Raw genomic sequence first — 57,671 nt, forward strand, 5'->3', positions numbered from 1 at the left:
AAGTTCTCTTGCCAATATGACTCGCTTTGCCCCTAGATCTCTCCACATAGAAACACTGGCCCAATTGGTGTTACTTGCTTGAGTGCTTACGATCAAAGGTAAGTTTGATATTCTTTTAACAATATTAAATACACCCAAATCTGAGATTATTACTCCATCCACGCTTAAACTTTCCAAATAATTTACATAATCAGGTAAGAGTTCTAATTCAGAATTGTGGGGTATTGCATTGAGTGTTACAAAAAGCTTCTTTTGTAATTTTCTGGCCAATTTTATTGCCTTTTCCAATTCTTCGTCTTCAAAATTTTTGGAAAATGCCCTTAAATTTAGGATTTTTCCACCAATGTATGCGGCATCGGCACCATAGTGATACACAGTTTCCAATTTTTCGTAGTTCCCCGCAGGGGATAACAACTCAACTTTCTTCATGGTAATAAAAAGTTCACCTCGAATAAATAAGATATTATAAATGTCTCAAATTCTTCCTCACCATTTTTTAAAGATTTCCACTTCATCTCAAAATCTCCCATCTTTGTATTGAATAAGAAACGAAAAATATTGCTGTTGATCATACCTTTTGAGTTTGTTCCATGATCCCAGATATAACTGAAATAACCCTTTTCAAAGGCTAAGGTTAAATCGACACTGTTTATCTTGGAATCTTCCCCATACTTGAAACCAAAAGGATAGTCAAAAAAAATTCTGGCACCAGGTGCGGAAGATAAAGCGATGGTTCTGTAGTATAAATTATCGTACGGATAATCACTCGAAAAAAAGTTATCTTCTATTTCATATCTCTCAGCACCAATTTTAAATTTGGCACCTTCAAAATCAAAGGTCTTTGAAAGTCCTAAACCATAACCACTGCTATTTGTGTCATAATTAAACGCATATTCAGCATCTATATTTATATCCCAAAAAGGGATAATTTTCATGTACCCACCATATACACCCACATCTGATTTTACAAACATATTTACAGGATTGGGTAACTCTCCCGCCACCTGATTCAATGAGCTTAATCCCAAATAAAGTTTTTCGTTTGGATTATAATTTAAACCATTATAAAAAACATTTCTTAAGGCGATAAACTCGTCAGCCATCGCAGCGTACTCTTCTTTTGAAAGCAAAGGCACCATGGATAAAACAGAAAAATCGTAATCTAATTTATCATTAAAAGAATAAGAAATAGCCAACGTATCATAATAAGGAGAGTTATTTGATAAAACGAGGTTGTATTTCATAGTGCCGTATGAAAGAGGGACTCTTCCCAGCAAAAAACTAAGATCTTCTTTATTGTAAGATAAATAAGAATAAGTGGGAAAATCCAAAGAGATATAAACCAAAGATGGAAGGTTGAAAAGATTATAATTTTCGTAAGTAAAGTAAGAGGTATCACCTAACCTGAAATCAGCGATGAACTGTGCATAAAAATAATCGCTATAATAGTTTTTGATTCCGAACGTGAATAAATTTCCGTTTTCTAAAACAAAATCCCTAAACAGGACTTCATTTATTTCTGTACTTCTATACCAGCCTGTAGATAGATTAAAATTATCAATAATTCTGTCTTCGGATTTTAAATCCATCGAAAAGTGGATATAATTTTCAAAACTTTCTGGAGAGCTTTTTAAATCTCCATAAATAGGATATTTTAAATAGACTTCCCCTAGTTTTTTAAAATAGTATTCGGGATCATTTTCTGTTAACAGATTGGCAGATGAGAAACTAAATATTGCCAACAAAATGGTTATTAAAAAAAGATAAAGTTTTTTCATTTAGTATCACTTGATTTTTATCACAAAATATTCCCAAAAGTTTCTAATATAAACAACTATCGGAAGGGCGATAAGAATACCTAAAAAGCTGAATAACTCACCGAATAAAAGTATAGATATTATTATTACAAACCAATGCAAATTTAGAGCATTACTTTGGATTCTCGGACTGAAGAACCACATTTCTAACTGATTGGCAGCGGTTAAAATTACTAAACCTATTATTAGACCGATTAGCCCATTTTCGGTAAAAGCTAGCATCAACAAAGGAACCGCCGAAATAACTACTCCCAAATAGGGTATAAAATCAGTGATCCAAGCCAAGATACCTAAAAAAAGTGCACTTGGTATACCAAAGATGAAGGACATTAACCCAATGAAAGTTCCTACCATTATAGCTGTCAAAAATTGTCCATGTACAAATCTTTCAAACTGTGAGTATGTATCCTTCATAAATTTCAAACCCTTTTCTCTGTCGTTTACAGGGTAGAGTTTCCATAAATTATTCTTCGTGATTGTTTTTAATGAACCTATTGCCGCAGTTGTTACCACCAAAACAATTGCTGAAGTTATCAAACTGGGAATGGATGATAAAAGCTGGTTCATCAAACCTAAGGCAAAATCAGAAAGATTTTTGTTCAAATCGTTGATAAAAGTAACCAACCATTCTGGTAGTTGAGCCAATGCTTCTTCTTGTGGAATTGTTAAAGAGGAAAGCATAGAAAATAGTTTATTGCCTTCACTAATCACAACGGGGAAAAATGTGATCGCTGCATATAAGACTAACCCTAAGACAAGTATATGTGATAAAACGGCAGATAATTTAGAATTCATAATCTTAGAAAATAAATTTTGTGGTGCTTCTATAAGCATAGACAAAAAGACACCCAAAATCAACGCTGCAATAATAAAAGGAGAAAAATGAGCCAAAAACAGAAATAAAACTAAATATATTAGTGACAGCCAACCACCTTGTGACAACAATATTTTCACCATCCATTTATAGAAATTAAGAAACACTTTACGATATATAGTTTTTCCTTTTCTTCAGATAAACATCTCTGATTGCATCTAACTCATTTAAATATTCTGGATCTTTAAAATTAGGGTAAGTGTATTTGAGAGGTTCCCATTGTCCAAAATTGTACATCAAGGTAATCTCAGCATATATACCTTTGCCAATATAAATCCTATTGCCCCAGTGTTTTGTGCTCGCTAAAACAAATTGAGTGTGGTGAAGATAGCCGATGTCTATATTTACTTTTCTTTTACCATCAACCGAAAAGTTATTCTCAATCTCATTCGTTATCAATTTCGCGTCCGGCAAAAAACCGGGAGAACTTAGATATTTAAAACTCACCAACCTTGATTCAATTCGTATATTTTTACCCATTTCTTCGTTATAATAATCTGTAAAGCGCTGAAAATCTAATGAAGAAGAAATATAGTCGATAGGTCCAAAATGTTTTTCGAGCAACTCTTTCAAACTCATTTTATAAAGCCATAAATCAGAATCTCCAGCAGTAAATATATGCGCCAAATAATTTACAAGATCTGGTGCTTTAGTCATTCCCATACGACAAACTCACCTCAAAATCTTCCAGTTTTACAGTATATTTGACAAGTGGTGTTTCTATAACCGTTTCACCTTGGTTACCGTGTATCTCCAAATTTTCTCCAAAAGCCAGTTGAATTTGAATATTCTGGTTTGGTGGAACCACAGTTTTGTTTACATATATTTCAGAAGTTCCCCTATTGATAATATTTAGTGTGTATATATTTCTTTGCAGTATATTATTGTAAAACCTTAAATCTTGGATTAGAAAATAAAGAAAAATTAAGTTAACGATCAAGAATGCTACCATCAAAAATTGAAATATCTTAAGTTTGTTATACGCCGTATCTTTCCTTTCTAGCTGAACTTCTCCCTTTAACTCTTCATCTTCAAAGATTACATTTATCTCTTCATCTAATATAGTACTCAATCTCTTTGCTACATCTGTCAAAGAGACTTTGGAGAAGTACTCAAAGTCTCCATCCATAAGATTTTCTAGGGTGGATACAGGTATTTTTAAATTATCGGCTATTTGTTTTGGGGTATAATTGGATTTCTCAATTAATGACCTAAGGTCTTTGTCAAAATGTGCTTTTATCGTTTTTTACCTCCTCAAACTGACTTTTTAAATTATAACACAATATTGCCTTCGTTAGTCAGCAAAATTATTTTTTACCAATAATGATTTGTAAATTTTAAAATAATAGGGTAAAATAATAATGACCCCGGGTAATGAAATTTTTTTCATAGTTCGTATAAAAATTTATTGTGGGAGGAAATTCCTATGTTTGAAAGAGAAAAAATTCATGAAATAGAAAAGTCAAAAAAAGAATGGGAAGGGAAAAAATTAGAACCTACCTTAAGACGTTTCCCAGAGAGAAAAAAGGAATTTGTTACCTCATATGAAGATGAGATTGAACGGCTTTACACGCCTTTAGATATAAAAAACTTAGATTACATTAAAGATTTAGGCTTCCCTGGTGAATATCCTTTCACAAGAGGTGTACAACCAACCATGTACCGTGGTAAGTTGTGGACTATGCGTCAATACGCAGGATTCGGGTCCGCAGAAGAATCAAACAAAAGATACAAATATTTACTAGAACAAGGCCAAACAGGTTTATCCATAGCTTTTGATCTGCCAACGCAGATAGGATTTGACTCAGACGATCCCATGTCAGAGGGAGAAGTAGGAAAGGTTGGAGTAGCAATAGATTCATTAAGAGATATGGAGATTCTTTTCGACGGCATCCCTCTTGATAAGGTAAGTGTTTCAATGACTATCAACTCAACTGCGATGATTTTATTAGCAATGTTAATGGCTATTGCAAAAAAACAAGGTGTTCCTTATGAAAAGCTCAGAGGCACTATTCAGAATGATATTTTAAAAGAATACATAGCAAGGGGCACTTACATCTTTCCGCCTAAAGAATCCATGAAGTTGATTGTAGATATTTTTGATTATGGAAGTAAAAACCTTCCAAAATTTAACTTAATAAGTATCAGTGGCTATCATATTAGGGAAGCAGGAGCCAATGCTGTTCAAGAAGTAGCTTTCACATTGGCAGATGGAATAGCCTATGTCGAGGCAGCAATTAAAGCCGGATTAGATCCAAATGAATTTGGAAGGAACCTTTCATTCTTTTTTAATGCCCATAACAACTTTTTAGAAGAAATAGCAAAATTTAGGGCAGCTCGAAAATTATGGGCAAGGATTATGAAAGAGCGCTTTGGTGTGACGGATGAAGACGCAATGAAATTGAAATTTCATACCCAGACTGCCGGCTCCACATTAACCGCACAACAACCTTTGAACAACATAATAAGAGTAACAATTCAAGCTCTGGCTGCGGTTTTAGGGGGCACCCAATCACTTCATACTAACTCTTACGACGAGGCTTTAGGACTCCCTACAGAACAATCCGTTACCGTCGCTTTAAGAACACAACAAATCATAGCCCACGAAATTGGAGTAAGCGAAACCGTAGATCCTCTAGCGGGATCATTCGCTATAGAAAAATTAACCTTAGACATAGAAAAAGAAGCTCAAAAATATTTAGAAAAAATAGATGAGATAGGTGGAATGGTAAAAGCCATAGAAACAGGATATCCCCAAAAAGAAATATTAAACAGTGCTTATAAAACACAAAAAAGAATAGAAAATAAAGATCAGATCATAGTGGGAGTTAATGAATACAATTCTGAAAAGAAAGAAAAAATAGATATCCTAAAGGTTGATGAAGAACAAGAAGAAAAGCAAATAGAAAAATTAAAGAATTTAAAAAAGCAAAGAGATAATACAAAAGTAGAACAATCTTTGAACAGATTGAAAAAGGCTGCACTAAATGAGGAAAACTTATTTCCATATGTAATAGAATGTGTAGAAAACTACTCCACAGTAGGTGAAATAACAAAAATTCTAAAAGAAGTTTATGGTGAGTATCGTGAAAGTACTACAATCTAATTATTTTTTTATATTAACCGAACCTTTGCCATACTGAAAGGAGGCAGCTTTGAAATGAGTACAAGAATTCGTGTCTTAATAGCTAAACCAGGGCTCGATGGTCATGACCGAGGAGCTAAAGTTTTAGCAAGAGCACTAAGAGACGCCGGAATGGAAGTAATCTACACAGGCATAAGAAGAACTCCGGAAGAAATCGTTGAAGCAGCAATTCAAGAAGATGTTGATTTAATTGGCTTATCTATACTTTCAGGTGCACACAAGAAGTTATGTCAAAAAATACTAAATTTACTAAAAGAAAAGGAAGCTGATATTCCCGTTACCCTTGGTGGAATCATTCCGGAAGAAGATATCCCGCAACTAAAGGAAATGGGAATAATCGAAATTTTCACCCCAGGTACTTCATTAAAAGATATAATAGAGAAGGTGAAAGATATTGCAATGGGCAGAAAAGTATGAACAATTACTTCCAAAATTTAAAGCCCATAATAACACCGCTTTAGCAAAGATGATATCTCTATTAGAAGACAATTATTCACAAACCTGGGAAATTATTTCTAGATTACATTCGGATATTCAATCAAAAAATTCATATGTAATAGGTGTTACAGGTAGTCCTGGCGTTGGAAAAAGCTCTTTTATTTCAAGATTGGTCTCATTTTATTCCAACAAAGGTCAGAATATCGGAATAATACTGATAGATCCTAGCAGCCCTTTCAGTGGTGGGGCTTTTTTGGGAGATAGGGTAAGAATGTTTGATTTAACCAATGCTTCTAACGTTTACATTAGAAGTATAGCAAGTAGAGGAGCAATGGGGGGAGTTTGCAATTCGATTTATGATATCATTGATGTAATGAAGGCATTTGGCTTCGATACAATAATCATAGAAACGGTGGGAACCGGTCAATCAGAGATCGATATATTCTATGCTTGTGACACAACTCTTTTAATATTATCTCCTGATTCTGGTGATGAAATTCAAATTTATAAGGCAGGAATAATGGAAATAGCCGATTGTTATATTGTCAACAAGATAGATCTTCCTAATTCCAAAAGATTTTTAATGTACTTGGAAAATTATTTAGATTCACGGAACGAAGATCATAAAAAGGTTTTTGGCGTTAGCTCAATTGAAAACAAAGGATTTGAAAAAGTTTACGAATGGTTAGAATCAAACAGAGAATACTTTCAAAACCTTAATTTAAAAGAAAATTTAAGAAAAAAAAGTCGAGTTAAAAACTATCTTTTCCATCTGATAGAAAATTACTTGGAAGGTTATTCTTTAGAAAATCAAGATGCCGATTCCCTTAAAAAAGACGTTATAACATTCATCTGTGAAGAGGAGGGAAACGATGGAGCCAAAAATTGACCACATCGGAATTGCTGTCAATTCCATAGAAGAAGCATTCAAGTTGTATAGGGACCTACTTCACATTGAAAAGAGCACTGAAGAGATCCTTGAAGATAGGGGTATAAAAGTTACCTTTTTGTACATAAAAGATGTTAGAATAGAACTTATGGAGCCTATGAGAGAAGACTCTGAAATATCAAATTTTTTAAAAAAACGAGGCGAGGGATTCCACCACATCGCATTTCAAGTAGATAACATTAAAATGGTCTTAGAAAACGCAAAAAAAATGGGTTACAAAACCTTATCTGATGAGCCTAATCGAGGAGCAGGTGGAAGTTTAGTTTTCTTTTTACATCCAAAATCTGCTAACGGTATTTTAACCGAGTTTGTTGAATATCAAAAATAGCAATTTATGGAACGAAGGGGCGCTGACACGACGTTTTAGAGTTTTCAATTATAGTATAAATATCGCAAATGAGGAGGTCTTATATATGCCAGATGAAGAACTAATTCAAAAAATAGAAGAGTTGAGAAAAAAGAAAGACTCCCTTCTTGTGGGAGGGGGAGAAGAGAGAATAGAAAAACAACATAAAATGGGTAAGTTAACCGCCCGTGAGAGAATAGACGCTCTTGTAGATGAAGGTACTTTCGAAGAAATCGATATGTTAGTTAAACATAGATGTACATACTTTGATTTAGATAAAAAAGAGTTTCCATACGATGGAGTTGTCACAGGATTTGGAGAGATCAACGGCAAAAAAGTTGCAATTTTTTCCCAAGATTTCACCATTCAAGGTGGATCCCTTGGAGAAATGCATGCAAAGAAAATAATGAAATTACAAGATTTGGCTATGAAATACGGTATACCTTTAATCGGAATAAATGACTCTGGCGGAGCTAGAATACAGGAAGCTGTTGATGCCCTATATGGTTACGGTGGAATCTTTTATAGAAATACCCAGGCTTCTGGTGTAATTCCTCAAATAACCGTTATAGCTGGCCCGTGTGCAGGAGGGGCAGTTTACTCTCCAGCGATAACTGATTTTGTAATTATGGTGGATCAAACTTCACAAATGTTTATCACAGGCCCTCAGGTTATAAAAACTGTGACTGGAGAAGATATTGATAAAGAGAATCTTGGAGGGGCAAAGATTCATAACTCCAAAAGTGGTGTTGCGCACCTTTTGGCAAAAGACGATGGGCAAGCCATGGAACTTGTCAGAAAGCTGCTTTCTTACATACCTTCAAACAATGTTGATCCTGTAGAACCCACTGATTACGATAAAAATTATGAATTACCCGAAGAAATAAAAGAAATAGTTTCACCTAACCCGAAAAAAAGTTACGATGTAAAAGATTTAATCAATTTAGTATTTGATCCAGAGTCTTTTTTTGAAATTCATCCTCATTTTGCCAAAAATATTGTCGTAGGCTTTGCGAGATTGGAAGGAAAATCTGTGGGGATAATAGCCAATCAACCAAAAATCTTGGCAGGTTCTCTCGATATCGATGCTTCCGATAAAGCAGCCAGATTTATAAGATTTTGTGACTCTTTTAATATACCTATTATCACCTTTGTTGACACACCTGGATACTTACCAGGAGTATCTCAAGAACACGGTGGAATAATTAGACATGGAGCAAAGCTATTGTATGCTTATTCTGAATCCACCGTTCCTATGATCACAGTAATTTTAAGAAAAGCCTATGGTGGGGCTTATATTGCAATGGCTTCACAACATTTGGGCGCTGATTTTGTGTTTGCATACCCAACAGCGGAAATAGCTGTTATGGGATCAGAGGGTGCCGCAAACATTATCTTCGCTAAAGAGATTGAAAGTTCTGAAAATCCCGAAGAAACGAGAAAAAGACGCGTTGAAGAATACAAAGAGCGGTTTGCAAATCCCTATGAAGCAGCTTCTAGGGGCTATATAGAAGATGTTATAGAACCCATCGAAACAAGAAGAAAGTTAGCTACTTCTCTTTCCATAGCTTACTCAAAAGTAAAACCGACTCCATCTAAAAAGCATGGAAATATTCCGTTATAATGGAGGAATAATTATGAAAAATGTATGGATTATTTCATTACTGGGAATATCTATAGTCTTTCTATTGCTAATAATTTTAATGGTGATCATTTGGCTTTTCCGTTTTTTCTTTAAAAGTAATACTAATAATTCGTCAGGTAAATCAAGTTTAGAAAAACCTCAAAAAGAGTACATAAAACCACCACAGGTCAAAAGGATTGAAAATGACGAGAAAAGTGATGAAGAAGAACTGTTTGCTATCGTTTCGGCTATAAGTAGCTATCTTACTCATAAAGAATTCAAAATTGAAAGCATTAAAGAAGTTTCAAATAAAGAGTTGAAATCGGAAAGGGAAATTAAAACAAGGTGGATGAAACACCAACCTTCTATTTCTTGGAGACCTTATTACAACAAAAAGTGGAGGTAAAGTAAATTGAAAAGAAAATTCAAAGTTACGATAAACAATAAAACCTATGAGGTAGAAGTTGAGGAAATAGACTCTGAAATTTCTAACGAAGAAAAAATAAAAGAAACAGAAGAAAGAACCCTTGAAAAAGAGGAATTTAGTGAGTCTCCTAAACCTGTTTCTGAGAAAAAAGCCGAAAAAAAGGGCAAGAAAAAAGTTGAGAAAAAACAACAAGATGAAGAGGAAAAAGTCCCTGAGGAGCCAAATAAAAGGCAAACAGACTCAGGTTATGAGGTCAAAGCTCCTCTTCCAGGAGTAATTAACGAAATAAATGTGAAAGAAGGACAGAGCGTTAAAGCTGGAGATAAGCTTGTCATAATCGAAGCAATGAAGATGGAAAATGAAATACCAGCCGAAAACGACGGTATAGTTGAAAAAATTTTGGTAAAAAGAGGGGACAACGTCGAAGGTGATCAAACATTAATGATCATAAGGTAAAAACTTTTAATCTCCAAAGTGGAAAGGGGGCACATGTCTCGATCAAATGAATGAAACTCTAACTTTGAAAATAAGACGATTTGTGATATCCATTATAATTTTTGTTCTAATAGTCTTTACAGGAACGGTAGGTTATATGATACTGGAAGATTGGGCTTTTTTAGACTCTCTATTTTTTACTATAATCACCTTGAGTACAGTTGGATACGATATACCTGCCGATCTATCGGGAGTTTCACATATATTTACAATGGCATTGATCCTCTCTGGAATAACGGTAGTTTTATACTCTCTTTCAACCCTAACCTCCTTCATTGTTGAGGGTGAGATGAGAAACGTTTTGGAGGTAAGAAAAAGAATGAAAAAAATAGATGGTATGAATAATCATTATATTGTTGTAGGAGCCGGTAAAACGGGATTTTTTGTCTGTCAAAATCTGTTAAAAGAGAAAAAAGATTTTGTCTTGTTGGATAAATCAGAAGAAAGAGCACAACAATTTCTAAAAGAAATAAATGAGGAAATTCCATATTTTATTGGTGACGCAAAAAATGAAACGGTGCTGGAAGAAGTTGGAGTCAAAAGAGCCGATAGCATCATATTAACCCTTCCTTCCGATGTAGATAACTTGTTTGTTGCTTTAACGGTGAAAAGTATAGTACCTAAAATCAACATCATCTCAAAAGTCAACGATCCCGAATCGGTGAAGAAACTATCTTATGCTGGAATCAACAAGATCGTTCTTGAATCTGAAATCTCTGGCAATAGATTAGCCTATCTGGCAACTCGGCCAAACATTGTATCATTCCTTGAGACGATTATTCATACACCAGAAAAAGATTTACAGCTGGAAGAGGTTGATATACCCAAAAACTCTTGGGTAATTGGTAAATCCCTTAAGGAAATAGCCCTACCCGACAAGGTAGATATGATTGTGATAGCCGTAAGAAAAAAAGATAATAACAGTATATTCAATCCTAAAGCAAATACCATAATAGAAGAGGGAGACGTGATAATAGTACTGGGGGAAGATTCTAAAATTAAAAGATTGCGAGAGATAGTTGAACAAGAAAGTTACCAGCTAAGCTGAGGGGGGTATAAAATGAATAAAAAAGCTTTGACTTCCATTTTAATGATTCTTTTACTTTTTTCGTTTGGATTTTCAATAACCTTAAAACTTGACTTTCAAGGAATATATGATAATTATGAAGAAACTCTCACTGACAGGATAGGTATAAAGTTATACAATTATACTCCAAATTTTGGTATCACAAGCGAATTAGCCTTCTACAACGATGATAAGTATTATTTTTATGAGTCAGATTACTATTGGGATCACTACTTTCTGATAGAAAACAGTTATATTACCCTTAGAAACGATGATCAAACACTTGAATTGAGTGGTGGTATAAAACAACTAAAAGATGAGGTAAACTCTCCTTATTCATTGTTCTTTTCTTCCAATAATATTCCCCTCGTTAATTTAGATGTGGGTTATGAAGATGAACATTTCTTTTTTGAAACCATGTGGGTTCAATTGGTAAGTGAAAATAACAGAAATTTTGATACCTCGAAAGCAATGAATTACAAAACGTATGGACTGAAATTTGGCAATTTCAGGGTGGGCTATCAAGATGTGCTCGTTTACAACAGGACTTTTGACATTTTTTATTTTTTAAATCCAATGCCCGCATATTTTGCTCAAGAAATTAGAGCTGTAGGAAATGGTATGCCTTGGTCGGAAAATATAAACGATAACTCAATAATGGGATTTTTCTTTGATTACAAAGACTCTACTTACTATATCTACTCTCAACTATTAGTAGACGATTTCAACGCAAACAGATTCTTCAATCCCCAGGGCACACAAACTCCCGACAAAGTAGCTTTTTCTTCAGGATTAAACCTAGCAAGCAACCTGGGAACTTTTGGTGTTCACGGTGCCTTTGCAACCCAATACACTTTTCAACCAGGATGTGGGAACAGTAGTTACACTATCTATCCGGACAGTATTTATTATTATAAAGGTGAGAAGAGGATTATAGATTACACAGATAACTACATCGGATATAAATACGGTGAGAATACTGTTTCTTTCCTAGTTGACTACGATTACTTGTATAATAACTGGCTCAACCTTTATTCTTCTTTTGAAACGGTGTTTTCTGGAAGTAAATCCCCAACGGAGAATACGGCTCCAGATGAAGGTACCTATCTTTTGGATGATCCACTTTTGGAAAAAAGATATGTGTATACCATAGCAACAAACTTCTATTTTAACAATTTAGAGTTTAACCTATCAGCTGATATGGGAGTAATACAAAATAAATTAGAATTCAATCAAGTTGCAGATACTTTCGAACCTTCAACTGAAGATGAAAATATTTTAAAAATAAACTTTGGATTTGGTATAGAATTTTAATATAATTTTTAAATAAAAACAATAACCTTATTTAGATTTTCTGTTATAATTGCACATGAAAAAATCCTGCTTCTGATAAGTTCAGAGGCCTAAGACCATAGGAGGAGGTATATAGTGGGAAAAAGATACTACGAAACAATGTTTGTCGTTAGAACAGACATTCCTGAAGAGGAAAGAAATGCTTTGGCAGAAAAGGTAAGAGGTTGGATAGAAGGCCAACTGGAAGGTGAAGTAGAAGAGTTCACGAGGTGGGGTGTAAGGAAATTAGCCTATAGGACTCAAAAAGGTAAATTTACAGAAGGCGATTATACCTACATCATATACAAAGCTGATCCAGAAAAGATTAACCAACTGGATGATCTTTTTAAAGTGAACCAAGAGATTTTTAGGTTTCAAACGATTAGAAGAGAAGATCTTGAGAAAAAAGTAAGAAAAACCCAAAAAGAAGCAAAAATAAAGGTAGAAGAACCAGAAATTTCTGAAGAAATTTAACGAAAAATAGGAAGTGTTTTTTATGTCTATTTCTTATAACAAAGTTATTTTGGTTGGGAGATTGACCAGAGATCCAGAGATACGTTCTACTATGAATGGAAATAACGTTGCAAACTTTCATTTAGCTGTTGACAGAGGTACTTCAAACAATCAAGATGGCACAGATTTCATAAAAATTGTGGCTTTTGGTAAACAAGCGGATTTTGCGTCAAACTATTTAAAAAAAGGGAAATTGATCCTAGTTGAAGGATCGCTTCATATTAATCAATGGACAGATAGAGATAATATAAAAAGAGAAACAGCTGAAATCTGGGCCAATAGAATGAATTTCATGGAAACAAAAAAGGCTCAAGAAGCTAATGAATTTTCTGGTATGCCCATTGCAGTAGAAGAAGGTTTCTCTGATATAGACAATATTTCAGACACCGATCCGATCGAAGAAATAGGTGATGAAGCTTTTCTCGGAGACGACACTTTTTTAGAAGGAGACCTTGATGACCTTGAAAATGATCTTTCTTCAGATAATAAACCTATCTGATCTGAAAAATTTTAGAAATAAGTTTTTTAGGTAAAAGGGTAACTAGAACGAAAATAAAAAATGAGAAAAACGGAGGTTTTAAATAAAATGGCTTACGTTAAAAAAGAAAGAAAAAGAATAAAAAAATGCAAATTATGCAGGGATAATGTTGAATATATTGATTACAAAGATGTCAGAAAATTAAAAGAGTTTATGAACGACAAAGGAAAAATCCTTCCAAAAAGAATAAATGGAAATTGTGCCAAACACCAAAGAATGGTTCGAACAGCGATACAACGTGCAAGAAAAATGATGTTAGTCCCTTACGTGAACGAGTGAGGCTACAATTCATGTTATAAATACAATAGATAGAGGGATTCCTCTATCTATTTTTTTTGAAGATATGTTTTTTACCTAATTATGATAAAATTGTACAAAGGGGTGTTTTGACAGATGAAAGTATTGTTGCTGGAAGATGTAGCTAAATTAGGGAAAAAGGGTGAAATAAAAGAAGTTTCTGATGGATACGCAAGGAATTATTTGATTCCAAAGAATTTGGCTGCTGAAGCAACCGGAGGTTATATAAAGCACATTGAAGAAAGCAAAAAAATAGAAGACAAAAAGAAGGAAAATCTAAGAAAAAGAAGCGAAGAAATTTTAGAAAAATTAAAGGGTACAAAAATAGAAATAAAAGCAAAAGCAGGAGAAAAAGGCAAACTTTTTGGTGCGGTAACAGCTCAAGATATTTCTGAAAAAATAGAGGAATTACTTGATGAAAAGTTTGACAGAACTTGGTTTGATGAAAAGGTAAACATAAAAGAATTAGGAACTCACACTTTAAAAGTCAAACTTCCTCAAGGCGTGAGAGGGGAAATAAAGGTTGAAATAAAACCAGAAAACTAACAAATTTCAATGGGAGTTGTGATAGTTGGAGTTTTTAATAAGATCAAAGGCATTGTATACGACTTGGGTTTTTTACAAACCAGATAGAATACTTTTTGATGCTGGTGAAGGGGTTAGTGCAGAGTTAGGAAACAAAATATATGGAATTGAAAAGATCATTTTAACACACTCTCACGTAGATCATATAGCAGGATTGTGGGGAATCGTTAATACTCGCAATAACGCTATGGGGAACAGAAATAAAAAACTAGAAATTTACTATCCACAGGGATCGGAAAATATTAATGAATATTTAAAATTTATAGGTAAAATGAATAAAAGATTGAGATACGAAATAGATTTTAGGGAAATAACGTTATCTGACACGATCCCTCTTAACAACAAAAGGTTTATAAAACCATTTAAAACAAGACATACCCCTGGGGAAACCTCTTTTGGTTACCAAATTTTAGAACAAAGAAAAAGATTAAAAGAAGAGTACAGAGAACTAAAAGAGTCAGAAATAAAAGATTTAATAATCAATAAAAAAGAAGACATCCTAGAAAACTATACTGCTAACATATTAACCATAAGCGGGGATTCGCTACCTATTCCCCCCAATTTCGCAAAAGATTGTGGAACGCTACTTCATGAATGTACCTTTTTTGATGAAAAGGATAGAAAAATTAGAAACCATACCTCTCTAGCAGAATTAAAAAATTTAATTAACATTTCCAAGCCTAAGAGAGTTATTATATACCATGTCTCAAGTAGGTACAACAGCAAAATTAAGTCAACCAAAGAAGAATTGAATGAAGAATTCCCAGATATACAAATAAATATCGTCCACCCTGAAAAAGTTTTCAAGATCTAATTTTGCTGTTTTTTGCAAAATGGTTTTACTGTGATGTGCAAAAAGGTCTTTTTTGCAATGCTTTAGAAGTAACATCCTAATTCTCATTTGCTTCGCAAATGATGTTTGCAAATGACGTGAGGTGATAATTATGGGTCAATGGGGTGTGTGGGTTATTTTTGCAATAATTTTTGCGATTGCTGAAGCTATACTTCCATCTTTTTTCTTTTTATGGTTCGCCATAGGAGCTGGAGTAGCAGCTATTACATCTTTATTTATTTCATCGGTCGTTTTAAATTTGCTAATATTCTTAATCGTTTCTTTTTTGTTGTGGATCTCAACAAGAAAAATTGTACAAAACATGTACAAAGGTTCTTCTACTATAAAACCTTATCAAGATCAATTTGTTGGCATGAAAGCTAAGGTGGATAAGATTGACGATGAAGGAAGAATCATAGTTAAAATAAAGGGAGACGAATGGAGAGCATTTCCAGAAGATGAAGAAAACTATCTTATTAATGTGGGCGATGATGTTATAATCACAAGAAAAACCGCTAATTTTGTATATATAAAAAAAATCAATGCATCTGAAAATAATCAAAAAAAAGAGACGGGGGAATAAAATTTTTTTAGTGACCACAATTTGAAAAAGAAAGGTGGGGAAAAACAATGTTGGTAATATTGATAATAGCAGTTTTGTTTTTGATCTTTATTGCTGCAATGAGTTTAAGAATTATCCGCCCTTACGAAAAAGGTTTGGTAGAAAGATTAGGAAAATTTCATAGACAGGTCGATTCTGGATTAAATTTCATCATGCCTTTCATAGAAAGAATAACCAAAGTAGATTTAAGAGAAATGTTGATAGATGTTCCACCTCAAGAGGTTATCACTAGGGATAACGTTATAGTTACCGTTGATGCTGTTATATATTACGAGATAACTGATGCTTATAGAGTAGTCTACAACGTTGGAGATTTTACCTCAGCGGCTGTTAAATTGGCTCAAACAAATTTAAGGAACGTAATCGGAGAATTGGAATTAGACCAAACATTAACCTCTAGAGAAAGAATCAACACAAAACTCAGAGAAGTATTAGATGAAGCCACCGATAAATGGGGAGTAAGAATCACCAGAGTGGAGATCAAAAAGATCGATCCTCCTCAAGACATTATGGATGCAATGAGCAAGCAAATGAAAGCCGAAAGAATGAAAAGAGCTGTTATTTTAGAGGCTGAAGGGTACAAACAATCACAAATTACCAGAGCAGAAGGAGACAGAAATGCTGCAATACTAAAAGCAGAAGGTGAAGCGGAAGCCGTTAAGAAAAAAGCAGATGCTCAAAAGTATAAATTAAGTATCGAAGCAGACGGAGAAGCTGAGGCAATTCTTAAAGTTTTCGACTCAATCCATAAAGGCAATCCTACAAAAGATTTGATAACAATAAGGTACTTTGAGGCATTAAAAGCAATCTCAGACGGGAAATCAACAAAGGTCTTTATGCCTTATGAAATTTCGGGAATATTGAGCTCTGTAGCTGCTATGGCAGACATTTCGAAAAACGATACAATCTCTGATAGCAATCCAGAAAATAAAGAATAAAATTCTGAGGTAATTTTTATGGTATTATTAAAGTCTTTGTTTATCAATGCAATCAGTTTTTTAATAGCATTTGCTGTTATTAGACTTTTGATCATGAAAAATAAAGAACCCTATCATTTCGTAGATTATTTTAACCTGTACGGTTTAACATCTTTTTTGCTGGTATGTTTTTATTTGAAGTATTTAAACGATTTAACGATATTAATGGAAATTATTGCATTCTTTATTTTGTTCTTATTTTATCTAAGGTCTTTTGACGCGGCTACAAAAAAATATCATGAAAGATTCAAAATAACTATTCTCTCTTTCGGTTATTCAAAAAAAACATATTTTAATAATTTTCTCTCAAAAAAAATCCTAATGAGAGGAGTTGAAGCTTTTCTTTTCGCCGTATCTTTTTATTATTTCATGGATAAACTATTTTTGTCAATCCCCATAATATTAAATCCGATGATAATAATAATACCGTCGATCCTTTTATTTTTTACAACGATTGTTAAATCATCAAAAATTAACAAAACATATAGAATTTTAAAGTAGATTAAATCAAAATATGTTAATATACCTATATAGGGTATATACAACACTAAATTAGATGGAGGTTTTTAAATATGGAAAAATTGATGGACAAAGAAACACAAAACAAGGTAAGAGAAATTTTAGAGGAATTGACAGAGCCTGTTCAAATATTTTTATTCAAAAATGATGGAGAATATTCAGAAATTGTTGAACAGTTACTTGGAGAGCTCAAGGAATTAGATGATAGAATAAAAGTTGATACCTACCATTCTGATTCTGAAGAAATTAACAACTACGATATTGAAAGAGATTTATTTCCAGCTATGGTAATATTAGATAGCGAAGGAAACGATTACGGAATTAGATATTATGGGATCCCTTCGGGATATGAGTTCACTACTCTGCTTCAAAATCTCATCGCTGTATCTAATAATAGTGTGACCTCTTTCAGCGATGAAAACAAAGAAAAACTATCGCAGATAGATAAAAAGATGAGGATCAGAGTTTTCGTGACTCCAACTTGTCCATACTGCCCTAGGGCTGTTTTTGCAGCTCATCAAGCCGCTATGTTAAACCCTAATATAACAGGAGAAATGATAGAAGCTAACGAATTCGATCGAATATCTTTTGAATATGGTGTAAGTTCCGTTCCACATACCGTGATAGAAGTAAAAGAAAGCGAAGAATGGGTAAAAAAAGGTGAGTTTGTGGGAGCCTACCCTGAAAATAGTTTTGTGGAAGAAGTTTTAAAAGCAGTTGAATAAAGTAGTTGAAGGAGGTTCTCAGATGTTTTTTAACGTTGAAGGGGCTAACAAAAAATCCGAAATAAAACAACAATATGACGTTGTAATAATCGGTGGCGGTCCTGCCGGGATTTCAGCTGCTATATATGCCTTACAAGGCGGAGCTTCTACCCTTGTAATTGAAAAAGCAATTGAAGGCGGACAAATGAATTTAACAGATATTATAGAAAATTACCCAGGGTTTAAAACGATAAAGGGTGAAGAGCTATCTTCTTTGATGAAAGAGCACGCAGAGCAGTTCGGAGCCGACTTCTATGATGGGAAAGTTATAGAATTAAAAGATGAAGATTCCCATAAAACGGTTGTTATGGAAAATGGAAAAACAATCAAATCAAAGGCAATAATAATAGCAAGCGGATCTTACCCTCGAAAATTAGGGGTTAAAGGTGAAGAGGAATTTTCTTCCAGAGGTGTTTCTTACTGTGCATCGTGCGATGGTCATTTTTTTAAGAATAAAAAAATTGCTGTCGTGGGAGGAGGAAATACAGCCGTAGAGGAAGCGGTTTATTTATCGAACATAGCTAAAGAAGTTTATATAATTCACAGAAGAGAAAAACTTAGAGCTGATAAACTTTATCAAGATAGAGCCTTTTCTCGTAATAACATAAAGTTTAAATGGAATTCGGTCATTGAAGAAATTAAAGGCAAAGATAAGGTCGAAAGTTTGGTCATTAAAAATCTAAAAAACGATGAAGTTTATGAAGAACCTTTCGATGGAGTTTTTGTTTTCGTTGGATTAGTGCCAGAAACAAGCTTTTTAAATAAAGATCTTTTCGATTTTGACGAATATGGTTTCTTAATTACAGACGAGAATATGGAAACAAAAGTTAAGGGTATTTATGCAGTAGGAGATGTAAGAAAAAAGGAGCTCAGACAAATTGTAACTGCGGTGTCCGATGGAGCTATAGCTGCTTCACATGCAATTCGCGAGTACGTTAATGAAGACCAAATATCATCAACTCAATCGATAAATTTGACAAAATGAAGATATAATTGTATAATATGTTTAGTACCTTTAACTCAGTTTAGGGTGTAACCCCTTTTCTTGGTTAAAGGAATATTCTGCAGGAGGTTATAGAAAAGATGTCTAGAGGATTGGACCCCGAGAAGAAAGAAGAGCTTATCGAAGAATTTAAAATCAACGACAAAGATACTGGTTCTGTAGAAGTGCAAGTAGCTCTTCTTTCTGCTAGAATCAAACATTTAACGGAACATTTGAAACAACACCCAAAGGATTACCATAGTAGACGTGGATTGATGATGATGGTAGGAAAAAGACGAAAGATGCTCAAATATTTGAGAAAAAGTAAACCCTTAGTTTATCAAGAAATCATCAATAAATTAGGTATAAGAGGTTGATAACAAATTTTTTAAAAAGCGGGGCATAAGCTCCGTTTTGTTTTTATAGGAGGTGTGAGAATGAAAGTATTGGAAAAAGAACTTTTTGGCAGAAAATTACGTATTGAACATGGTAAAGTTGCCAAACAGTCTCTTGGTTCTGTGATGCTGACTTTTAACGAGTCAACTATACTAGTTACAGCAGACGCTTCGGAAGAAACAGTAAAAGGTCAGGACTTCTTTCCATTAACCGTAGAATTTCAAGAAAAATTCTATGCAGTTGGTAAAATTCCAGGAGGTTTTATAAAAAGGGAAGGGAAACCAAGCGATGAAGCCATATTAGCTGCAAGGCTTATCGATAGACCTATTAGACCTTTGTTTCCAGAGAATTTTTTCAATGAGGTCCAAGTAATAACTACGGTATTTTCAATGTTGAATGGCGATAGTATAGAAACATGGGGTATAACAGGTGCTTCGTTAGCCCTGAATCTTTCACCTATACCATTTAATGGTATTGTTGCGGGAGTAAGGATAGGATACGTGGATGGACAATTCATTGCCTTCCCAACCCAAGAACAACTAAAGAATTCTAAAATTGACATGGTCGTTGCAGGAACCAAAGATGCAGTTACAATGGTAGAAGGTGAATCACTGGAAGTTTCTGAAGAAGAAATGGTAGAGGCTCTGATGTTCGCACAGGAAAAGATAAAAGAAATTATAGCAATTGAAGAAGAGTTTCTTTCAGAATTAAACATTGAAAAATGGGAAGTTCAAAAAGAAATAGTTCCAGAGGAATTTATTGAAGATTACCTATCTCTCATAGACGAAGAAGAGTTAAAAAAGGTACTACTCACAAAAGGTAAAAAAAACAGGGATAAAGTTATATCAGAGTATAAAAAGAACGTAATGAAAAAATTTGAAGAAATCTTCTTGGAAAAATGGAGTGTGGCTTTTTTTGAAGATAAAAAACGTTTCTTAGAAAATGCTTTTGAAGAAAAACTTCAAGATTCGATGAGAAAAATGATTATTAACGAGAACAAAAGAGTTGATGGAAGAACTTGTGATGAAATTAGAGATATCGCCTGTGAAGTAGGGCTGATACCTAGAGTGCACGGTTCTGCACTTTTTACCAGAGGGGAAACTCAATCTCTAGGAACTGTTACTTTAGGTGCTCCTTTGGATGTTCAAGTTCTTGATACTATATTCAGCGATGAAGAAAAGAGATTCATGCTCCATTATAATTTTCCTCCTTTCTCAACCGGTGAAGTAAAAAGGCTCAGAGGAGTCAGCAGAAGAGAAATTGGCCATGGGCATTTAGCAGAAAGAGCACATAAAAACCTTATCCCAAGCGATGAAGAGTTCCCTTATACTATTAGAGTCGTTTCTGATATTTTAGAATCAAATGGTTCCTCATCTATGGCTAGCGTATGTTCTGCCTCCTTGGCTTTAATGGATGCAGGTGTACCAATCCAAAAACATGTTGCGGGTATTGCCATGGGTTTGATCTTTGAAAACGATAATTTCGTAGTTTTAACAGATATTTTAGGAATGGAGGACCACCTAGGAGACATGGATTTTAAAGTAGCAGGAACAAGAGATGGAATAACTGCTTTTCAAATGGATGTTAAAACCAGTCAAGTTAATAAAGAAGTTCTTCAAAAGGCTTTAGAAAAAGCAAAAATAGCACGGTTGAAAATTTTAGATAAGATGTATGAAACTATCCCTCAACCACGCAAAGAATTGTCTCCATACGTTCCAATAATGAAAGTATTTAAAATACCCGTCTCAAAAATAGGAGAAGTAATCGGACCCGGTGGGAAAAATATTAAAGAGATCAGCGAATTATACAATGTTGAAGTTTATATAGAAGATGATGGAAAAGTCAAGGTAACTGGCCATAATGCAAACAAGGTTGATGAAGCTATTAATCACATTCAAAATTTAATCGCACAAGTAGAAAAAGGTGGAATTTTTGAAGGTACAGTGAAAAGAGTCGAAAAATACGGTATATTTGTAGAAGTGTTACCCGGTAAGGTTGGAATGTTACATGTATCCAATTTGAAAGACAAACTTGAATCCTTTAAAATTGGTGATAAGGTTAAAGTCGAAGTAATGAAGGTTGAAGACCAAGGAAAATTCCAATTAAAACAATTAAAAGAAGAAAATTAAAAAATCAAACGTGCGGCTTTTTAACCGCATGTTTTTATTAATATTAGTAATAGATATTGTTTTTAGAAGTTCTAAAATTTATATAAAGCAACCCTTTCTCCGCCCCATACCCCTAAGGATTAAAAAGTTCTTGCGTTTTTGCCTCGTCCCTTCCCCAATTTTATTCCTAAAATATCTTACGATTTCAATACTTGCTTTATAAACCACAATCAGAGAAAAATTTTACAGCCAATATCGAAGTTCTTACTTAGGACAATTATCCATCCAATTGTTTGTATTATATGTTAGATATAATTGATAATGTTATGGTATAATTAAATATCGTAAATTTGCTGTTTTTTCAAACAAAATATTTAAGAAAAATGATTTTAAACTCTTTAGCACATGGAGGGAAAACTAATTTTGTATACTCATGAAATATTAGACAATGGTTTAGATGTAATTCTTATCAACAGGGATTCTATGATGAGTGCTTCTGTACTTTTTTGTGTGAAAGCAGGTTCCTCAAAAGAGGCAAAAGAAAATGCAGGATTATCTCATCTCATTGAACACGTTTCTTTTCGAGCAACTAAAAGAAAAAACACCTTCGAAATAAAACAACCAATAGAAGAAGTAGGTGGTGTCTTAAATGCCTTCACTTCAAAGAATTTCACAGTTTTTTTTGCAAAGATACCTTCTCTAAAAGTGAATGAAACATTAGAAATCATGTCTGAGATTCTTTATGAACCTTTATTTAAAGAAGAAGATATAGAAAAAGAAAAAGGTATAATATTAGAAGAAATCTCTTCATATGAAGATGACCCCATAAACATAGTATTTGAAAACTTATACACTAATGTATATGATGACAACTTTTCAAGACCTATAATGGGATACAAAGATACAGTTATGAATATAAAAAAATCAACAATAGAAGAATTCCACTACAAATACTATCAACCAGAAAACACTGTGGTCATAATATCAGGAAAATTCGATGAGGATTCGGTATTGAAACAACTCAACAGAATTAAGAGCATTGCAAATTTGAACTCTTTTAAAAATAACATCACCAGTCCTTCGATAGTTGACAAAGAAATCTTCATCAAAAAATACAAAAATGATTTAGCTAGCAATTATTTAGTTCAAGGATTTAAAGCACCTTCTAAATTAGATGAATACTATTACTCTACACTAGTACTCAATACCTTTCTGGGAAGCGGAATGAGTTCCCTGCTATTTTCAAAAATTAGAGAAGAAGAAGGTTTAGCTTACGAAGTCACATCAGATTATGAAACTTATCCGAAAGCTGGATTGTTATTATTTTATGCAGCAACAACTGATAAAAACCTGGAAAATCTACTCAGAAAAATACAGGAAGTTGTAGATGATCTTAAGAATAATAAAGAAATCGAAAAATGGTTCAATTACGGGAAAAATAGATTAATCGGTAAATTAACGTTAGAGGTAGAAAACAATTTATCCATGGCTTTAAATATTTTAAATTTGTATGTAAATTATGGTAAAATCATGACGATAGAAGAATTTATAAAAAATATAGAAAAGGTTGAAATTCATAACGTTATTGAAACGGCAAGCAATATTTTTTCTAACAATAAATATGTTTCGATACTTTCACCGAACAATCAATAAAATCTTGAAGGCGGGTGTTCTTTATGAAAAAAATCCCTTTTTATGAATTAAAACCCGGTCAAATAGTCGCAGAAGATGTTTTTAAAGAATCTCTTTTGTTAATTCCAAAAGGAACTGTCTTAAAATCAACTGACATTAACAGGTTAAGAAGCCACGGTATAAAGACCGTAAATGTTTACGATGAAAATGATTTTATTGAAAAAAAGATCGAAGAAAATATTTCCATAGAATTCGAAAATATTCCCCCTATTGTAGAAGAGGAAACATATAATGAATGGCATCAACATTTTGAATTTGTAAAAGATATTACGTATTTAAAAGATGATCCTTCAGAATTAGATTCTCTTGCAGAAGATATTTATAAGAAATTTTTAAAAACTGAAGACGTCGTATTAAATTTATTTCATGCCATAGGAAGCGAAGCTTTAAATTCTCATTCTATAAATACATCGATCATCGCCTCAATAATCGCTTCAAAATTGAATATGCCAGATGTATTCTTCGACTCTCTTGTAAAAACGTGTCTACTCCATGACATTGGATACAGCTTGATAGGAAAAAGAGTGATATTTGATTATATAGACCTAGAAGATGTAACGGTCAGATCTCATATTGTATCCGCTTATGAAACCTTAAAAAATATTCAAAAAAATATAGGGAAAGAAATTGTAGATGCTATTTCTACCCACCACGAACGATACGACGGAACTGGTATTTTTATGAGATTAAAAGAGAACGCTATAAGTCCTTTGGTAAGAATATTACAAATAGGAGACGCTTACGACTCCTACATAGAAATAGGGAACTCCCCATACGAGGCGATGAGTTTTCTCTTAAGATATTCGGGATTAATTTTTGATCCGTATTATGTAAGTGTTTTCTTTTCAATAGTTGGGTTGTACCCAACAGGAACCCAGGTAATTCTAAACAACGGCAAGAAGGCTACCGTAGTCAAAAAGGGAAAAACTTCATCTTTTCCAATAGTCGAATGTGATGGAAAAACTATAGAAACAGGAATGGAAACTGGCTTGTTTATCAGAGAAGTACTGAAAAAAGGAGAGTAAATATTGGCTGAAAATATCTCAGAAAGTTTGGAAAATTATTTGAGAGCGATTTATATTTTACATATCGACGGAAAAATACCAAGAGTAAGAGATATTTCAAGAATATTATCTGTAAAAGATGCTTCTTCAGTTGAAGCCATTAGAAAACTAGAAAAGCATGGATACGTTAAACATGAACGGTATGGTTATGTAAAACTTACGGAAAAAGGGTTGCTTAATGCCGAAAAGGTTTATAGAAGATACATAATTCTTATAGATTTTTTTGTCAACGTATTAGGACTTTCAAAAGAAGAGGCATATACCCTGTCTTGTGGTATTGAGCACCACATGAATGATAATTTTTATATTTCTCTAGATGGATTAATGTTATTCCTTAAAAGAAACCCCATAGAATTAACGGAAGCAAAGAAGTTTATTTCAAATTATAAGAAAAAAATGCCTCATGACTTCAAAACTTCTCTCTGGGATTTGAATATATCAGAATCTGCAAAAATATACGATATTTCAGGAGATTCTATATTACGGAAAAACATAATGGACAAAGGTATATATCCTGGTTTAACTCTAAAAGTAATAAAAAAAACCGATGACATGATCGAAATTTTGGTTAATGAAAAAGTAATCAATCTTACGTCACATGAATCAAAGCATATAATAATAGGAAATCTAAATTAAAGTTTAACTCTTTAAATTTATTTTTTGCCCTAAGGAGGTACATATTTACATATGACCACTAAAATCGATAAAGCTTCTCAATATATTAAAGAAAGTACAGAAATCAAACCAATTTTAGGACTAATATTAGGCTCTGGCCTTGGATACATAGCGGACCAGGTAGAAAATCCAAAGGTGATTGAGTACAAGGACATTCCTTTTTTTCCACAATCAACTGTAGTAGGACATGAAGGGTCTTTAGTCATAGGTACTATAGAAGGTATCCCTGTCATGATATTAAAAGGACGATTTCATGCTTATGAAGGAATTGAACTAAAAGATATTGTTTTTCCTATTTATGTGATGAAGGATTTAGGAGTTAAAGGTCTGATAATAACGAATGCAGCTGGTGGAATTAACAAAACATTTTCTCCAGGTGATATAGTGGTAGACGTCGATTTCATAAATTTTACATTCAAAAATCCTTTAAGAGGCCCTAATTTAGATGAGTTTGGCCCCAGATTCCCTTCTTTAGTTGAGCCTGTCGATAAAAATTGGGTAAAAAGCGTTATCGAGAAATGTAAAAAAGATAATATAGAGCTCAAAGAGGGGACTTATTTATGGACTTTGGGTCCATCTTATGAAACCCCTTCTGAAATTAGAATGTTCGACAAATATGAAGCAGACCTAGTAGGAATGTCAACCTTACCAGAAGTGATGGCGGCGAATCATGTAGGCTTAAAAGTTATCTCATTTTCTGCAGTTACCAATATGGCTGCTGGTATTCTCCCACAACCTCTAAAACATGAAGATGTTCTTAGAATAACTGAAAAAATAAAGGGAAAGTTTGAAAAGGTCGTATACAACGCTATTAAATTATTTTAATATAAAACATCAAAAAGAACGGAGGACAAAAGTTGTCTGAAAATCTAAAAGAGATTGTAGAAGAGATAAGTAAAAATGATAATATTTTGATAGTAGGCCACATACTCCCAGATGGAGATGATGTAAGTAGTTTAGTATCGATGACCTTAGGATTAGAAAAATTAGGAAAAAAAGTGACGGCGGCGATCGACGATGAAATCCCGGAATATCTTTTACAATTTCCTTTGGTTAAATCGAAGATCAAAAAGTTTGAAGATGTTGAAAAAATAATTTATAAAAACTACGATATAATGGTAATATTAGACTGCTCCTCACCGGATAGAATAGGAAGATTAGAAAAATATTTAAATGCTTTTCATGTCCTTTTGATCGATCATCACGTAACAAATACCTATTTTGGAAATTTAAATTGGGTAGACCCTTCCATGGCTTCAACAGCTCAAATGGTTTACAGAATTTTGACTTCTTTAAATGTTGAATACGACAAAGAACTAGCCACAATGAATTTGTTAGGAATAGCAACCGATACTGGCTTCTTTAAATATCAAAATGCCGATGTTTTAGTTTTCAAAGATGTTACTGAGTTGATTGAAAAAGGAGCAAACATTAGCGATATTTCAAATACTATATTGGATAACATTCCATTAGAACAAATTTACTTGTATAAAGACGTCATTTCCAATCTTAAACTAGCTTTAAATGGCCAAATTGCTTACTCTTTATTAACCTTGAATATGCTTTCCAAATATAACGTTTTACCAAAAGATTCCCCTTCATTTGTGGAAAATCTTAGATCCATTAGAGGCGTTGAAATCGCCATCGTATTTCAAGAATATGCAAAAGGTTCCTATCATGTTTCATTGAGATCCAAAAAATGGGCAGATGTATCAAAGATTGCTCTCAATTTTGGTGGCGGCGGTCATCCGCGGGCAGCTGGATTTTCTGTCGAAACAAACGACATAAGACAAACAATGGAAGAAATTGTAGATACAATATCAAAAACAATCGCAAATCACAATCCTAACTTAGCCTTTCAATAAGGCAAGTGATTTTATATGGCATACATCTTTTTATTTGCAATTTGGAGTGTTCTAATTAACGATTTTTCTGATCTTTCACTAATATTAGGAGTTTTTGTTGTTATCATTACAATCAGAGTAACCAACTTATTTTTTAAAAACACCACTTATGGGACGATTCAAATGTTGGTGTACAGTTTAGGTAGCCTTTTAAAAATGTATAAAAATGCATTTGCTTTTTTGCCCTTGATTCTCTTAAAAAAGTACTCCGGTTTATCTCACATAGACGTTAAAGGAAAATCAGATTTTGAAAAAGCCGCAATAGCAAATTCAATCTCACTAACCCCTAAAACACTTGTTTTATTTGAAGAAGATGATAAATTAATAGTTCACAAAGTTTCTTCAAACCCTGAAGAAGCTCATAGGGCAGATAATATTTGGAAGGATGATATAATCTGATACATATATTAGAAATTTTCATCCTTATATCTCTTTTTATGATTTTGATTAAATTAATATTGTCAAAATCAAAATGGGAAAAGGTACTTTCCTATTCTTCATTTTCTTCAAAAGCGGTGATTCTGATGTTAGTTTTTTCCCTTATCTCTGATCAACTTTTTCTGTTAGACGTTATAATTATATTCTTAATTCTCAACATCTGGGGTGTTTTGATAGCTTCAGCTTACCTGGAGAGAGGTGGTAATAAAAGATGATTGCCAACCTTTTAATGGGAATAGGAATTATATTTCTTTTTTCAGGAACTTTAGGGTTGTTTACTATGGAGGATTTCTATTCTAAAATTCAAGCGATAGGGATAGCAGACACAGTAGGAATAATCTCAATTATCATCTCACTGATGCTCAAATATCCAGAAAACATGGCAAGATTACTCATATTAGCTATCTTCATTCTAGTTTTAAATCCAGCAATTTCCTCAATAATTGCTTATCATGCCGCAAAGTCTGGGGAAAAGGTGGGCAGAAAAATCAAGTGAGTTATTCTATAATTTTTTTGTTTTTAAGTTTGATCGTTCTTTCATTATACATACTATCACAAAAAAGCTATGTTAACGTGATCATCGGCTACGGAGTTTTTTCTGTAGCAACTTCTGTACTCTTTTTTCTTCTGAATGCACCTGATGTAGCTTTTGTCGAAATAACCATTGGTGCCGCTTTTGTTATTTTTATATATCTAATTGCCATAAAAAAGACCGCCGAGGTTAAGGTTTACTACATTGAAACTCCTTATATGATTGAAGAAAAAGAAGGAAATCTATACGGATTCGAATACGAATTGATCAAGGAATTTTTAGAAAGAAAAGGTTTGGATGCCGATTTTATAAAAGTTGATGCTGAAGATCCTATGAGTAATATAAACGACCATGGAGAAATCCTGGCTGGAGGAATAATTTTAGAAGATAATAATTTTGAAAACATAATACCTTCCAAAGGTATTTTATTATCAAAATTATACGCTGTTGGTCAACCTAACAAAACGTGTTTAGGAATTTTTATGTCGAACTTAAAATCACAAAGCTTTGAAGATTTGGATGACGATTTTATAATTGATGCTGTAAGATTCCGAAAAATAGTTATGGGAGAAGAAAAGCTCTTGTCCAAAAAGATAGAAATTATTAAAGACACCAGTTACAGGATAATTTTTTATAAAAGAGATAAGTCTTTAGCAAGAGACTTCAACAAATTTTTGGAAGAAATAAAAAGTGACACCGCATACTATGAAAACCTTGTCAGGAGGTATATAGGTTGAAAAAGTACATTGTTTTAACCTTGACAATATTAATTTTCTTCATTCTTGCATTAAATTTAAAAGTTGGAGATATGAAAAGTTTCTATGAACCTTTTGAAATTCTTGCCGAAAACGGATCAACTAATATGGTTTCTGCTATTGTTCTTGATTACAGGATATACGACACCTTTTTTGAAATACTAGTTTTTACGGTGGTAATAATTGGCATTTCTGAATTCATAGGAAAAATCCCTACGGTTGCTTCTGATGACCAACAGATAATATACGATACGCCGGTCATAAAGGTTATAACTCCAATAATTTTTCAAATAATAGTTTTAATTTCTCTTTATATTGCGATAACCGGACATATAGCCCCTGGTGGAGGTTTTGCTGCAGGTACTATTTTAGGAACAGGTTTTCTAGCTGTCTCCTTGGTGAGATCCACAGATGAAATAGAAAACTTGTTTATAAAATCTAAAATCGAGAAGCTAAAAATGTTGGTTCCTTTATTCATAATTATGTATGGTTTATTAGGATATAGTTGGGGAGATTCTATTTTCTCTAATTTTCATCTAAATGGATCTCCTGGGGAGTTGTCTAGTGGAGGTTCCGCCATTTTACTAAACTTTTTGATTTATTTCGAGGTTTTTGGTGGATCATGGACTATCCTGTATAGATTTTTAAAACATAAGGGGTTATTATGAATATTTTCTATATCCTCACCTTATCAGTAATACTTATTGGTTTATTTGGAATTATTGTAAAAAAAGATCTTATCTTAATATTTATTAACCTTGGAGTTTTCCAAGAAGGAATTGTTCTCTTCTTTGTTCTTTTGGCTTACGATGAAAATTCACCTATTATCACCACACATTTACAAGGTTACGCTGACCCCCTCATACATTCTTTTCTACTTACCGTTATAGTTATTGGATTTGCAAATTTGGCATTAATGTTAGTTTTTGCAATGATTTTATCTTCCAAATTCAAGACCCTTGAAGTTGATGAAATTGAAAAGAAAGTCAAGAAACACTAAAAAATCTCATAAAAATAGGAGCAAAGCATGATTCTACTTGTATCCTTAATACCCATATCTTTTGGCATACTGACCTATTTTTTTAAAAAGAAAACATCTCTATTGGTAACAATCTCATATATACTAACTTTCTTATTTCTTACTATTTTTCAAGAAGGTTCGTTTGTATTAGGAAACTATTCTGCACTTAAAGGTATTGAGTTCAGCTTCGACCCAACGAGTAAATTCTTACTTATTTTATTCAATCTTTTCTCTTTAATAACCTTTTTTAGAATCTACAAAAATTATGATCATGTGTTTTTTTCACTTTGGCTTCTATTAACAGGAAGTATAAATGGTTTCTTCATGAGTAGAGATTTTTTCAATATATACGTTCATTTGGAGCTCGCTTCTATATTAACTTTCCTTTTGTTATCATACGATAAGAATGAGATAAGAATATGGGCAGCTTTGAAGTACATGATGATGAGCTTAGTATCCTTAAATTTCTATTTGATAGGGGTAGGGATTCTTTATTCAAATTCAGGCACCTTGAATCTCAATTACAACCTTTCAAATGGAATTAATACCTTTGCTTTCAGTTTTATCCTAACGGGGTTGTTAACAAAAGGCGGATTATTTTTTCTTTCTGGATGGTTACCCGATGCCCATACCGAGGCAGTGAAAGGAACCTCTCCTATATTATCAGGTATAATCGTCAAACTTCCTTTATTTATAATTTATTTACTCATACCCTCTTTACCCAATGAACTTAGAATTTTTCTATACTATTTCGCAGTTATAACTGCTATTTGTTCCTCCCTCTTTACACTGCTACAAAACGATATCAAAAAATTTATGGCTTATTCCACTATGACTCAGATGAGTTATGGACTAATGATCATTCTAATTAACCCGCCTTTTTTTCCATATTTTATAGTTTATCATATGTTCACTAAAGGATTTTTATTCATGATAGCCGAAGATATATACGAGAAAAATGGCACAAAAAATCTAAAAGAACTGGATGGTTCACAAATATCCTTAGATACATTTTTTTTGCTTATTTTCTTGCTGATGAACTTAGGAGGATTGTTCCCCTTTAGCCTTTATATCATCAAAGATAATTTATCTTTACCCTATTTTCTCGAGATAAACATTTTCATCTTCGGAATGTACTTTTATAAATTATTAAACACCTTTAAAGTGAAGAAGAAAAATTTTGAATACAAATATTGGTATATGTTCATCTTCGCAATTTTAAACGTTGTATCTATAACTTATTATTTCACAACTATCGCTTCCAACTTATCCATCTTAAAAATTTTAACCGAATATTTACTGTTTGCAGCAGGTATTCTATCATTCTTATTTTTAAGAAAAAAGGTATCCTTACCTTCAATAGAGATATACAGTTTTGAAAATAGTTTTATCTATCAAATATCATTTTTATTGGTTGCTTTGCTAATGGAAATGTAGACAAAAGTTTTCAAATATTTTGGAAATTTATGGTAAAATAATAAAGACAATATCAAAAAACAAATAGAAGGAGGTAATGTGCGTAGTATCGCACTATACAAATTATGAAAAAATTCTTATTTTCTTTTTTATTAGTAACTTTCATTTTTAGTATTACTATTTTCCCTCAAGACGTTTTAAAATTTATACCTTCAGATTCAAAAGTGGTAGTTTTAATAAATGATTTAGAAGGCACATATACGGATTTAAAAACTGTGCCAACTATGAAAACTTTATTGTTAGAACCTTTTAACGCCGAACTAATGCTTTCTAACCTTGCTCAAATGTATTTTAATGCTTTAAAGATAGATTACGAAAGTTTTCTAAATAATCTCAGCGTTGATCTCTCGATTTTTGTTCAAGAACCTAAAGAAAATAATTATATTTTTGGCTTCTCCGTTGGTCCTTTAGAAAACCCCCAAACTTTTGCTACAGATTTAGATAAACTATTAGAACCTTTGAAAGATTACGGGATTTCGTTTACTCCTATCTATCAAAGTGTCGGAAATCAAAATTACCTTGTAATGGTTCAAAATAAAGATGTATATTCTTCTTCTGAAAAAGGAGTTACCGATTTTGAAGAAATCCTTCCAACAAAAAAAGGATTATATTACAGAATAAACACCTCTGACTATCAAGGAGACGGCTATTTTTACGTTAAAGATGGCTTCTTAATAGGTGGAGGCAATGGAACTGCAGAAACAGAATTCATCGATAAAAACTTTGTAAAAGGGGCTCAAGAATATCCCTTCCTGGGTAGTATATTTTTTACCTCTGGTTTAATCCCAAAAGATTTAACAAATTTTGCGGATTTCATAAATATAATAGTAGATTACAAAATTGTAGAAAATTTAATATCCCTTTCACAAGGAGTGGAAGCTAACGTTGATTTAACTACGAGTAACAATGCAATGCCGACAATTTCTAATGCGAGCTATTTAAAATTGAAAACTGACGCTAAAATAGACGAAATTATACCTATTTTGAATGAAAATAACATAAAATACAAAAAAACTAGTGAAAACATGATGGAATTTTATATAGAATCTGAAATTACAAGTCAAAATAACCAAACAGAAATTTTAACCAATACTTTTTATGTTTGGAAAGACGAATACTTGATGGTATCACAAATGAAATCCGATGAGCTTCAAAAACTTCTTAATGATAAACCAAAGCTTTCAGAGAATGAATTGTTCCAAAAATTAAGTGAACGAATTGGAACAGGGGATGTTACTTACGCCTTTGTAGATTTAACTCCTATTTTTCAGAATTATGTGCCAAATTTGAAAGGCCAGTATGGTTTATTACTAAATGTGAGTTCAATAGAAGAAAATAAATTAAAAATTGATTTTATTGTGCAATAAGAAATATCGATTAAAGTTAGGTAAGACTTCAATAAAAGATTAAAGGGCATGCTTACGCATGCCCTTTATTGGTGCCGAGGGCGGGAGTTGAACCCGCACGGGGTTCTCCACCCCAACGGATTTTGAGTCCGCCGCGTCTGCCAATTCCGCCACCTCGGCAATTCTAAGTTATTATACTATATTTATAAACTCTTGTCAATAGAAATTGAACCTTTGTAGGATAGCAAATGATTTAATGGGAGGGAGTTTTATGAAAAAGATAGCTATTATAGGTTTCGGCGCAGCTTCTATAGGTTTCTTAAAAGGGCTACAAGAAGAGCAAAAGATTGATAACTACAAGATAGATATTTATGAAAAAGGTGAGAATTTAGAAGGTGCAGGATTCGGTGGTTTGAAATACGATGGAAAATTATTTATTTCAAAAGAAATGGGTGGAGATTTAGTTATCCCGTTGAATATTCAAAAGAAAGTAGTAGAATATTATCTCACAAAATCTGGATTAGCAAAGCTGGATGAGGATAAAAAATTAGAGCTTTCCAATAAATTAGAAAAAGGCGATTCTTTTGAAAACGAAGAGCTATATAAAAAGTTCTACGATGCGGATTTTGAACCCGTAAGATCTCACTTTTTTCATCTGGGTACAGAACTACTAATAGAAACCGTAAAAAACATTTTCGAAGAATTCTCAAAATTCAATAACATAAATTTTATATTTGGTGAGGAAGTTATCAAAGTTATTCCTGGCCCAGAGGTTGCCGTAGTAACAAGTAGTGGAAGTGAAAAAACCTATGACAAGGTTGTTGTTGCCGTTGGGAGAAGAGGTCATAAATTAGTATCGGATATGGTCAAAGATCATCCGGATTTAGTCTTATCAAATGACAAGGTTGATCTTGGTGTCAGATTTGAACTTCCTAATCATATAGTGGACGACTTAAACAAAGAGATGTACGAATTCAAAATTAGATTAAAAACTAAAACAGGGTATATTGTGAGAACTTTTTGCAACAATCCTGGTGGAGAGGTTACTTTGGAAAGTTACGACGACTTTTTAACGGTTAATGGTCATGCAAATACTACTAAAAAGACTGCCAACACTAATTTTGCAATCTTGGTTACTCATTCGTTCACTCAGCCTTTCAACGACCCTGTAGGTTACGGTTCTTATATCGCAAAGCTTTCCAATATCCTTGCTGGCGGAGACAAGGTTATACTTCAATGCTATGAAGATTTTAAAGCTTCAAAAAGGACAAAAAAATTAGGGCGAGTTGAACCTACGTTAGATCCCAAACACTTCATTTTGGGAGATTTGAATCTGGCTCTTCCCAGACGTACTATAGAATCAATAATCGATTTTTTGGAACGATTAGAAACAGTTGTAAAAGGCGTTACTTACCCAGATAATCTCTTATATGGAGCAGAAGTTAAATTTTATGCAAATAAGATAAACAACGATTTCTTTGGAAATGTAAAAATAATTGGAGACTGTAGCGGATGGACTCGGTCGATAACCTATGCTACAAGTCATGGATACCTAATCGCAAAGGAGTTTTAAACGGTTGTATTGACAAAATAATATTGATATGTTATAATGATTTTTGTAGACTTAATGAATGGGACGTAGCCAAGCGGCAAGGCGACGGACTTTGACTCCGTTATTCGTAGGTTCGAATCCTACCGTCCCAGCCAAAAAAAGGGAGGTTATACCTCCCTTTCTTCATTCCGATTATTGAATATTCGACTGAGTTGCAATTTGAGATGTGTCTGTAGAAGTATCAGAAGTATTGTTTGCTTCTTGTATTTCTCTTTGCAAACTTTCTATCATACTATCAATATTAGTATAATAATTTGGATCGATCTCTTTTATTGTTTCCAAATAAGACAATTTAATTTCCTTTAGCCCTAACAAATCAGTTAAATCTAGTCCAACATCTAATGCTTCTAATTTAGTATCGGTTGCTGCTTGCGTAGAATCAACAACTGTTTGAACATTCACCAAAATCTCAGTGATTTGTTGTTGAAATAGAGTAAATAAATATTGAGATCCTAAATAATAGGAATATTGTTTCAACTGATCCAACTGTAACTTCGAATAGCTAACCTTTACTTTTGGATCTTGGGGGTTCAACTGATAATAAAGTTGAACTACTGAGTTAGAAGAAGGGTACTGTGCATATAGATCTGCTAAAACCTTTTTTAACTTTTCAGTGTAATCTTGTGATTTAGTTTGTAATTCTGATCTAACAACACTTGCATCTTCTGTAGTATTTACTCCAAAATTCTCAAGGGTTTCTTTGGAACTCAGATAACTTTGAGCATCCTGATATTTCGATATCTCGGCTAATAATGAGGTACTTTCGTCCGTATATGATTGAGCGTTCAATTCTTCGAGCCTAATATTTATGGCATCCAAACCCAGCGAAACAATATCTGGATCAACAAATTCAGATAAGCTAAGATATTGATTTATAGAAGTAGTTCTATCACTGTATAAACCCAATAATTGGGTTACAACCATCGTATATACAGCCAAATAATCAGAATCAACTTCCATTGAAATTTCAGTACCCTCGAACACAATACCTTCTAGTTCTTTCGCTAATTCTTCTAATCTTTCTACATCTGTACCCGCCTTCGTTAATTCGTACATATACATCAATTTTGCATCGTAATAATTCCTTCCAAAGTTCTCACTTTCTTTGTAATTAGACAACCAATTATCATACTTTTGACCTTGAACTGTACTTTCTACTTCAGCATATACATCATCGTACAAAAATATATCTTCAGGCTTTTCAAATATTTTCTTATCAAGCACTCTTATCAAATGGAAGCCTTCAGAAGTTTGTACAGGCCCAATAATTTCGCCAACTTGTCCATTAAAAACTGCATCTTCAAAACTTTGTTCATAATTCCCATGTTTTATCCATCCAATTTCTCCAGAATTAGTAGCATTAGAAGTATCCAATGAATACAAGGAAGCAGCATCTTCAAAAGTTATCTCACCTGTTGCAATCATTTCCTTGATGCTATTGGCGGTTGCTTCATCTGAAAGTAGTATATGCTGTACTCTAACTTCTTCATAATCATTCTTTATACTTTCAAAGTTTTGTTCGATATAAGCTAGAGCATCTTCCCTAGAAACTGAAGCGACTGCGTCTTTAACCGCATTATTTATTAAATCTGTTTCCACTGTTTGTTGTAAACCCGAAATTAATATGTTTCGTATATTTTGTTCACTACCGTAGTACTGAAGCATATTATTCCAATTTGTTTCATCTGATTTGTATTGAGTTATATATTGATCAACTTGTGTATTTATCTGATTATTCACTTCCTCATTGGAGGGTAAAAGATCGCTTTGTTCCGCGTAATATCGTACAATTTTTTCGTCAAAGAGTAGATCTACCACCTGATTATCAAGTGATAAATAATCAAAAACAGGATCCAACTGTTGACCGTAATACTGTTGATAGATCTGTGCTTGCTGCTGAGTTATGTTATCTACTTCACTTTTCATTATCCAATATGGGTAATCCAAATCTTCGCCGTCTTTAGTGATCACCAAAACAGAGTCTTCTTTTCTCAGTGTATTTCCACTTTGTGAATTAATCACAGGGTTTCGAGATGAAACATAAGTTGCCACGGACCACCAAACTATACCTGCCAAAAATCCTGCTATAACTATTATAGTGATCAATCTTTCGTGTTTTTTAAACCAATTATTCATCGACTAATGCCTCCTAAACTCTTGAAATTTTACTATCTTTCGAAACGAACTGACTTTGATTTTAATTTTACCACATTTTTTTGAATTTCCCCAATGTTTAATCTTTTATTATTGAAAAAAGGGGATAAATTAATATCCCCTTTAAAATTTCTATATTTTTGTTCTAAGAGGTTTATCTTTAGTCATTTCTTCTAAAGCCAACAACCTATCCCATTTAGCATCTACATAATTTTGTAGTTCTTCCAGTATTTCGTTTGCATCTGGTCTTTTCATAAGTTTACTGTATCTTCCCAATTTAGTTATGTAATCTTTTACTGGTTTGAATGTTTTTGGCTTCTTAGTAACCCTATAAACACCCATATTGTATTCCCATAATGGCCAATACTTTGTTTCGACAGCTAATTTAGTTACTTCTGGACCTGAATCGTCAGGAATTCTCCAAAATCTTACACATGGTGCCAGCATAGCAATGAAAGAAGGTCCTTTGAACTCTAATGCTGTTTGCATCTTTCTCATAAAATCCCAAGGTTCAGCCGTTACTGCGGTTGCGGCATAAACACCTTCATGACCGGCTACTATATCAACTATACTTTTTTTCAATTGTAACTTCCCTGATATAGATTTACCTACTGGAGCAGTGGTTGAATCGGCACCCACAGGAGTGGACCCAGATCTTTGGTTACCTGTGTTCATGTAACCTTCGTTATCATACAAAATGTAAACAAAATCGTGTCCTCTTTCTATAGCTCCAGATAAAGATTGTAAACCTATATCGTAAGTGCCGCCATCACCAGCAAATGCGATAAATTTTATCTTATCGTTGTTAATTTTCCCTCTGTTTAATAGAGATCTGTAAGCGGCTTCTGCCCCAGAGATTGTTGCAGCAACATTTTCAAAGGCATTGTGTATATAAGGTACATTCCAAGAAGTAAATGGGTATATTGTGGAAGAAACTTCCAAACAACCTGTGGCAGCTGCCACTACAGGTTCATAACCCAAACTTTTTGCGGCCAAAGTAGCCCAATTTGCAACCATCGGAGCATTACACCCTGGGCATAATCTATGTCCTTGTGTAAAAGACCAATCATGTGTTTCAACGTATCCTACTATATCTCTAATATTAGGCACAATTATTCACCTCCGGTTATTCTCTTAATCCCAAGTATCTTTGTTCATCAGCTATTAGATTACCCTGAAGGGCATCTTCAAATGCTTCTCTTATCATTTCAGGGGTTGTGTCTCTTCCTCCTAAACCATAAATATAAGAACCTAAAGAAGGTCGAGAAGCAACTTCGTACAAAGAAGATTTTACTAAAGAATATAGGGGAGCTTCTTTCCCAAAAGACATTGCTCTGTCTAAAACAACTACTCCCTTTCTTCCATTTAAAGCTTGCTGAAACTCCTTCTTAGGGAAAGGAGTAAAGACTTGAGGCTTCACCAATCCAACCTTATGTCCTTCTTCTCTAAGCTGGTCTACAACATACTTTGCTGTAGATGCAGTAGAATTCATAACAACCATTATATAATCAGCATCATCCACTTTGTACAAATCCAGAAAATCGTATCTTCTTCCAGATATCTTTTCAAATTCCTCAAATACTCTGGGAAGCTCTTTGTAAGCATTTGTCATAGCTTCTTCTTGCTGACGATGATGTTCGAAGTAATAATCAAAAAGGTCCAATGGACCAAAGGAAACAGGATTTTTAGTATCTAAAAGAGAGTATTTAGGGTTCCAACTTCCAACAAACTCCCTTACCACTTCATCATCTAACATCTCGAAGCTTTCCACTCCATGAGAGGTAATGAAACCATCTAAATTCACCATTGCAGGCAACAATACATTCTCTTTTTCCGCCAATTTAGTTGCCATTATTGTAAAATCATAGGCTTCTTGATGGTTTTCAGTGAAGAATTGAATCCATCCAGAATCTCTTGCCATCATTGCATCGGAATGATCACAGTGAATATTAATGGGCCCTGATAATGCCCTATTGACTACAGGCATTATTATAGGGAGCCTGTAAGAAGCAGCTATATAAACTATTTCTAGCATCAATGCCAACCCATTTGCAGCAGTGGCTGTCATAGTTCTAGCCCCAGAGGCCGCCGAACCTATTACCGCACTCATCGCGGAGTGTTCTGACTCCACAGGAACCAATATGGTATCTACAATACCATCGGATACAAATCCTGCATAATATTCAACAATTGGTGTTTGTGGTGTTATTGGGTAAGCTGCTACTACATCTGGATTGATTTGTCTCATAGCATGTGCAACAGCAGCAGCTCCAGTAACCGTTAGTTTTACGGGCATATATTTTAACCTCCTTCACATTTTCTCTAAATAAATTCTGATTCAGGTTTCATTTCTATGGCGTTAACTGGGCAGACAGCTGCACAAACACCGCAGCCCTTACAATAATCTAGATTCACTTCTCCCAATTTCATTTTTTTACCGTCAAGCCCACCACTTATAGCCATATCTGGACAATAAAGCCAACATTGCATACAGTTAGTACACTTTTCTCTATCTATTATTGGTCTTTGAATCCTCCATTCACCGGTTTTGTATTCCCTTGCGGTGGCAGGTTTATCAATTACGCCACCAATGGGGATTTCTTTCCATCCTTTCAACTCACTCACTGAGTTTCACCTCCTGGTAACCTCTCTCAAGTGCTCTAATATTAGCTCTCACTACTTCATCGGAGAACTTTTTGGAGAAAGCAGCCTTGATTTTTTCTTTAACGGCATCTAAAGGTACTACATCAGTGGCTCTTATCAAAGCTCCTATCATAACTGTATTAGGTATACCTCTTTTTATTTCTTCCAATGCTATCTCCGTAGCAGGTATTACACCAATTCTTCCTTTATACCCTGATAATTTTCTTACTTCTTCAATGCTTCTAGATGTGTTGACCAACAACAATTTATCCTCAGCTAATCCAGATGTTACTTCCGAATTTTTTAAAAGTGTGTCATCTATGACAACCACCACATCGGGGGTCTCTATGTTACTTTTAAGTCTTATAGGGACATCCGCAACCCTGTTAAAAGCTTTCATCGGAGCACCGGATCTTTCCGCTCCATATTCTGGAAATGAACTGGAATACTTTCCAGCTTCTTCTGCAGCTTCCGTTAAAAATTGAGAAGCACTTTTTGCTCCTTGCCCTGCTCTTGCATGCCATCTTATCTCAAAATATTTTTCTGGCAACGTTTTTATCCTCCCTTCATGTAATAATTTTCAATAAATTAGTTTGTTCTATAATCACTCGAAAATATTGTGTAATCAATATTTCTAAAGATATCATCTATCCATTCATAAAATGAGAGCCTTTCTTCATTAACTTGTTGCTTTTCTAACATTTTGTCAAGATCCAAAAATCTGTTAATATGACATTTAACTCGATTCTTTGCATATTCTATAGTGGTTCCTGTGGTCATTATAAAAGGCCAATCACTAGCTTGTGCAAGGAGAACCTCTCTCATCATCTGATTTAAAGCCCTTTTTTGTAAATTTGAAGGGTTCTTAAAAGTATTGGCTTTTTCTATCATTCTTTCAGTTATTTCGTGAATATGCTTATAAACCCAATCATTTTTCTCATTGAGCCATACATCATGGTATCCACCGGCACCCCAAGAGGATTCTGCGGGATAAGTGATTTGAACTTTTTTAACTGTTTGTAAAATCTCAGTAGGTACAGAAAAATCTAAATATTCGTTTTCAGATGATTGCCTAAAAAGCTCTTCCAAAAATTTCGGACCTTCATACCACCAATGACCAAAAAGTTCAGCATCAAAAGGAGCCACAATTATTGGTTCTTCTTCGTCTAAACATGCTAATAATTTCTTGATTTGCAAAGTTTTTTTATCTAAAAAATCTCTGGCATGCTCTTTTACGATGTTACTGGCTTCTCTAACATCATATATTTCTTTTTTATCCAAGGATAATGATTTATCGGTAATACGATAATACTTTATTCCCGTATTACACCTTGTTCCGCTTGGATCTATGTATGGCTTAATGTAGTCATCTTCTCTGTCATAACCAATATCTCTGTAAAATTCACGATATCTTGAATCGCCTGGATAACCAACTTCAGAACTCCATATCTGCTCGCTTGATTCAGGATCTCTGGCAAACACAAAAACTTTATTCGGGGTGATTATGGGTCTATACACACCATACCTTGGCTGACTGTCTGCATAAGTAAAACCATGTGTACCCACAAAAAAGTATCGTATACCTTCGTCTGATAAATATTTGTCAAGACTTTTAAAATAAGCACATTCCGCCAACCATATACCCATAGGATGCTCACCAAAGTTTTTTTTGAAGGTTAACACGGCTGATTTTATTTGAGCTCTAATAGCCTCTGGATAATCCCGATAAAAAGGTAGATACCCATGAGTGCCATTAGATGTTATCACTTCAATGTAACCTTTATCTTTAAATTCCTTGAAAGCTTTTAATATATTTTGATTATATTCTTCACAAAAAATATCTAAATCTTCTATCAATTCTCGCCTATAATGTTGGGCGAGTTGGTGTATCCTAGGGTCTTCATCTTTTGTCCTAATTATTTCTTTTTCGGTTAATTCTATCAAATTTAATAAATACTTGTGATATTTTTCTCTTAAATCCTTTAAATTAAACATCTCCATCAACGTTGGAGAAAGGCTTATTGTAAGCTTAAATGGAATTTTATCTTTTTCTAAAGATTTAAAAACTTTTATTAAAGGAATATATGTCTCAGTTAATGCCTCAAAAAACCATCTTTCTTCCATAAAATTTTCAAAGTCCGGATGATGAATATAAGGCAGATGAGCATGTAATAAGAACAAAATTTTCCCTTTTCTACTCTTCATAACTTCAATCACTTCCAAAATTGGTATCGTTGAATTTTCTTTTGTTTGTAAACATTGTTTCACTACTGCCCTGATGTTTTTCTACCTTCCAAAGTCCAGGTTCTTTTTTTTTATCTTCTTTGATAATTTTTCCATCTTCTATCAAAAACCATTCTTCTTTATCTGAACTTTTAATGGATGAAGAAGGTGTTTTAATTTCATTTGATTCTATTAAAGGAGTAAATTCGCCATTTTCATTTTTTACCCCAAGGAAAGCAACATAGGCGGAATTATCTTGTGGGAGATGAAAATAAGTATTGCTGTTTTGGTCTAATTTTAAATCTGTTTCAATAACTTTTTTTTCTACTTCTTGATCCTCTTTTGATTTTTTTATGACCCTGATTGTAATATTAGAGTTTTTTGATAATTTTTTTAGTTTTTTTCTGCTTTTTTCAGAAATGTTCCAGTAAACATATACCCAGTTGGGATTGACCGGCATTATTTTTAGTTTTTCCCTTTCGTACTTTTGAGGAAGCTCTTTTGATTCATTTGATTTTGGAAGTTTTTGTGGATTCTTTGGTAATTTTGTATAATCTGAAATCTCTTCAACTTTGTTATCTGAAGATTGCTCTAACCTTTTAATCTCTTTTCTAACCACTTTTAAAATCTCTTTTTTATTCATATTTCGTTTTAGTTTAACTCCTAAATTTTTTGCAATATTTCTCAATTCCTGTATTGTAGGTTCATCTGCCCTAAATGTATCTAACAATTTTTTATCCAATTTCTTTACTTTCATAAAACACCTCCCATCCTAATTGCTGCAACGTTTAAGAACGTCCCATTCCCCTTGATATAATTTTATCATAAAAAAATTGAATAGTAGAGATTTGATTTTTAGAAGAATTAAAAAGAAATTAAATATTGACAAAATAGATTCCTTGTGATATTATATATTTTGAAAAGTAAGGCAGCGGAGCGTAGCGCAGTTGGGAGCGCGCCGGTCTTGGGCACCGGAGGTCGCTGGTTCAAGCCCAGTCGCTCCGACCATTAATGTATTAATGCGGCCGTAGCTCAATTGGTAGAGTATTGGCCTTCCAAGCCAAGGGTTGCGGGTTCGACTCCCGTCGGCCGCTCCAGCGCCTGTAGCTCAACGGATAGAGCATTGGATTTCTAATCCAAGGGTTGAGGGTTCGATTCCCCCCAGGCGCACCAAATTTTTGGTGGCTGTAGTTCAGTGGAAGAACGCCTGACTGTGACTCAGGATGTCGTGGGTTCAAATCCCACCAGCCACCCCAGCCATAAGAATCCTATTCAGGATTCTTTTTTATTTTCTCCATTGTACACATAAACCTCGGTCCCTAAAGATGCCAAAAAGTCTATAACTTCCACATCAAAGTTGAACATCCTTATACATCCATGAGATATCCTTTTACCTATTTCCCATGGCTTTGTTGTGCCATGAATCCCATATTGAGGATTTGAAAGTTGTAACCATCTTGTTCCCATTCCATTCATTAAAGATCCAGGAGGTATATATTCATCGTACCAATACAACGCAGGATCTTTCTCTTTGTATGAAATTCGATAGTAACCCGGTGGTGTGTAATCACTCATACCAACCGCAACTATATAAGTTTTTAACAACTGATCATGAAAATATAAGTACATCTTATTTTGTGAAAGGTTTATTTCTAAGCGTAAAGGACTTTCTTCGTATTTTACTTTTCCTATTTTTAAAGCTTGCCCTGGATATATCAAAGAAGGATCTTTTAGATCGTTCATATTAACTAAATCTCCAGGAAGAACTTTGTATTTTTCAGCGATTTTGTACAAACTCTCACCTTTTTGTACGATATGGTAACCATATACTTCATATCTTTGCTTTGGTTTTAAAACGTTCTCAGTGGCAACAACATTCGCCACTTTCAAAAAGGTAACTTTTCGCTCAAAATGTATTCCATATCTATTTCTAAAAGTAAAAACAGAATCATGAAACCCCTCTTCAAAGTTACCCAGCAACCTTAAGAACTCATTCGGATCTTCAAAAACGGTATTTTCTACCTGTACTTTCACTAATTCCAAATTTTCTTCTGGATAATAATCCAAATAATATTGATACCCATTTTCCACAACAGAGGTAGTTATTTCAACTTCTATATTTGGAGCAAATAAGGCTTTTTCCAAAAAATTTGCAAAAAACTGTGACACATAACGCCCTTCTTTATCTGTAGAAGTTACTAAGAATGAATAATAATTGCCTTTAAAAGCATTTAAATTAACATAAAAGAAGAATTCACGGTCTTCTTTTTCATACAAAGTTAATTTCTTTCTATCTCCCCCATCATATATGTATACATTTGGTTTTTGCGTGATATTTATATAACTTTCTAAATTAATTTTCACAGTATTTTGAGTTTGATCATATTCAGCAGGATACAAATGAAAATAATCTTCAGAAAAAAGTACTGAAAATAAAGTCACAAATATTATTAGCGATAATCCTTTTGTGATTTTTCTCAAGTCGAAGCTCCTCCTTACTAGTAAAAATGGTCACCTCGTTTTCCTCTTTTTCAAACCCTATATCTTTTCTTGAAACGTCGTTCAAAATTATCATGTCCATCTTTTTTTCTTTTAATTTCTTTATGGCATTCTCTTTTAAGTTCTCTGTTTCTGCAGCAAATCCAACAAGTATTTGACCAACTCTTTTTTTCCTTCCTAATTCTTTTATTATATCAGGGTTTTTCTCAATCTCTAGATTAACTATTGTATCTTTTTTTAACTTTTGTTCAGAATAATTTTTTATTCTTAAATCACTTACTGCAGCTGTCATAACTATTATATCATTATCTTCAAAATCCTCTAATACCTTTTCTCTTAATTCTTCCGCACTTTCTATTCTTATGATTTTTTTTACAATAGATGGTGGTCTCAAGTTTGTGGGCCCCGATATTAACGTAACCTCAGCTCCTCTGTTTGCAAATTCTCTTGCCAATTCGTAACCCATTCTTCCGCTGGACCTGTTTGACAAAAACCTTACAGGATCAATATTTTCGACCGTGGGACCGGCTGTTACTAAAACTTTCTTATTCATGAAATCCTTTTTGGAAAGTAGGTATTCACTGTATTCTAATATTTCACTATTATCCGGATACCTTCCTTTACCAAATTCTCCGTCTGCTAAGTGACCTTCTTCTGGTTCTATTATAGACCAACCATTTTGTTTCAATATTTCTAAATTCTTTTTATTAACGGGATTTTCATACATCCTAACGTTCATTGCAGGGACAATTAGTTTAGGAGCTTTCGAATAAGCTAAAGCGGTACAAGAAAGTAGATCATCGGCAATTCCATGTGATATTTTGGCTATTATATTTGCGGTCGCAGGGGCGACGATAAACAGTTCTGCCCATCTAGAAAGCTCTGTATGGGGTATCCAACCGCTTTTAACATCGAAAGTTTCATAGTAAACCTCACAGTTACCTACTGCAGAAAAAATCTGGTCGGATATCCACCTTTGGGCATTTTTTGTCATGATAACTTTTGGATTACATTCAATCTGTCTCATCTTAGAAATTAGATCTACCGCTTTATAGATGGCGATTCCACTTGTTACACCGAGTAAAATATTTTTTCCTTTTAAGTAAGGATACACAGAGAATTCACCTTCTTGGATTAATATCCAAAGTATTTGAGAATTCCAAAGCTCTTTTTAACCTTTTAATGCTCTCATTTTTTCCTAAAATAATTATAGATTCGTACAAACCAGGAGTTACTAATCTTCCTAAAAGAGAGCCTCTTATTGTCTGAAAAACATTTTTTCTACTAGTTATATTTAGATCCGCTATTTCTTTTAAAGTATTTTCTACATTTGCAAGGTTGTACTCATCAATTTCTGAGAGTTTTCTTATCGTTGCCTCGATGACTTGCTTAAACCAAGGTTTTTTCATGTATTTTTCGATAAATTCCTCTTCGTATTCGAATTCTTCAACAAAGAAATTTTTGGAAAATTCATAAAGTTGTTTTAATGTTTGAACTTTAGCTCTGGAAGCTTCTATAATTTTTTTCACAAAAGAATCTTCATTGTCTATCTTGACGGTTGTATATTTAGCCCATTCAGTAAAACTTTTGTGTACTTCTTCAATTGGATCGTTTCTCAAATGTACTTCATTTGTCCATAGAAGTTTGGTGTAATCAAAAATGGAAGGATTTCTTGAAACTTTTTTCAGATCAAATTCCTGATATTTTTCCGTATAATCAAATATCTGTTCGTTGGCATTCCAACCTAACAAACTCAAGTAATTCAATATAGCTTTAGGAAGATACCCTTCTTCTCTAAAATAAGTTATAGAAACCTCTCCGTGCCTTTTAGACAAAGGAGACTTGTCTTCACCCAAAATCAAAGGCAAATGGGCAAATTTTGGAAGTTCAAAAGATAAAGCATTATATATTAAAATTTGTTTGGGTGTATTAGAGATGTGGTCTTCTCCCCTTATAACATGACTTATTTTCATCAGATAATCATCTATCACAACTGTGAAATTGTAAACAGGAATTCCGTTTGATCTTAGAATAACAAAATCATTTATATTGGATGTATCAAATTGTATGGTTCCTCTAACATCGTCCAAAAAAGATATTTTTTGATCATTATTAACCTTAAACTTTACAACCACAGAATAATCATTGTTTTTTTTATATTTGTCTAGAAGATTATTACCTTCAAAAATTATTTCATCGTTTTTAGTAACTGAAAAATAAGCCTTTTCTTCATTTAAAAGTTGATCTATATAATGTTTGTATATGTCTAGTCTTTCACTTTGTCTGTATGGCCCATATTCACCAGGTTTATCTACACCTTCATCGTAATCTAAGCCTACCCATTTCATTTCTTCTAAAATGGCATCCTCGTACTCTTTTTTGGAACGTTCCATATCGGTATCTTCAATTCTTAGAATAAACTTCCCATTATTTTTCTTGGCAAAGTACCAATTAAACAAGGCTGTTCTTAAACCCCCAACGTGTAGATGACCCGTGGGACTTGGAGCAAATCTTACTCTTATCATTAGTTGTTCACCTCTTCAATACCTTTCAAAATTCTTTCAAGTTCATCAATAGAAGATACTTGTTTTACCTCTACTAATTTTCTATTATCAAGAAACTTACCTTCTATCAAAACTTCAGTTATCCTATCTGTCCATCCGCCTGAATTTTTCATTAACAATATCGGTTTTTTGTACGAATAAGCCCCCAAAATTTCTATAGCCGTGCCGATTTCCCCTCCTATACTTACGACCACATCGACATTTTTTAACAAAACAAAAGAACGCATATTAAGATCAAGCCCTGTTTTTATAGGAAAGTCCAAATAACCGTTCCCTTCTTGTTCCCACGGTAAAAAACCAATAACATGCCCACCATTATTTTTTACGGCCTTTGAAACTAGTTGCATTATTCCATCACGTCCGCCGTTCACTAGAATCCAATTATTCTCTGCTATAATTCTACCGACATCATAACAAAGTGAAGCTAACGATTTAATTGGATCTTTAAAGATATTTCCAGAATACCCGATAACCCCTACATTCAAACCGATCACCAACCCAAATAACTTTCTTTGACCTTTGCGTTATTCAAAACATCTTTTGGAACACCACTAGCTATAACTTCACCTTTGTGTAAAACATAAAGTTCATCAACTACCTGAGCAATTTCATCGACACTGTGATCCGTAACAATTATTGAAATCCCACTTTTTGCAAGTTTTCTAATTATTTGTTGTATATCCTTAACTGTTATGGGATCTATACCAACAAAAGGCTCGTCCAAAAGGATTACTTTTGGATTCGTTATCAACGTTCTAGCAAACTCTAATTTTCTTTTTTCTCCACCGGATAAAGAATAAGACTTTTGGTGAATTAAAGTATCTAATCCAAAATCTTCCATTATACTCTTAATTTTTTGATTCGCATCTTCAATTTTAAGAAGATCGGCGATCATTTCAAGATTATCTCTTACAGATAAGTTCCTAAAAACAGACGGTTCTTGAGGTAGATAAGCCAATCCATTCAACGCTCTTTTGTGTATAGGAAGATGGGTTATATTTCTACCATCGAGGAAAACATCCCCAGAATTGGGAACAACTAACCCTAAAATTATCTTAAAAAGAGTTGTTTTCCCTGCACCATTTGGCCCAAGTAATCCTGTAATTAAACCGGCTTTTGATTGAAATTGAACATTATTCAATACCATCTTTTTTCCATATGTTTTGCTAATGTTTCTACAATCAATAATAACCCTTTCCATATTATTTATTTTTAATTCTCATTCAAATATTGAATAATTTTTTCCGTTAAATCTAATTCTGGATTGTAATAAACTACACCAATTTCATTTAAAATTAAATCGTACCCATTTTCTTTTGCATACTGAGCTATCTTCACTGTTACTTCCGAAGTGATATTTGCCATTTTCTGTTGATACTCATTTTGCAATTCCTGTTGATATTGATTTACACGAGTTTGTAATTGTTGAAGATTTTGTTGCAGGACTTCCTCAGTTGCCCCCGAACTCTGTAAATCCTTGAACTGTTGTTCCATTTCATTGATTTTTCCTTGATAATATTGTAGATCAATTTGATACATTGATTCCAAATCCTTCCATTTGTAATAACTTTCTACTGTCTTTTCAAAATTCACATAACCAATTTTGAGAGTTGAATCCGTTTGAGAAAATGAAATAACAGCAAACAGTATGCTAAATACCATCACAGTAAAAACTTTTCTTGTTGTATTACTCACAACATACACCTCCATAAAATTTTGAATTATAATTACATATTAAAAATTCTTTGTTTCTTCGCTTCAAAAAGTATAATTCCTGCACTAACCGATACATTTAAAGACTCAACGTTGTTAAACATCGGAATGCTTACTAATTCATCACAATGGTTTTTAACGTTTTTTCGAATGCCGTTTCCTTCATTTCCAAAAACCAAGCATATTTTTCCTTGCCAATCGATTTCATAATAAGGTTTACCCTCAACATCTGCTCCATAAACCCAAACATTTTCCTTCTTTAATGTCTCTATTGTATTTGAAAGATTGGTTACTTTAATTATCGGTATCTTAAATATTTGACCAGAAGATACTTTTATAACAACAGGGGTGACTTCAACAGCATTATCTTTTGGTATTATAATGGCGTCAACCCCCGCGGCCACCGAAGTCCTTACAATAGCTCCAAAATTATGCGGATCTTGAATCTGATCCAAGATTACTAAAAACAGTTTTTCCTTTCCTTCTATAATATCCAAATTTTCATATTTAAAATCGTTCCCCATATCAATTACGATTCCCTGATGTTTGTTTGTTAAAGCCATCTTTTCCAAAACTTCATTGGGGGAAAAACTGTAGGAATATCCTAAATTTGCAACATCTTCGACGATTTCTTTTAAAGATCCTCTTTCTGTTTTAGAACTACTGAAAAAAATATGCTTTACAGGGTAACGAGCTTCAATAATCTCTTTTAATATGTTTTTTCCGTATATATACAATTATCGATCACTCCCAATAATTCCTCGATTCTTGAGTAACTTTTAGTCAAAAAAAGATATCCAATGACCGCTTCAAATCCTGTAGATTTCCTATAATCATTATCGTTGCCTCTTTTCTTGGCACCGTTGGAATTTTCCGCACGCTTGTAATACTGCATTTCTATTGGAGTTAAATGATCTAACACAATATCAACAAACTTCGAATGAGCTTTTGCACTTAAAAAATCTTTTGTTTTTTCATAAAGGTCTCTTGTCTTTATCCTTCCATCCTTTAGCAATTTCACCTTGTAAATCAAACCTATAACAGCATCTCCAATATAGGAAAAGTTCTCGATAGGTATTTCACGCAGATCCGCAAGTTGGAGATTTATTATTTCCTCAAATTCTTTCATACACTTACTATCTCCCTTTTATATAGTTCCAAAATCATATCTACACACTTTTCGATGGAATAATTATCTTTCACAAAAATTTCAGCTTTCTTTTTTATTCCTTCGTATGACGATAAATCTCTTAATAGTTTAAGTATCTCATGAGAAAAATCATCTTCATTTAAATCTTTGATCATAATTCCACCTGCACCTTCTTGAGAAAGTATATCATAAACACCTAATTTACCCAAAGCCACTACCGGCGTACCAGCAGCCATAGATTCAAGAATAACTAATCCCTGTGTTTCCGTGTAAGAAGCAAAAATAAATAAATAAGCTTGTTTGTAGGCATCTATAACCTTTTCTCTTGGTTGTGGACCTGTAAAAATAACATTTTCAGTGATATTTAAGTCCATAGCTAACTTTTCCAACTCTTCTTTTTCAGGCCCTCCACCAACAATAACGAATTTTACCTTTGGTTCATCCAAAAGCACTTTCTTAAACACCTTCAAAAGAAAACTTATGTTCTTTTCCTTTCCCAACCTACCTACAAATAAAAGAATTCTGTCATCTTCTTTTATTTGTGGATATTCTTTTTTCAAATCCCAGTTAATAGGTTTATCAAAAGAAGCTAGGTCTATCCCAGTTGGGATAGTTACTATATGTTCGGAAGGTACACCATATTCAACAAGCGTCTCTTTTATATTCTCAGTAGGAGCGATTATTTTATCTGTTTTTAAACACCAATTTTTTATAAGTCTTTGAACAAATTCAGGTTGGGGTCTAACTATCAATGGTAGATAGTGCAAATAATAATCATACATGGTATGGTGTGTTGCTACGTATTTTAACTTCAACATGCGTGAAACAACCCTTGCAAGAATTCCCATAGAAAAAGGATCATGAGAATGTATTATATCCAAGTTTAACTCTTTAATTTTAAAAATTTCTGGAGAAAATGGTAGTGCAATCCTCTGCTCTTTCTCAAAGAGGAATTTAACAGCCGGAAATTCAAAAATTTTATCATCGTTCCTTTTGTAGTCAAATTTATATTTTGGAACAAATAGATATACATTGTGTCCCCTTTTTTCCATTTCATCCTTATAGAGTTTTATAGCTGTGGCAACTCCATTTTTTTGCGGTAAATAAGTATCGGAAAACATTCCTATATTCAATTGCATTTCCCCCTTATAAAATTCCTATACGTATTTATTATAACAAAAATTCGCTATTTTTTGAGGTTGAGTTTTTAAAGATGATATAATAATATATGAACTGTTATACTTTGAAGAGGTGTTTTTTATGAGAATAAAAGTACTTAATCCTGAAGTGGTAATGAAAATAGCAGCTGGAGAAGTTGTATCCGGCCCAAGCTCAGTAGTAAAAGAATTGGTAGAAAATTCTTTAGATGCCCAAGCAGATAGTATAACTGTTGAAATACTTGATGGCGGCAAATCGTTAATAAAAGTCGATGATAACGGAATTGGGATGGAAGAAGAAGAATTAGAATTATCTATACTTCCTCATACCACAAGCAAAATTTTCTCTATTGAGGATCTTTATCAACTAAAAACATTTGGTTTTAGAGGTGAGGCCCTATCTTCAATTTCAAGGGTTTCTAGAATGAAAATGACCTCCAAACCACCTGAAAAAGAAGTTGGAACAATGTTAGAAATATTAGGTGGAAAAATAATAGAAAAAAAGAGGGTTAATTCATCAAATGGAACGAAAATAGAAATTATGGATCTTTTTTTTAACATTCCTGCACGTAGAAAATTTCTTAAAAGTGATTCTGCTGAAGGAAGATACGTTACAGAGATTATAGAAAAGTTTGCTTTCACCAACAACATTAACTTAACATACATAAGAGAAAACAAAGAAATCTACAAATTTTCTTCGGATATGGATCTAATTACAAAATGTTTAAAAATATATCCCGAGTTAAAAAGAGATGATCTCATAGAAATTGAACACAACGACTCATTATGCAAAATATCTGGAGTTATTTCACAACCCAAAGTTGGAAGAAATAACAGAACTGCCCAACATTTTTTTGTAAACAACAGATACATCAAGGCTGCCTCACTCTACTCCGTTTTAGAAACAGGTTACGGTGAAATGCTTGAAAAATCAGTTCATCCTTATGGAATAATATTCATAGAAATACCACCGGATATGGTTGATGTAAACGTTCATCCTCAAAAATTGGAAGTAAAATTCACTGACGAACAGATGATAGCTTCTTTACTTAAAAAAGTTGTAAGAGAGACCCTGAAGAAAAACATTCACTTTACGGTGGAATTTATAGGTAGTAACGATACAATTGATTCAAATAAAAAAACTTCTTCGTTTTCTGTTCAAAATTTATACAACAAGAACGAAAATTCTCAAAAAGTTGATTTTTCACAAAACAATACAAATAAAGATTATTTTGAAATTACAGACAAATTTTTTAATAACTCTGAAATAGAAGATCTTCAAGAAGAACATAATCATTTTGATAATAATTATAAACTTTATGAACCTTCAAAAACCTTTGATTTTAAAGGGTTTGAATATCAAAAGAGTCAGCCGTTTACTCCTGTTGAAAAAATTAATTCTTTAGAAAAGTTAAGAATTTTGGGCATAGTTGCTGAAAGATATCTCGTAGTTGAAGATGAAGACAAATTACTTTTAGTAGATTTTCATGCCGCACATGAACGTTATATATACGAAATTTTAAAGGAAAATCTATACGAAAAAGGTGGACTTACTTCCGACCTTCTACTTACCCCTGTTAAAATAACTCTAGATGAAGTAAGAAAAGGAATAATTTTAGAAAACAAAGATCACTTAGAAAAATTGGGTATAAAACTAGAAGAAGATGAAAAAGAAATTATTGTGAAAGGGCTCCCTTCACTTGTGAAAATTGATGATACCGAAAAATTGATATTCGAGATAGCCGATGATCTAAGAATATCAAATTTTGATCAGCAAACAAGCATACTTGATAAGAACTTAGCTACTATGGCATGTAGAGCGGCTGTAAAAACTAAAGATAATCCTACCGGTATGGAAACACTTTTAAACAACATTTTTGAGAAAAAATTACTAACCTGTCCACATGGTAGACCGATAATGATCCAAATCACCTTTAAAACCTTAGATAAATACTTTGGAAGAATCTAAAAGGGGTGTAGATTTTACTTACACCCCTTTTTGTATGATTACGTAATTAGATTACTCTTCTGAAACATTCTTTCCATTTATCTGGACGACTCATAAAGAAAGCACAACTTATTTCATGAGACTACTAGGTAATTATATTATGAAGTTAGGAGTTATAAAAATACTTCAATATCCTCTACTCTAACAGGTTCGTACGGGCTTACTTCCACGGTTCCTTCGTGGGATAATTCCTTAAGCTTATTATGCAATTCCTCACCCCAATCGGTACCCACTATTTTCCAATTTTCTTCATATTCTGGGGTAAGCATACCATTTTTTACTTCTATTATATACTTTTCTATGAGTTTTCTTAGATCTCCTCCGCTTATAGCTGAAAAGTCAGGATGATCTTCTGTTCTACCAAGAAGCTTTGGCAGTTGTTCTCCTTTTTCAAATATTGGACCATATGTCAAAAGTTGGGTATTTGCTCTATAATTGTTGACTGCCAACGTCAATACATCATTATCTTGAATAGGTGTACCATCTATTTTTCTTAAATTTACTATCCTCTGACCAACGGGTTTTGAAACATCGATCTCGTAATAAACCCCTTTAAACATATCATAATTATAACCCGGAATTTTTTGGTTGAAAGAAATAGTTAAATCTCCAGGTTGGTATTGATTGTAATAAGAAGCCGACCATTCCATATATTTCTTCAACTGCTTCCCCGTTATTTCTAGTACATACAAAGTATTGTCGTATCTATAAATTAAAGAAATATCCGATCTTTTTATAGGGCCTTCTTTTATATTTGCATCCGATCTAAAAGCTGCAGAAGCTGATACATCTATCTTTTCACCTATTAGTTGTTCTCCATAATACATTTGAACGGAATTTATCAAATCTATCATAGCGGTGGGCTGTATGTATACTTGTGGGATACCTTTTATTTCATCTGGAGGAACTAAAGATCCACCTTTTAATTCTCCTATTACCTCGTTAGCATAGTCTAAAGCCTTATAGTGAAAAGGTTGAAGCTTTTTCTCCAATTCACTGTCTGGTGGTACTGTTCCAGTAGCAGTTTTTACATCGTAATTGGCGGAACTTTTATCAACTATTACGTACTTATCCCCTTCCTTCTGTAGTTCCAATACCACTTGTGATAACGTCTGCCCCCATTTTCCGGGTTCCACAATTAAAGTTCCTTTGAGCTTCACTTCTTGCGTAATGTCATTTTTTTGATCATCGATAATCTTACCATTAACAGCTTTATACAACTTTCCATTATAATAGTAAGTTTCAGCAATTTTTTCATGGAAATGACCCGCAATAACAACATCTAAATCAGGTGTCTTTTCTAGAATATCTATGATTCCAGAACCATAGGTCCCATATTCTTCTTCGATTCCCATATGAAAAGCTCCCACAATCACGTCAACTTGTCCTTTTAGTTGTGCAACTGCTACTCTTACCTCATCCACAGGATCAACAACAATGTAATCCTGCAAATTTGCAGCGTCCCATTTTACTATGTTAGGAGTAACCATACCTATTATTCCAACTTTTACTCCATTCCCTGTGGTAACTATTTTATAAGGGGCAGCTAACCTTGTTCCATCGGGATTATAAACATTGCCACACAAAACACTGTTAGGATTATCATCCACTGGCATGAATTGTCTCATAATCTTTTTAAGTGTTGGGACCCCATAGTTAAACTCATGATTACCTAAAATCCATGCATCATAACCCATTTCATTCATAGCAAAAATCATGGGATGTATGGCATCTTCTAAAAAAATGTTTGAAAGGTTTTCTTGGATTGTATCTCCATTGTCAATCAATATAGTTCCGTCAGGATTTTCACTTCTCAACTCATTTATGATCGAATAGACTTGTGCAATACTTCCACTATAATTAGGTTGGTTTAAGGCATAATCATAAGGTAAAAAGCGTCCGTGCAAATCTGAAGTTGCTAAAATTTGGACTTCTATCGTCTCAGCAAAAAACAACGAGAACACACTCAAAAACAAAACAAACGATAAAATGCCTCTTTTTAACATAAAATCACCCCTTTGCTTTAAGTTTTTCGTCAAAAAAGAAGTTAAAAAAAAAGAAATACCAAACAAGAAGTAAAAGTGTTACTTAACATGAATCTAAAAGGGGTGTAGATTTTACTTACACCCCTTTTAGATTGTTTACTTAACTTGATCTAATTCTATCAATCTCTCTTGGGAAGTATAATCTTCTATAGTTCCCAAATGAGCAATATATTCACGTAAAGAATCCGCATCTCTAAAGTATGTATCGTAACCAGGTTTACCTGCAAGCATTGTGTATCCGTCTCCACCTGCAGCTACATAGTTGTTGGTAACAACTTTATAAGTTTTGTTCAAATCAATGGGTTTACCGTTTATTTTTACGTTTGTAGCTTTTCCACCTTTTATTTCTGCAGTTAACCCCGCAACATGTAACTTAGCTCCCTGACCATCAGGAATTGTAGCAGCATAATTTAAAACATCCATTATGTCTTTCCCAGTCAACTCTAAAACGTACAATGTGTTTCCAAAAGGCAAAACAGTCAAAATGTCTCTGTAGGTTATCTCTCCTGCTTCAATAGAGGCTCTTATCCCGCCACCGTTCATTAAAGCAACATCTGCACCTGTTTTCCAAATCATACCATCCGCTATAAGGTTGCTTAGATTCGTTTCGTCACTTCTAACGTGGGCTCGTTCCCCATCGAGATATACTTTTGTCACTCCAACAACCTCATTCAAAGCCTCCGATCCAAGTTGATAAAAAGCATCTGTAAACATTTTTATGAAAGGATCTTCAGGGATATCAGATGTTAGTGGAATTACTTCTCCTCTCCAATCTACTATCCTACCATCATCGATCCATAAATCTATCCTTCCTATATTCTCTGCGTTTTCTCCAGTTTGAGCTACTATAACATTATTGATTACCACAGGTGTTTCTAACAATGTGTGAGAATGTCCGTCTATTATAATATCTACTCCAGATACATTTTCAGCCAGCTCATCTGAGGTAGTGAACTCAACAGACAAGTTAGGCCTTCCTCCATCTGCATGATAGCCTAAGTGTCCGAGGACGATAACTACATCGGCTTTTTCTTGAACAATTGGGAGATATTTCTTCAAAGTCTCTTCTGCATCTACAATCGTATTCTCACCCAAATAAATTGGCTCTAAAACTTTTGTTTGTTCAGTAACAAGACCTATAATTCCAACTGAGAAATCACCATAGTCTTTTATAACGTATGGTTCAAAAACTGGTCCACCACGTTTCTCGTTGACAAAATTTGCCCCTAAAAAAGGAAACTGTGCTACTTCATACTGTTTCTCAAGCACTTCAAAAGGTTTGTCAAATTCATGATTGCCCAAAGTCATAGCATCCAAACCCATGTAATGCAACGCCAAGAAGTCAGGAACTGCATCCAATTGGTCGGATTCTGGAATCCCTGTGTTTACATCGCCGGCATGTAGAAAAAGAACTTCTCCACCTTCCTTAGCTACTTCTTCTCTTGCTTGATTTATCAGAGTAGCTGCTCTGGCAAATCCTCCACCATCTTCTGTTCCCCACACATGTCCGTGAGTATCGTTCATGTGGAAAATCACTAAGTGATTAGGCTCTGCAAAAACCGATAAAACCAAAACGATAAAAACTAAAATACCTAAGAATCTTTTCATCTTGTTCCCCTCCTTTTGAGTTGGTTTCAATCACACATCAACTACCACTCATAACCCAGCTTCGCTTAAATATTAAATCTTCTTTGTTCACATCAAGATCCTTCGCAATTTTTGAACACTTAACAATAAAAGAATAATAGATTGATTTTTTTGGATTTTCGTCAACCAAACTTTCAAAGTTAGATTGTCCTTTAGCTATTACAATATCTGCCTCATTGTAGATATTTTTGAAAGATGGACTAACGAAGCTTAAATCGGTTCCTAAATATTTGGACCCGCTTTCAACAGGAATAGAAACTTCTTTTAAAAAAATTTGATCGGCATCTTTTTTAGTCGCACATTTGTAAACCGGACGAGATTTCAAAGCAGAGTGAACGATCAAGTTGGGGTATAATTCTTTTAATACTTTTATAAACAATTTATCAAAAACTATTTCACCAGCATAATTATGAATAAAAAGCAGGAGCCGGGCATTTTCTAGCTCTTTTTTAAATTTTTCTAAATCGTTTATTGCTTCTCCCTTTGTGTTAAAAAAATTTTGGATTTCTATCTCTAACTCACCAAAGGAATTTCCCGAATTGTGGCAAAAAAGCTCCCCCATCAGTGATAATTTGAAAGCAGTATAAAGAGGATCTTTGCTAGACAAACAAAAATCTAATAGATCATCGTAAACTTCTAAAAATAGTTGGTTTAGGTCAGCTTTTTCTGTATGAAAGTAATCATTTTCACCAAAAGCATCATAAAAAGAATCATAAAATGTTTTTACTAAATAATAAGGTGTGTGGGTTGAAGTCGTATCCCCGAATGTTTTTAGAATTACCTCTTTGTAATTATCAAAAATGTTCTGAGAAGAATCTGAAGAGTTAGTATTAACTTTAGACATTAACTCAGAAGAGTGGTTTAGAAGACAATTAATACATTCATAATCTATATTCATTTTTGTTCACCCCACGAACTTATAAAATCCCTACAAAACTACTTTTAATTTTATCACTGTTTAATTAATTTAGTATTAGCTTTATTTAGTATTTTGTTAAGAAAAATATCCCAAAAAATTGTTACTTCTATTTCTTGACATTAAAACATTAAATCATTATAATATATTCGATAGTTTTAAAACCAATTATTCAGCTTCTATTGGTTGAGTTTGCCTTTAAAGATGAACTAAATAAGGAGCAACCTTATTTTCAATAAAACAATTTAATTTAAAAGGATTTGGAGGTGTAGAGATGAAAAGAACATATCAACCATCTAGGATAAAGAGAAAAAGAACTCATGGCTTTTTAGCTAGAAAAAGAACATCAACTGGAAGAAATGTTTTAAGAAGAAGAAGAGCAAAAGGCAGAGAACGTTTAACAGTATAATGGAAGGGCAAACTTTCAAGAAAAAAGAACGCTTACGATTAAAAAGGAATTTCAAAAATGTTTTTGAAAAGGGCGGGCGTTTAATCGATAATAATTTTGTTATAATATATGTTCGGAATACTATGGATTATAACAGGATCGCCGTAATTGTGAACAGAAAATTTGGCAACGCAGTTGTTAGAAATTTAATTAAAAGATACATCAGAGAAATATATAGAACAAACAAAACTTTTTTTCCTTTAGGATATGATTTCGTATTCATTCCAAGAAAAGAGTTATCGAAAAATTTTAAAGGAATAGATTATTCTCAAATTAAAAATCAAATTTTAAAATTGGTGAGGAAGTTAGAAGCATGAAAAAGTTTGTTCTCAAGTCTATTGAT

General features: G+C 33.5%; 63 protein-coding genes and 6 tRNA genes (1 of these 69 running past the window's edge). 44 read left to right on the top strand and 25 right to left on the bottom strand.

Going from position 1 to position 57,671, the window contains the following annotated elements:
- From X925_RS08585 to X925_RS08605, 5 genes are all read right to left on the bottom strand, one after another.
- Positions 1–429: peptidase U32 family protein (locus X925_RS08585; protein WP_146026696.1), on the bottom strand; the 429-nt coding region annotated here is incomplete at its 3' end.
- Positions 426–1,778: a hypothetical protein gene (locus tag X925_RS08590; RefSeq protein ID WP_121959695.1), complete on the bottom strand. Its 1,353-nt coding sequence runs from the start codon at positions 1,776–1,778 to the stop codon at positions 426–428. The genes X925_RS08585 and X925_RS08590, both read right to left, overlap by 4 nt.
- Before the next feature lie 6 nt (positions 1,779–1,784).
- Positions 1,785–2,762: an AI-2E family transporter gene (locus X925_RS08595; protein ID WP_233187770.1), complete on the bottom strand. Its 978-nt coding sequence runs from the start codon at positions 2,760–2,762 to the stop codon at positions 1,785–1,787.
- 37 nt (positions 2,763–2,799) lie between these two features.
- Positions 2,800–3,354 (bottom strand): DUF4416 family protein, encoded by a 555-nt coding sequence (locus X925_RS08600; protein WP_121959696.1) that lies wholly within the window; start codon positions 3,352–3,354, stop codon positions 2,800–2,802.
- On the bottom strand, positions 3,341–3,820 hold the full coding sequence (locus tag X925_RS08605) for a hypothetical protein (protein WP_146026697.1): 480 nt from the start codon (positions 3,818–3,820) through the stop codon (positions 3,341–3,343). Before X925_RS08605 ends, X925_RS08600 begins: the two co-directional genes overlap by 14 nt.
- Before the next feature lie 297 nt (positions 3,821–4,117).
- Here X925_RS08605 and X925_RS08610 point away from each other — a divergent pair, with 297 nt between their 5' ends.
- From X925_RS08610 to X925_RS08775, 34 genes are all read left to right on the top strand, one after another.
- A complete protein-coding gene (locus tag X925_RS08610) occupies positions 4,118–5,797 on the top strand; it encodes a methylmalonyl-CoA mutase (RefSeq protein ID WP_121959698.1) in 1,680 nt (559 codons plus the stop codon).
- A 54-nt stretch (positions 5,798–5,851) separates the two neighbouring features.
- Entirely contained in the window at positions 5,852–6,253 is a 402-nt protein-coding gene (locus X925_RS08615) for a cobalamin B12-binding domain-containing protein (protein WP_012208388.1), read from the top strand.
- Positions 6,231–7,163: a methylmalonyl Co-A mutase-associated GTPase MeaB gene (gene meaB, locus X925_RS08620; protein ID WP_121959699.1), complete on the top strand. Its 933-nt coding sequence runs from the start codon at positions 6,231–6,233 to the stop codon at positions 7,161–7,163. Before X925_RS08615 ends, meaB begins: the two co-directional genes overlap by 23 nt.
- Positions 7,147–7,551: a methylmalonyl-CoA epimerase gene (gene mce, locus X925_RS08625; protein WP_012208390.1), complete on the top strand. Its 405-nt coding sequence runs from the start codon at positions 7,147–7,149 to the stop codon at positions 7,549–7,551. Before meaB ends, mce begins: the two co-directional genes overlap by 17 nt.
- Before the next feature lie 85 nt (positions 7,552–7,636).
- Positions 7,637–9,193, top strand: a complete 1,557-nt coding sequence (locus X925_RS08630) for an acyl-CoA carboxylase subunit beta (RefSeq protein ID WP_121959700.1) — start codon at positions 7,637–7,639, stop codon at positions 9,191–9,193.
- Between the two features lie 13 nt (positions 9,194–9,206).
- The gene (locus X925_RS08635) at positions 9,207–9,599 is read left to right on the top strand and encodes an OadG family transporter subunit (RefSeq protein WP_158245449.1); all 393 of its coding nucleotides are present in this window, start codon (positions 9,207–9,209) and stop codon (positions 9,597–9,599) included.
- 6 nt (positions 9,600–9,605) lie between these two features.
- A complete protein-coding gene (locus X925_RS08640; protein WP_121959702.1) occupies positions 9,606–10,076 on the top strand; it encodes a biotin/lipoyl-containing protein in 471 nt (156 codons plus the stop codon).
- A gap of 46 nt (positions 10,077–10,122) precedes the next feature.
- Positions 10,123–11,163, top strand: coding sequence for a TrkA family potassium uptake protein (locus X925_RS08645; RefSeq protein WP_121959703.1), 1,041 nt, complete (start codon positions 10,123–10,125; stop codon positions 11,161–11,163).
- A gap of 12 nt (positions 11,164–11,175) precedes the next feature.
- Entirely contained in the window at positions 11,176–12,495 is a 1,320-nt protein-coding gene (locus X925_RS08650; RefSeq protein ID WP_121959704.1) for a hypothetical protein, read from the top strand.
- A 114-nt stretch (positions 12,496–12,609) separates the two neighbouring features.
- A complete protein-coding gene (gene rpsF / locus X925_RS08655; protein ID WP_012208396.1) occupies positions 12,610–12,987 on the top strand; it encodes a 30S ribosomal protein S6 in 378 nt (125 codons plus the stop codon).
- A 22-nt stretch (positions 12,988–13,009) separates the two neighbouring features.
- The gene (locus X925_RS08660) at positions 13,010–13,525 is read left to right on the top strand and encodes a single-stranded DNA-binding protein (protein WP_121959705.1); all 516 of its coding nucleotides are present in this window, start codon (positions 13,010–13,012) and stop codon (positions 13,523–13,525) included.
- An 87-nt stretch (positions 13,526–13,612) separates the two neighbouring features.
- Positions 13,613–13,843: a 30S ribosomal protein S18 gene (rpsR, locus tag X925_RS08665; RefSeq protein ID WP_012208398.1), complete on the top strand. Its 231-nt coding sequence runs from the start codon at positions 13,613–13,615 to the stop codon at positions 13,841–13,843.
- Between the two features lie 114 nt (positions 13,844–13,957).
- Positions 13,958–14,407: a 50S ribosomal protein L9 gene (gene rplI, locus X925_RS08670; protein WP_012208399.1), complete on the top strand. Its 450-nt coding sequence runs from the start codon at positions 13,958–13,960 to the stop codon at positions 14,405–14,407.
- Positions 14,408–14,432: 25 nt separating this feature from the next.
- A complete protein-coding gene (locus X925_RS08675) occupies positions 14,433–15,260 on the top strand; it encodes an MBL fold metallo-hydrolase (protein ID WP_121959706.1) in 828 nt (275 codons plus the stop codon).
- Positions 15,261–15,390: 130 nt separating this feature from the next.
- On the top strand, positions 15,391–15,861 hold the full coding sequence (locus tag X925_RS08680) for an NfeD family protein (protein WP_121959707.1): 471 nt from the start codon (positions 15,391–15,393) through the stop codon (positions 15,859–15,861).
- A gap of 47 nt (positions 15,862–15,908) precedes the next feature.
- A complete protein-coding gene (locus X925_RS08685; protein ID WP_121514683.1) occupies positions 15,909–16,838 on the top strand; it encodes an SPFH domain-containing protein in 930 nt (309 codons plus the stop codon).
- Positions 16,839–16,856: 18 nt separating this feature from the next.
- Complete coding sequence (locus X925_RS08690; RefSeq protein WP_012208403.1) at positions 16,857–17,378, top strand: hypothetical protein; 522 nt, start codon at positions 16,857–16,859, stop codon at positions 17,376–17,378.
- Positions 17,379–17,449: 71 nt separating this feature from the next.
- Positions 17,450–18,121: a thioredoxin family protein gene (locus X925_RS08695; protein WP_121959708.1), complete on the top strand. Its 672-nt coding sequence runs from the start codon at positions 17,450–17,452 to the stop codon at positions 18,119–18,121.
- A 22-nt stretch (positions 18,122–18,143) separates the two neighbouring features.
- Positions 18,144–19,145: a thioredoxin-disulfide reductase gene (gene trxB / locus X925_RS08700; protein WP_121959709.1), complete on the top strand. Its 1,002-nt coding sequence runs from the start codon at positions 18,144–18,146 to the stop codon at positions 19,143–19,145.
- 98 nt (positions 19,146–19,243) lie between these two features.
- On the top strand, positions 19,244–19,519 hold the full coding sequence (rpsO, locus tag X925_RS08705) for a 30S ribosomal protein S15 (RefSeq protein ID WP_012208406.1): 276 nt from the start codon (positions 19,244–19,246) through the stop codon (positions 19,517–19,519).
- A 60-nt stretch (positions 19,520–19,579) separates the two neighbouring features.
- Positions 19,580–21,667, top strand: a complete 2,088-nt coding sequence (locus X925_RS08710) for a polyribonucleotide nucleotidyltransferase (protein ID WP_121959710.1) — start codon at positions 19,580–19,582, stop codon at positions 21,665–21,667.
- 402 nt (positions 21,668–22,069) lie between these two features.
- Positions 22,070–23,299 (top strand): pitrilysin family protein, encoded by a 1,230-nt coding sequence (locus tag X925_RS08715; protein ID WP_158245450.1) that lies wholly within the window; start codon positions 22,070–22,072, stop codon positions 23,297–23,299.
- 23 nt (positions 23,300–23,322) lie between these two features.
- On the top strand, positions 23,323–24,363 hold the full coding sequence (locus X925_RS08720; protein ID WP_012208409.1) for an HD-GYP domain-containing protein: 1,041 nt from the start codon (positions 23,323–23,325) through the stop codon (positions 24,361–24,363).
- A 3-nt stretch (positions 24,364–24,366) separates the two neighbouring features.
- The gene (locus X925_RS08725) at positions 24,367–25,038 is read left to right on the top strand and encodes a metal-dependent transcriptional regulator (RefSeq protein ID WP_012208410.1); all 672 of its coding nucleotides are present in this window, start codon (positions 24,367–24,369) and stop codon (positions 25,036–25,038) included.
- Positions 25,039–25,089: 51 nt separating this feature from the next.
- Positions 25,090–25,902 carry a purine-nucleoside phosphorylase gene (locus X925_RS08730; protein ID WP_121959712.1) on the top strand — a complete coding sequence of 271 codons (813 nt, stop codon included), beginning with the start codon at positions 25,090–25,092 and terminating at the stop codon, positions 25,900–25,902.
- A 32-nt stretch (positions 25,903–25,934) separates the two neighbouring features.
- Positions 25,935–26,942 carry a bifunctional oligoribonuclease/PAP phosphatase NrnA gene (locus X925_RS08735; RefSeq protein WP_121959713.1) on the top strand — a complete coding sequence of 336 codons (1,008 nt, stop codon included), beginning with the start codon at positions 25,935–25,937 and terminating at the stop codon, positions 26,940–26,942.
- 15 nt (positions 26,943–26,957) lie between these two features.
- The gene (locus X925_RS08740; RefSeq protein ID WP_121959714.1) at positions 26,958–27,380 is read left to right on the top strand and encodes a Na+/H+ antiporter subunit E; all 423 of its coding nucleotides are present in this window, start codon (positions 26,958–26,960) and stop codon (positions 27,378–27,380) included.
- A gap of 38 nt (positions 27,381–27,418) precedes the next feature.
- On the top strand, positions 27,419–27,634 hold the full coding sequence (locus X925_RS10645; protein ID WP_121959715.1) for a monovalent cation/H+ antiporter complex subunit F: 216 nt from the start codon (positions 27,419–27,421) through the stop codon (positions 27,632–27,634).
- Complete coding sequence (locus tag X925_RS08750) at positions 27,631–27,915, top strand: monovalent cation/H(+) antiporter subunit G (RefSeq protein WP_121959716.1); 285 nt, start codon at positions 27,631–27,633, stop codon at positions 27,913–27,915. Before X925_RS10645 ends, X925_RS08750 begins: the two co-directional genes overlap by 4 nt.
- A complete protein-coding gene (locus X925_RS08755) occupies positions 27,912–28,688 on the top strand; it encodes a DUF4040 domain-containing protein (protein ID WP_158245452.1) in 777 nt (258 codons plus the stop codon). The genes X925_RS08750 and X925_RS08755 overlap by 4 nt, the downstream gene beginning before the upstream one ends.
- Positions 28,685–29,374 (top strand): MnhB domain-containing protein, encoded by a 690-nt coding sequence (locus tag X925_RS08760; protein WP_121959718.1) that lies wholly within the window; start codon positions 28,685–28,687, stop codon positions 29,372–29,374. The genes X925_RS08755 and X925_RS08760 overlap by 4 nt, the downstream gene beginning before the upstream one ends.
- Positions 29,371–29,706, top strand: coding sequence for a cation:proton antiporter subunit C (locus X925_RS08765; RefSeq protein ID WP_103065097.1), 336 nt, complete (start codon positions 29,371–29,373; stop codon positions 29,704–29,706). The genes X925_RS08760 and X925_RS08765 overlap by 4 nt, the downstream gene beginning before the upstream one ends.
- 27 nt (positions 29,707–29,733) lie before the next feature.
- Entirely contained in the window at positions 29,734–31,164 is a 1,431-nt protein-coding gene (locus X925_RS08770; protein ID WP_121959719.1) for a complex I subunit 5 family protein, read from the top strand.
- 104 nt (positions 31,165–31,268) lie between these two features.
- Positions 31,269–32,570 carry a hypothetical protein gene (locus tag X925_RS08775; protein ID WP_121959720.1) on the top strand — a complete coding sequence of 434 codons (1,302 nt, stop codon included), beginning with the start codon at positions 31,269–31,271 and terminating at the stop codon, positions 32,568–32,570.
- Positions 32,571–32,639: 69 nt separating this feature from the next.
- Here X925_RS08775 and X925_RS08780 read toward each other — a convergent pair.
- Positions 32,640–32,729, bottom strand: a tRNA-Leu gene (locus X925_RS08780).
- A gap of 91 nt (positions 32,730–32,820) precedes the next feature.
- On the opposite strand from X925_RS08780, the gene X925_RS08785 reads away from it, so the two are divergent.
- Both X925_RS08785 and X925_RS08790 read left to right on the top strand, forming a co-directional pair.
- A complete protein-coding gene (locus tag X925_RS08785; RefSeq protein ID WP_103065094.1) occupies positions 32,821–34,122 on the top strand; it encodes an NAD(P)/FAD-dependent oxidoreductase in 1,302 nt (433 codons plus the stop codon).
- 59 nt (positions 34,123–34,181) lie between these two features.
- A tRNA-Gln gene (locus X925_RS08790) sits at positions 34,182–34,256 on the top strand.
- A 37-nt stretch (positions 34,257–34,293) separates the two neighbouring features.
- Here the strand turns inward: X925_RS08790 and X925_RS08795 are convergent.
- The 7 genes from X925_RS08795 to X925_RS08825 all read right to left on the bottom strand — a co-directional run bounded on the left by X925_RS08795 (position 34,294) and on the right by X925_RS08825 (position 41,938).
- On the bottom strand, positions 34,294–36,297 hold the full coding sequence (locus tag X925_RS08795) for a peptidylprolyl isomerase (RefSeq protein WP_121959721.1): 2,004 nt from the start codon (positions 36,295–36,297) through the stop codon (positions 34,294–34,296).
- 150 nt (positions 36,298–36,447) lie between these two features.
- Positions 36,448–37,428 (bottom strand): thiamine pyrophosphate-dependent enzyme, encoded by a 981-nt coding sequence (locus X925_RS08800; protein ID WP_049755229.1) that lies wholly within the window; start codon positions 37,426–37,428, stop codon positions 36,448–36,450.
- Between the two features lie 13 nt (positions 37,429–37,441).
- Entirely contained in the window at positions 37,442–38,611 is a 1,170-nt protein-coding gene (gene porA / locus X925_RS08805; RefSeq protein ID WP_121959722.1) for a pyruvate ferredoxin oxidoreductase, read from the bottom strand.
- 26 nt (positions 38,612–38,637) lie between these two features.
- Positions 38,638–38,940, bottom strand: a complete 303-nt coding sequence (locus tag X925_RS08810; RefSeq protein WP_012208424.1) for a 4Fe-4S binding protein — start codon at positions 38,938–38,940, stop codon at positions 38,638–38,640.
- Positions 38,933–39,508, bottom strand: a complete 576-nt coding sequence (locus tag X925_RS08815) for a 2-oxoacid:acceptor oxidoreductase family protein (RefSeq protein ID WP_012208425.1) — start codon at positions 39,506–39,508, stop codon at positions 38,933–38,935. Before X925_RS08815 ends, X925_RS08810 begins: the two co-directional genes overlap by 8 nt.
- A 38-nt stretch (positions 39,509–39,546) precedes the next feature.
- On the bottom strand, positions 39,547–41,163 hold the full coding sequence (locus X925_RS08820; RefSeq protein WP_121959772.1) for a glycoside hydrolase family 57 protein: 1,617 nt from the start codon (positions 41,161–41,163) through the stop codon (positions 39,547–39,549).
- A gap of 4 nt (positions 41,164–41,167) precedes the next feature.
- Positions 41,168–41,938, bottom strand: coding sequence for a DUF4912 domain-containing protein (locus X925_RS08825; protein ID WP_121959723.1), 771 nt, complete (start codon positions 41,936–41,938; stop codon positions 41,168–41,170).
- 175 nt (positions 41,939–42,113) lie between these two features.
- Between X925_RS08825 and X925_RS08830 the strand changes: the two genes are divergently transcribed.
- The 4 genes from X925_RS08830 (at position 42,114) to X925_RS08845 (ending at position 42,437) form a co-directional block, all read left to right on the top strand.
- Positions 42,114–42,189: transfer RNA gene (locus tag X925_RS08830), tRNA-Pro, on the top strand.
- 13 nt (positions 42,190–42,202) lie between these two features.
- Positions 42,203–42,278, top strand: a tRNA-Gly gene (locus X925_RS08835).
- Positions 42,279–42,354: transfer RNA gene (locus X925_RS08840), tRNA-Arg, on the top strand.
- An 8-nt stretch (positions 42,355–42,362) separates the two neighbouring features.
- Positions 42,363–42,437 (top strand) — tRNA-His (locus X925_RS08845).
- Positions 42,438–42,453: 16 nt separating this feature from the next.
- Here the strand turns inward: X925_RS08845 and X925_RS08850 are convergent.
- Genes X925_RS08850 through X925_RS08890 form a run of 9 tightly spaced genes read right to left on the bottom strand, consistent with a single transcriptional unit; the run spans position 42,454 to position 50,240 of the window.
- Positions 42,454–43,662: a L,D-transpeptidase family protein gene (locus tag X925_RS08850; protein ID WP_049755234.1), complete on the bottom strand. Its 1,209-nt coding sequence runs from the start codon at positions 43,660–43,662 to the stop codon at positions 42,454–42,456.
- Positions 43,595–44,794 carry a bifunctional phosphopantothenoylcysteine decarboxylase/phosphopantothenate--cysteine ligase CoaBC gene (gene coaBC / locus X925_RS08855; protein WP_012208429.1) on the bottom strand — a complete coding sequence of 400 codons (1,200 nt, stop codon included), beginning with the start codon at positions 44,792–44,794 and terminating at the stop codon, positions 43,595–43,597. Before coaBC ends, X925_RS08850 begins: the two co-directional genes overlap by 68 nt.
- Before the next feature lie 7 nt (positions 44,795–44,801).
- Entirely contained in the window at positions 44,802–46,205 is a 1,404-nt protein-coding gene (gene gltX, locus X925_RS08860) for a glutamate--tRNA ligase (protein WP_012208430.1), read from the bottom strand.
- Positions 46,205–46,729, bottom strand: coding sequence for a TIGR00725 family protein (locus X925_RS08865; protein ID WP_012208431.1), 525 nt, complete (start codon positions 46,727–46,729; stop codon positions 46,205–46,207). The genes gltX and X925_RS08865 overlap by 1 nt, the downstream gene beginning before the upstream one ends.
- Before the next feature lie 5 nt (positions 46,730–46,734).
- On the bottom strand, positions 46,735–47,445 hold the full coding sequence (lptB, locus tag X925_RS08870; RefSeq protein ID WP_103065083.1) for an LPS export ABC transporter ATP-binding protein: 711 nt from the start codon (positions 47,443–47,445) through the stop codon (positions 46,735–46,737).
- Positions 47,446–47,456: 11 nt separating this feature from the next.
- Positions 47,457–47,939 carry an OmpH family outer membrane protein gene (locus tag X925_RS08875; RefSeq protein ID WP_012208433.1) on the bottom strand — a complete coding sequence of 161 codons (483 nt, stop codon included), beginning with the start codon at positions 47,937–47,939 and terminating at the stop codon, positions 47,457–47,459.
- 32 nt (positions 47,940–47,971) lie between these two features.
- Positions 47,972–48,694, bottom strand: a complete 723-nt coding sequence (rlmB, locus tag X925_RS08880) for a 23S rRNA (guanosine(2251)-2'-O)-methyltransferase RlmB (RefSeq protein WP_103065081.1) — start codon at positions 48,692–48,694, stop codon at positions 47,972–47,974.
- Entirely contained in the window at positions 48,667–49,086 is a 420-nt protein-coding gene (locus X925_RS08885; RefSeq protein ID WP_103065080.1) for a Mini-ribonuclease 3, read from the bottom strand. Before X925_RS08885 ends, rlmB begins: the two co-directional genes overlap by 28 nt.
- Entirely contained in the window at positions 49,083–50,240 is a 1,158-nt protein-coding gene (locus X925_RS08890) for a glycosyltransferase family 4 protein (protein WP_103065079.1), read from the bottom strand. Before X925_RS08890 ends, X925_RS08885 begins: the two co-directional genes overlap by 4 nt.
- 127 nt (positions 50,241–50,367) lie before the next feature.
- Here X925_RS08890 and mutL point away from each other — a divergent pair, with 127 nt between their 5' ends.
- A complete protein-coding gene (gene mutL, locus X925_RS08895) occupies positions 50,368–52,233 on the top strand; it encodes a DNA mismatch repair endonuclease MutL (protein ID WP_121959724.1) in 1,866 nt (621 codons plus the stop codon).
- Between the two features lie 152 nt (positions 52,234–52,385).
- On the opposite strand, the gene X925_RS08900 is transcribed toward mutL, so the two are convergent.
- The 3 genes from X925_RS08900 to X925_RS08910 all read right to left on the bottom strand — a co-directional run bounded on the left by X925_RS08900 (position 52,386) and on the right by X925_RS08910 (position 56,862).
- Positions 52,386–54,278 carry a 5'-nucleotidase C-terminal domain-containing protein gene (locus X925_RS08900; RefSeq protein WP_121514697.1) on the bottom strand — a complete coding sequence of 631 codons (1,893 nt, stop codon included), beginning with the start codon at positions 54,276–54,278 and terminating at the stop codon, positions 52,386–52,388.
- A gap of 135 nt (positions 54,279–54,413) precedes the next feature.
- Positions 54,414–55,925, bottom strand: a complete 1,512-nt coding sequence (locus tag X925_RS08905) for a bifunctional UDP-sugar hydrolase/5'-nucleotidase (protein WP_121514698.1) — start codon at positions 55,923–55,925, stop codon at positions 54,414–54,416.
- 37 nt (positions 55,926–55,962) lie between these two features.
- Positions 55,963–56,862 (bottom strand): DUF89 domain-containing protein, encoded by a 900-nt coding sequence (locus tag X925_RS08910; protein ID WP_121959725.1) that lies wholly within the window; start codon positions 56,860–56,862, stop codon positions 55,963–55,965.
- 292 nt (positions 56,863–57,154) lie between these two features.
- Between X925_RS08910 and rpmH the strand changes: the two genes are divergently transcribed.
- The 3 genes in view from rpmH to yidD are tightly spaced (each overlapping or abutting the next) and all read left to right on the top strand, a layout consistent with a single transcriptional unit that may run on beyond the window.
- Entirely contained in the window at positions 57,155–57,289 is a 135-nt protein-coding gene (rpmH, locus tag X925_RS08915) for a 50S ribosomal protein L34 (protein WP_012208441.1), read from the top strand.
- The gene (rnpA, locus tag X925_RS08920) at positions 57,289–57,645 is read left to right on the top strand and encodes a ribonuclease P protein component (RefSeq protein WP_121959726.1); all 357 of its coding nucleotides are present in this window, start codon (positions 57,289–57,291) and stop codon (positions 57,643–57,645) included. Before rpmH ends, rnpA begins: the two co-directional genes overlap by 1 nt.
- Positions 57,642–57,671, top strand: the 5' portion of a protein-coding gene (gene yidD / locus X925_RS08925; RefSeq protein WP_121959727.1) for a membrane protein insertion efficiency factor YidD. 240 nt of this gene lie beyond the right edge of the window; 30 of the gene's 270 nt are visible here — the first part of the coding sequence; its start codon is at positions 57,642–57,644; its stop codon lies beyond the right edge, outside the window. Before rnpA ends, yidD begins: the two co-directional genes overlap by 4 nt.

This window comes from Petrotoga sp. 9T1HF07.CasAA.8.2 (assembly GCF_002895585.1).
Classification (GTDB): Bacteria; Thermotogota; Thermotogae; order Petrotogales; family Petrotogaceae; genus Petrotoga; species Petrotoga mobilis.

Excerpts from the sequence above, each read along its gene's own strand:
- porA (WP_121959722.1), bottom strand. The coding sequence starts at position 38,611 with ATGCCCGTAAAACTAACGGTTACTGGAGCTGCTGCTGTTGCACATGCT.
- X925_RS08900 (WP_121514697.1), bottom strand. The coding sequence starts at position 54,278 with ATGTTAAAAAGAGGCATTTTATCGTTTGTTTTGTTTTTGAGTGTGTTC.
- X925_RS08720 (WP_012208409.1), top strand. The coding sequence starts at position 23,323 with ATGAAAAAAATCCCTTTTTATGAATTAAAACCCGGTCAAATAGTCGCA.
- mce (WP_012208390.1), top strand. The coding sequence starts at position 7,147 with ATGGAGCCAAAAATTGACCACATCGGAATTGCTGTCAATTCCATAGAA.
- rpsO (WP_012208406.1), top strand. The coding sequence starts at position 19,244 with ATGTCTAGAGGATTGGACCCCGAGAAGAAAGAAGAGCTTATCGAAGAA.
- X925_RS08730 (WP_121959712.1), top strand. The coding sequence starts at position 25,090 with ATGACCACTAAAATCGATAAAGCTTCTCAATATATTAAAGAAAGTACA.
- X925_RS08825 (WP_121959723.1), bottom strand. The coding sequence starts at position 41,938 with ATGAAAGTAAAGAAATTGGATAAAAAATTGTTAGATACATTTAGGGCA.
- rpsR (WP_012208398.1), top strand. The coding sequence starts at position 13,613 with ATGGCTTACGTTAAAAAAGAAAGAAAAAGAATAAAAAAATGCAAATTA.
- mutL (WP_121959724.1), top strand. The coding sequence starts at position 50,368 with ATGAGAATAAAAGTACTTAATCCTGAAGTGGTAATGAAAATAGCAGCT.
- X925_RS08650 (WP_121959704.1), top strand. The coding sequence starts at position 11,176 with ATGAATAAAAAAGCTTTGACTTCCATTTTAATGATTCTTTTACTTTTT.
- rnpA (WP_121959726.1), top strand. The coding sequence starts at position 57,289 with ATGGAAGGGCAAACTTTCAAGAAAAAAGAACGCTTACGATTAAAAAGG.
- X925_RS08590 (WP_121959695.1), bottom strand. The coding sequence starts at position 1,778 with ATGAAAAAACTTTATCTTTTTTTAATAACCATTTTGTTGGCAATATTT.
- trxB (WP_121959709.1), top strand. The coding sequence starts at position 18,144 with ATGTTTTTTAACGTTGAAGGGGCTAACAAAAAATCCGAAATAAAACAA.
- X925_RS08610 (WP_121959698.1), top strand. The coding sequence starts at position 4,118 with ATGTTTGAAAGAGAAAAAATTCATGAAATAGAAAAGTCAAAAAAAGAA.
- X925_RS08905 (WP_121514698.1), bottom strand. The coding sequence starts at position 55,925 with ATGAAAAGATTCTTAGGTATTTTAGTTTTTATCGTTTTGGTTTTATCG.
- X925_RS08660 (WP_121959705.1), top strand. The coding sequence starts at position 13,010 with ATGTCTATTTCTTATAACAAAGTTATTTTGGTTGGGAGATTGACCAGA.
- X925_RS08820 (WP_121959772.1), bottom strand. The coding sequence starts at position 41,163 with ATGAAGAGTAGAAAAGGGAAAATTTTGTTCTTATTACATGCTCATCTG.
- X925_RS08785 (WP_103065094.1), top strand. The coding sequence starts at position 32,821 with ATGAAAAAGATAGCTATTATAGGTTTCGGCGCAGCTTCTATAGGTTTC.
- X925_RS08615 (WP_012208388.1), top strand. The coding sequence starts at position 5,852 with ATGAGTACAAGAATTCGTGTCTTAATAGCTAAACCAGGGCTCGATGGT.
- X925_RS08750 (WP_121959716.1), top strand. The coding sequence starts at position 27,631 with ATGATTGCCAACCTTTTAATGGGAATAGGAATTATATTTCTTTTTTCA.
- X925_RS08775 (WP_121959720.1), top strand. The coding sequence starts at position 31,269 with ATGAAAAAATTCTTATTTTCTTTTTTATTAGTAACTTTCATTTTTAGT.
- X925_RS08680 (WP_121959707.1), top strand. The coding sequence starts at position 15,391 with ATGGGTCAATGGGGTGTGTGGGTTATTTTTGCAATAATTTTTGCGATT.
- X925_RS08605 (WP_146026697.1), bottom strand. The coding sequence starts at position 3,820 with ATGGATGGAGACTTTGAGTACTTCTCCAAAGTCTCTTTGACAGATGTA.
- gltX (WP_012208430.1), bottom strand. The coding sequence starts at position 46,205 with ATGATAAGAGTAAGATTTGCTCCAAGTCCCACGGGTCATCTACACGTT.
- rpmH (WP_012208441.1), top strand. The coding sequence starts at position 57,155 with ATGAAAAGAACATATCAACCATCTAGGATAAAGAGAAAAAGAACTCAT.
- X925_RS08630 (WP_121959700.1), top strand. The coding sequence starts at position 7,637 with ATGCCAGATGAAGAACTAATTCAAAAAATAGAAGAGTTGAGAAAAAAG.
- X925_RS08600 (WP_121959696.1), bottom strand. The coding sequence starts at position 3,354 with ATGGGAATGACTAAAGCACCAGATCTTGTAAATTATTTGGCGCATATA.
- X925_RS08795 (WP_121959721.1), bottom strand. The coding sequence starts at position 36,297 with ATGAATAATTGGTTTAAAAAACACGAAAGATTGATCACTATAATAGTT.
- X925_RS08635 (WP_158245449.1), top strand. The coding sequence starts at position 9,207 with ATGAAAAATGTATGGATTATTTCATTACTGGGAATATCTATAGTCTTT.
- X925_RS10645 (WP_121959715.1), top strand. The coding sequence starts at position 27,419 with ATGATTTTGATTAAATTAATATTGTCAAAATCAAAATGGGAAAAGGTA.
- X925_RS08885 (WP_103065080.1), bottom strand. The coding sequence starts at position 49,086 with ATGAAAGAATTTGAGGAAATAATAAATCTCCAACTTGCGGATCTGCGT.
- X925_RS08910 (WP_121959725.1), bottom strand. The coding sequence starts at position 56,862 with ATGAATATAGATTATGAATGTATTAATTGTCTTCTAAACCACTCTTCT.
- lptB (WP_103065083.1), bottom strand. The coding sequence starts at position 47,445 with ATGGAAAGGGTTATTATTGATTGTAGAAACATTAGCAAAACATATGGA.
- X925_RS08740 (WP_121959714.1), top strand. The coding sequence starts at position 26,958 with ATGGCATACATCTTTTTATTTGCAATTTGGAGTGTTCTAATTAACGAT.
- X925_RS08685 (WP_121514683.1), top strand. The coding sequence starts at position 15,909 with ATGTTGGTAATATTGATAATAGCAGTTTTGTTTTTGATCTTTATTGCT.
- X925_RS08710 (WP_121959710.1), top strand. The coding sequence starts at position 19,580 with ATGAAAGTATTGGAAAAAGAACTTTTTGGCAGAAAATTACGTATTGAA.
- X925_RS08645 (WP_121959703.1), top strand. The coding sequence starts at position 10,123 with ATGAATGAAACTCTAACTTTGAAAATAAGACGATTTGTGATATCCATT.
- X925_RS08690 (WP_012208403.1), top strand. The coding sequence starts at position 16,857 with ATGGTATTATTAAAGTCTTTGTTTATCAATGCAATCAGTTTTTTAATA.
- X925_RS08765 (WP_103065097.1), top strand. The coding sequence starts at position 29,371 with ATGAATATTTTCTATATCCTCACCTTATCAGTAATACTTATTGGTTTA.
- rplI (WP_012208399.1), top strand. The coding sequence starts at position 13,958 with ATGAAAGTATTGTTGCTGGAAGATGTAGCTAAATTAGGGAAAAAGGGT.
- X925_RS08770 (WP_121959719.1), top strand. The coding sequence starts at position 29,734 with ATGATTCTACTTGTATCCTTAATACCCATATCTTTTGGCATACTGACC.
- X925_RS08695 (WP_121959708.1), top strand. The coding sequence starts at position 17,450 with ATGGAAAAATTGATGGACAAAGAAACACAAAACAAGGTAAGAGAAATT.